This is a genomic window from Guyparkeria sp. WRN-7 (assembly GCF_001641825.1).
GTDB lineage: Bacteria > Pseudomonadota > Gammaproteobacteria > Halothiobacillales > Halothiobacillaceae > Guyparkeria.
In genome coordinates this window covers 112,574-169,203 of record NZ_LRFH01000016.1, presented here as the reverse complement: position 1 = coordinate 169,203, position 56,630 = coordinate 112,574, and the positions used below count along the sequence as shown (strand labels likewise).

The following is a 56,630-nucleotide window of genomic DNA, read 5'->3' as shown; positions in this document are numbered from 1 at the left end:
AGTAGGCCGAACACGAGTTGTTGATGCAGACGATCTGATAGTCGGTTTTGGAAAAGCAGGGGATACTCGTTGTGTAGGGGCGCAACATGTCATAACCCGGCTTGAACATGGGGTTGTATTCGGCCATGAACGCCTTTGGCGAGATGCCAAGATCAAACGCGCATTTGGCGTAGTCAGAGATCTCGAGCTCGGAATCGATTTCCGAAGGCTCGTAGCCGAGCATCAGCAAGGACTCGTCCGGCCCGCCGTCCAGATGCGGCCGTGTTGTCTCTTGCTGATCGAAGCGGGCGGCCGAACGATACGCCAGGGTTTTGCCGGTGGTGGATTCGTGAATCGCCGCCATTTCGCGCTTGAGGTCCACCATCAACTGTCGGAACGCGACGGAATCGATCTCGTGACCGACATTGAGCACACAGAAGCCCGGCTCCTCGAAGCTGACGCGACACGCCCGGCGGTAGATGTCAGCAGCGATCGACCTTACGTCCACCGACACCGGGCGCATGCAAATCGTGGAGCGTGGCCAGACATATGGTTCGCTGTTCATAACCATCGTGTGGATTCGAACCGTCTTGTAACGAGAGGCATCGCGCGCAAGCGTAGCGCAGATCCCTCGCCTCCTCAGGCATCCCGCAGCGCATGTATGAATCGCCAACGAGGTGCAAGAGGAGAGCGACAAATCACGCTTGACAGCCCGCCGCGAGGCGGTAGAATGCGCTCCCACTGAACGACAGGCGCGTAGCTCAGTTGGTTAGAGCACCACCTTGACATGGTGGGGGTCGTTGGTTCGAATCCAATCGCGCCTACCAACACTGGAAGCCCGGCAGCAGCATGCTCGCCGGGCTTTTTCGTGTCCGGCTGCCAGTCGGATTTCTTCGCCATTATTCGCACACTCAGCGTCGGCACGGTCTAGGCTCATGTGGCGCATCGCCGGACGTTTACGAGGAGGCGCCATGGTCCGATCCCTTGAACAGACCGCTGCTTTCCACGCCCGTCTGGCCGGTTATGCCGGGCTGGCTCCCCTCGTCGTCCCGCTACTGGTGATGTGGTGGCAGCCGAGCGCGACCGAGGCGGCCCTCACGGTCCAGCACACCTATGCCGCCCTGATCCTGAGTTTTCTCGGCGGGATCTACTGGGGTATCGCGCTGGCCAAGCAGACCGGTGGCTGGATCTGGCTGAGCGCCCTGCCGTCGCTCTGGGCCTGGCCCGCACTGCTCATGGGACCGTTTTCCGCGACGTGGATGCTGATGATGGGCTATGCGCTGATGCTCCTGCTCGACTGGGAAGCCCGCCAACGCGGCTGGATCCGGCGGTGGTTCTACCAGCTACGCATCACGCTGAGTGTCGTAGCGATCATCTCCCTGCTGCTCGGCCTGGTCGGCTGAGCGCCCTCAATAACCGCCTCCTGAGCCGGGCGACCACCCTCCCCGTCGGCACCTCGCTCTGGTATTATCCCGGCCCTCAAATACCGTTAGCCGGGTGCGTCTCGACGGTCCATGCTGTCCGCACCCTTCTACCCACGCGGATGCATACGCGGGCTTTGGTAGGGCCCGCCACTGGCATCCCAAGTGCTTCTCAGGAGGGCACATGCCGACTATCACGCTACCCGACGGCAGTCAGCGCACGTTCGACCACCCGGTCTCGCTCGCGGAAATCGCATCCGACATCGGCCCGGGCCTGGCCAAGGCGGCCGTGGCCGGCAAGATCGACGGCAAGCTGGTCGATCTGTCGCGCACCGTCGAGGACGATGCCGACATCGCCATCGTCACGGCGAAGGACCAGGAGGGCGTCGAGATCATCCGCCACTCCACCGCGCACCTGATGGCGCAGGCGGTCAAGCAGCTGTTCCCCGAGGCGCAGGTCACCATCGGCCCGGTCATCGACCAGGGCTTCTACTACGACTTCGCCTTCAACCGCCCCTTCAACGACGAGGACCTGGAGAAGATCGAGACCCGCATGCGCGAGCTGGCCGCCGAGGGCGACGAGCTCGAACGCCGCGTGATCGAGCGCGACGACGCGGTGCGCTTCTTCAAGGACCTGGGCGAGGACTACAAGGTCGAGATCATCAAGGACATCCCGGGCGAGGAGCAGCTGACGCTCTACACCCAAGGTGATTTCACCGATCTCTGCCGCGGCCCGCACGTGCCGCACACCAACAAGCTCAAGGCCTTCAAGCTCTTGAAGGTGGCCGGCGCCTACTGGCGCGGCGACTCGGACAACGAGATGCTCACCCGCGTCTACGGCACCGCTTTCGCTTCCGAGAAGGAACTGAAGCGCTACTTGAAGCAGCGCGAGGAGGCCGAGAAGCGCGATCACCGTCGTCTCGGCAAGCAGCTCGACCTGTTCCACTTCCAGGACGAGGCGCCGGGTCTGGTGTTCTGGCACCCGCGCGGCTGGGCGATCTGGCAGGTGGTCGAGAGCTACATGCGCGACATGTACCGCCGCTCGGGCTACGCGGAGATCAAGTGCCCGCAGATTCTGGACGTGTCCCTGTGGAAGAAATCCGGCCACTGGGACAACTACCAGGAAAACATGTTCTTCACCGAGTCGGAGAAGCGCACCTACGCGGTCAAGCCGATGAACTGCCCGGGCCACGTCCAGGTGTTCAACCACGGCCTGCACTCCTACCGTGACCTGCCGATCCGCTACGGCGAGTTCGGTTCCTGCCACCGCAACGAGCCCTCGGGGGCGCTGCACGGCATCCTGCGCGTGCGCGGCTTCACCCAGGACGACGGCCACATCTTCTGCACCGAGAAGCAGATCGAGTCCGAGGTGCGCGCCTTCCACGGCCAGGCACTCGAGGTCTACGACACCTTCGGCTTCTCGGACGTGCAGGTGAAGATCGCCACCCGTCCGGTCAAGCGCATGGGCGCCGACGAGGTCTGGGACGAGGCCGAGGAGGCCCTGCGCGGCGCGCTGCGCGCGGCGAACGTCGAGTGGGAGGAACTGCCGGGCGAAGGCGCCTTCTACGGGCCGAAGATCGAGTACCACCTCTCGGATGCCATCGGCCGGACCTGGCAGCTGGGTACCATCCAGGTTGACTTCATGATGCCCGAGCGCCTCGGCGCGACCTACGTCGACGAGAACAGCGAGCGCAAGCACCCGGTCATGCTGCACCGGGCGATCGTCGGCTCCATGGAACGCTTCATCGGCATCCTGATCGAGCACCACGCCGGCCAGATGCCGCTGTGGCTCGCCCCGGTCCAGGCGGTCACCATGGGCATCACCGACAAGCACGCCGAGTACGTCGGCCAGGTCGCCGAGCGCCTCAAGGCCGCGGGCTTGCGCGCGGAAGCCGACCTGCGCAACGAGAAGGTCGGCTTCAAGATCCGCGAGCACACCCTCGAGCGGGTGCCGTACCTGCTGGTTGCCGGCGATCGCGAGATCGACGCCGACTCGGTGTCCGTGCGCACCCGGTCGGGCGAGGACCTCGGCTCGATCAAGGTCGATGAGCTGATCGAGCGCCTCAAGGGCGAGATCGCCGAGCACCAGTAAGCCCGGCCAGACAGGCCGCGGTTGGAAACCATCGCGGTTCGGGAAGGTCTGCGCGAATCCGATACCGCTCTGCGCGCCCCGAGCCGGTCAGATGCAAGGCGTTCGTCCGCCGCGGAAGAGCATTCTCTTTCCAAGGACGATAACGCAGCAGATGCCCGACTCGGGATGCGCCCGGCGGGGCCTGGCGAGTCGCCCGTGCCCCGCGTTGCGATGTCTTGACGTGGCCGCGGCCACGCCGGCAACATCGCGCCTTGATCACGCACGACTCGCGAGGCCAGAGTGGCATCGGATTCGTGCAGATCTTCCCTTATATGCTAATTTTTTGGCCAAACCTCCCGGAGCGGGTCGCTCTGGGGTACTATTCTCGTTCAAACCTGATTGGAGGGTACGAACATCGCTCAACAACGCGGAAAGGGTCCAGGCAAAAGCGACGACCCACGGATCAACGACCAGATCACTATTCGGGAAGTCCGGCTCGTCGACGAGAACGGCGAGCAGGTAGGCGTCATCGCAACCGATGAGGCGAAGGATCGCGCTGCCGAAGCCGGCATGGACCTCGTCGAGGTCTCGCCGACGGCCAAGCCGCCGGTCTGCAAGATCATGGACTTCGGCAAGTTCAAGTATCAGCAGAGCAAGAAGGCGGCCGAGGCGCGCAAGAAGCAGAAGCAGATCGAGGTCAAGGAAGTGAAGTTCCGTCCCGGGACGGAAGATCACGACTACCAGGTCAAGCTGCGCAACGCCCAGCGCTTCCTGAACGCCGGCGACAAGGTGAAGATCACCCTGCGCTTCCGCGGTCGAGAGATGGCCCACCGGGATCTGGGTGCCGAGCTGCTCGAACGCATCTCGGAGGACCTGGACGAACTGGCCACCGTGGAGCAGCGGCCGCGCATGGAAGGCCGCCAGGCCACCATGGTAATGGCGCCGCGTTCCGGCAAGTAACGCCCGGTTCGATACCGAGAGCCCGACAGACCCGCCCTCGCCGGCGGGTTTTTTCGTTGCGGCGTCGCACCATATCGGGTATCATCATGCGCCGTTTTGCCGCCCCGGCATTCCGCCCTGCGGAACCGGAAGGCTGGCAACGGCAAAGTCGCCCGCGCACGTTAAACACTCCGACGTGGCCGGGTATTCAAAAAACTAGCCAGAACTGGAGTCGATCATGCCCAAGATCAAGACCAATCGCGGGGCTGCCAAGCGGTTCAAGATCACCGCCGGTGGCGTCAAGCGTCGTCAGTCGCACCTGCGTCACATCCTCACCAAGAAGTCGTCCAAGCGGAAGCGTCAGCTGGGCTCGCCGGCCTACGTACACGAGGCCGACGTTCAGCTCGTCGATCGCATGATGCCCTACGGCAAGAAGTGAGGAGATAGACCATGGCACGAGTAAAGCGTGGCGTAACCGCCCATGCCAAGCACAAGAAGGTCCTGAACAAGGCCAAGGGCTACTACGGTGCCCGTTCGCGTACCTACCGCTCCGCGAAGCAGGCGGTCATCAAGGCGGGTCAGTACGCCTACCGTGACCGTCGCGCGAAGAAGCGCGTATTCCGCGGCCTGTGGATCGCCCGTATCAACGCCGAGGCGCGCAACAACGGCCTGTCCTACAGCCGGATGATCGACGGCCTGAACAAGGCCAACGTCGAGGTCGACCGCAAGGTCCTCGCCGACATCGCGGTGCACGACAAGCCGGGCTTTGCCGCCCTGGCCGAGAAGGCGAAGGCCGCCCTGGCCGGCTGATTTCGATCAGTCAGGGAACGGGGTGGTCCTGCACCACCCCACCCCCGTTCTTCTCGAAGGCGCCCCGTGGCGCCTTTTTTCGTTGAAGGCATTGATTTTACTGGCTTTTACGCCACAATAACGCCCTTTGCCGGACAGCCGTCCGACACGGATTTCCGGCAAAGGGTGGCAAAGAAAACCGAACCGATAGGAGCACGTAGGCGGTGAGCAACTCCCTGGACGCCCTGGAGAACGACGCACTCGCTCGCATCGAGGCGGCCGACAGCCTCGACGCGCTGGAAGCCCTGCGGGTGGAATACACCGGCAAGAAAGGCTCGATCACGGCCCAGATGAAGACCCTCGGCCAGCTCGACCCCGAGGAGCGCAAGACGCAGGGTGCGGCCATCAACGCGGTCAAGGATCGCGTCATCGGCGCGCTCAAGGGCCGTCGCGAGACGCTGCAGGCCGAGGCACTCAAGGCCAAGCTCAATGCCGAGACCATCGACGTCACCCTGCCCGGCCGTCGTCGTCCGCCCGGTGCCAAGCATCCGGTCACCCAGATCACCGAGCGGGTCTCCGCCATCTTCCAGGCGATGGGCTTCCGCGTCGCCGAAGGGCCGGAGATCGAGGACGACTGGCACAACTTCACCGCCCTGAACATCCCCGAGAGCCACCCGGCCCGGGCGATGCACGACACCTTCTACTTCGACGCCAACCACCTGCTGCGCACCCACACCTCGCCGGTGCAGATCCGCGCCATGCAGGAAACCAAGCCGCCGCTGAAGGTGATCGCCCCCGGTCGCGTCTACCGCTGCGACTCGGACATGACGCACTCGCCGATGTTCCACCAGATCGAGGTGCTCTACCTCGACGAGAACGTGCGCTTCACCGACCTGCGTGCCACGCTGGAAACCTTCCTCGCCGCCCTGTTCGAGCGCGAGGACCTGCCGATCCGCCTGCGCCCGTCGTTCTTCCCCTTCACCGAGCCGTCCGCGGAAGTCGACATCCAGTGCGTCCACTGCGGTGGCGACGGCTGCCGCGTATGCAAGAAGACCGGCTGGATCGAAGTGCTGGGCGCCGGCATGGTCCACCCCAACGTGCTGCGCTCGGTGGGCCACGACCCGGCCGAGGTGAGCGGTTTCGCCATCGGCATGGGCGTCGAGCGCCTGGCGATGCTGCGCTACGGGGTCGACGACCTGCGCGCGTTCTTCGAGAACGACCTGCGCTTCCTGCAGCAGTTCCAGTAAACCCGATTCCCGCCCGGCCGACCACGGCCGGGCATGAATGATTTGTGTGCCCGGCCGCCAGCAAGGACGGCCGACCGGACCAAGGCCCGAGGACCTGACACGCGATGCTTTTTTCCGAGAACTGGCTGAGAACCTGGATTGACCCCGAGGCCTCTACCGAGGAACTGGCCCACCGCCTGACGATGGCCGGCCTTGAGGTCGACGCGATCGAGCCGGCCGCCCCGGCCTTCGACAACGTCGTCGTCGGCGAGGTGAAGACCGTCCGCCCGCACCCGGACGCCGACAAGCTGCGCGTCACCGAGGTCTTCGACGGCGAGACCACCTGGCAGGTCGTCTGCGGTGCGCCTAACGTCCGCGAGGGCCTCAAGGCGCCACTGGCCCGCGTCGGCGCGACCCTGCCGAACGGGATGAAGATCAAGAAGGCCAAGCTGCGCGGCGAGCCGTCCCACGGCATGCTCTGCGGCGGCGACGAGATCGGGCTCGCCAGTGTCCGTGACGGCCTGCTGGAACTGCCGGACGATGCGCCGGTGGGCCGTGACCTGCGCGAGTGGCTGGATCTCGACGACGCGATCATCGAGCTGGGCATCACTCCCAACCGCGGCGATGTCCTGTCGATCGCGGGTCTCGCCCAGGAGTGCAGCGCCCTGTTCGACGCCACGCTGGCCGCCCCCGAGACCGGCGCCCCGGCGGCGACCATCGACTCGAGCCGCGCGGCGGCCATCGAGGCGAACGATGCCTGCCCGATCTACCTCACCCAGGTGATCGAGGACGTCCCGGCCCGCGGCGACACCGACATGCTGATCGCCGAGCGCCTGCGTCGTGCCGGCGTCTCGACGGTCGAGCCGATCGTCGATCTCCTCAACTACGTCATGCTCGAGACCGGCCAGCCGATGCACGCCTTCGACGCCGACCGGCTCGACGGTGACATCCGCGTGCGCTGGGCCAAGGCCGGCGAGAAAATGGTCGGCCTGAACGAGCAGGAACTGGCCCTCGAAGACGACTGCCTGGTGGTCGCCGATGCCAGCAACCCGATCGCGCTGGCCGGCATCATCGGCAGCCAGCCCTCGGGTGTCTCCGGCGAGACCCGCCGCATCGTGCTCGAATCGGCCCACTTCACCCCCGAGGCGGTCGCCGGCCGCGCGCGGCGCTTCGGCCTGACCACCGATGCCGCCTTCCGCTTCGAACGCGGCGTCGACCCGAGCCTGCCCCGTCAGGCGATCGACCGCGCCGCGCAGCTGATCACCGAGATGCTCGGCGGCAAGGCCGGCCCGGTGGTCGAGGCGGCCGGGGGGCGCGAGCTGCCCGCCCCGGCAGCCATCACTCTGGACATGGACTGGGCCGAACGTCGCCTGGGCCTGCCGGTGGCCACCGACCGCGCCGCCGACCTGCTGACCCGCCTGGGCTGCGAGGTCACGGCGGATGGCAACACGCTCACCGTGGTGCCGCCGACCCGCCGCTTCGATCTGGCCATCCCCGAGGATCTGCTCGAGGAGCTGGCGCGGCTGATCGGTTACGACAACTTCCGCGCACCGATCACCCGCATGACTCCGGAGATCGGTCTGCCGGCGGCCACCGACAACACCATCACGCGCATCGGCGACCTCCTGGCCGACCGCGGCTACTTCGAGGCGATCACCTACAGCTTCGTCGACCGCGATCTCGATGCCGTGATCACCCCGGACAGCCCGGCGATCGAGCTGGCCAACCCGATCGCCTCGCAGATGGCGGTCATGCGCCAGAGCCTCTGGCCGGGCCTTCTCGAGGCGGTCGCCCACAACCAGAAGCGCCAGCAGCCGGCGATTCGCCTGTTCGAGACCGGCCACCGCTTCGCCGGCTCCACCGCCGAGGCGGCACGCGAGACCGGCGAGCTGGCCTTCGTCGCCGCCGGTCTCGCCGCCCCCGAGCAGTGGGGCCAGGCCACCCGCTCGATGGATTTCTACGACATCAAGGGTGACCTCGAGGACCTGCTCGAAGGGCTGGGTCTGGGCGACGCACTGGCCTTCCGGACCTGCGAGCACCCGGCGCTGCACCCCGGCCAGGCCGCCGAGATCCTGATCGACGGCCACGCGGTCGGCGAGATCGGCGCCCTGCACCCCGACACGCTCAAGGCCTTCGACCTCAAGGGCCCGGTCTTTGCCGCGCGCCTGTCGCTGGCCGGCATCGACGAGCGGCCGCTGCCGCAGAGTGCGCCGCAGTCGAAGTTCCCGCGCATCCGCCGGGATCTCGCACTGGTCACCCCGACCACCCTGGCATTCAGCGATCTGGCTGCCGCCATCCGGTCGGCCGGCGGCGAATTCCTGCGGGATATCGAACCGTTCGACCGCTATGTCGGCGAGGGCGTGGCCGAGGGACACCAGTCGCTCGCGGTGAAGCTCGTGTTCCAGAATGACGAGCGCACCCTCACCGACGACGAAATTACCGATACAATCAACCACATACTCGAACACCTCCGCCAGCACGACGTCGAGCTGCGCGGTTGACTTGAACCCGGGAACCGATTTACATGGCTCTTACGAAAGCGGATCTGGTAGAAACGCTGCACAACGAACTTGGCCTCAACAAGCGCGAGGCCAAGGACTTCGTCGACCTGTTCTTCGAGGAGATGCGACAGGTGCTGGAATCGGGCGAGGACATCAAGCTCTCTGGCTTCGGCAACTTCCAGTTGCGGGACAAGAACGAGCGCCCCGGTCGCAATCCGCGTACCGGGGAGATGATCCCGGTCACCGCCCGCCGTGTGGTGACCTTCCGCGCCGGCCAGAAACTCAAGTCGCTGGTGGAAGCCTATGAAGGCCCAGAGCAAGACTGAATTCACGTTCCCGCCCATCCCCAGCAAGCGGTATTTCACCATCGGGGAAGTGGGCCAGTTGTGTGACGTCAAGTCGCACGTGCTGCGTTACTGGGAGCAGGAATTCCAACAGCTCAAGCCGATCAAGCGTCGCGGCAACCGCCGCTACTATCAGCGCCACGACATCGAACTGATCCGTCTGATCCGCACCCTGCTCTACGAACAGGGCTTCACGATCGCCGGCGCCCGTCAGCAACTCGCCGCCCTGCCCAAGGCCTCCTCGCGCGAGTCCTCCAGTGCGCTCGAGGCCGTACGCGACATGCGCGAACGCATCAGCCAGAGCGGCGGCAACCTGCTGCAGCTCGACCCGCACGCCGACCCCCGCTCCGACACCAACACGGTGCAGCAGAGCGAACTCCACCTCGAGGCCGTACCGGCCGCCCCCGCCGAAACCCCCGTCCCCACCGGTCGCCAGCTCGACCTGCGCGAGATACGCCTCGGCCTCGAGGCCCTGGCCGGCGAGCTTGCCCCCTACTGCGGCAAGGCCCAGCCCGAGGACTAGGGAACCTGCCCCTCAGGCCGCGATGTGACGGCGCCGGGGTTCGACATCGCGGCGTCGCTCGACGAAATGGCGCAGGTAGCGCGACTGCAGATCCCCGCTTTCCAGCGAGATGAACAGGTCCGCGCAGCCGAATGCCGGATCCCAGCAAGGCTCGCCCCCGATCTTCGCCCCCAGCCGCATGTAGGCCTTCAGCAGTGGCGGCAGCCGACCTGACGCGTCGGCCGCGCCGTCGACGAGGGCCGGTAGCGGCCGACGTGGACGGACCTGACGCCCGGCCGGGGCGAGGTGTTGCTCACGCAGATCGTCGGTGATCGCCCGGGCGGTCGCCCCGCCGTCGTCCATCGGAATCGAGGCGCAGCCGATCAGGTAACCGAAGCGATTGTCGGCCATGAAACGCGCCAACCCGGCCCAGAGTGCGGCGATGGTGCCGCCACGACGCCAGGCCGGATCGACACAGGTCCGCCCGATCTCCATCACCCGGCCCGGCAGGCCGCGGATGCCGGCGAGATTGAATTCCTGCTCGGAATAGAAACCGCCGGTCAGGCATGCTTGGGTATCGGTCAGCACGCGAGTGCAGGCGACCACCGCGCCGGAGGCCATGTTGCGCACCAACAGGTGGTGACAGTGCGCATCGAAGCGATCGCGCTCCAGCCCCCCGTGACCCGGAGGAATGCTCGCTCCCATTTCCTCGACGAACACCCGGTAACGCAGGCGGTAGCAGGCCTCGCGTTCGGCGGACGTGGTCGCGACGACCACCTCGAGCCCCCCGGTCTCCCTCGGCCGGCCCCGCCGGCTTGCCTCGTCTCGCTGCATGACTCGTCTCCTGGCGATGGCTTTCGATTGCCTGTTCGGGGCGAAAGCCTAGGGAGACGAGTTGGCAGTCTTGTGACCGGCGCGTGGCGTTTTGGTGACAGGATGACAGTCAGTCGAAGCGGGCCAGCAGATCGCTGGGATCGGATTCCGGCGGCAGACAGCTGGTGCCGCGGCAAATGTAGGCCAGACCACCCTCGCCCGCCGGCAGCGGCTTGTCGGCCAGCAGGTCGTCGTGGGTCAGCGCCAGCACGGCAATCCCTCGTCCGCGCAGCTGATCGATGGCCCCTTGCCAGTCGGCCATGTCATGCGCCTTGATCACCACCACCGTGGCCGGCTGGTGGAAGCGCCGCAGGGCGGCGAGCAGACGGGGATGGGCCTGCGGCGCCCGCTCGAGCGAGCCGGCTGCAGCCTTGAAGATGCCCTCGGCCGTGGCAAGCCAGTCGCTACGCCCCAGGGCATACCCGAGCCGGGCGAGCGCATCGGCGAGGATGGCGTTGCCGGAGGGCTGGGCATCGTCGGTGAACACCACCAGGCTGCCGACCGGTGCGCCGTGTCCGCTGTGACTGAGACGAAAGGCGCCGCTCTGGTCAGCGAAGCGCTCGCGGACAACATCGACGATCGACTCGATCAGATCCAGCCGGCCGGCATCGGGCGCGCGGAAGAACGCCTCGGCCTGGGCCTCCAGCAGCGCGGCATAATCGTCGAGGAACGCCGGCACCGACTCGCGCTCCCCCAGCCGCCCGGTGGGCAGGTCCGCCACGGCAACGTCGGCGGGGACCAGGCGGTCGAGCAGGTCGAGACCGGTCGCCAGCCAGTCGTCGCGCCCGAGAAGGCCGCCGGCACGCATCAGGCCGGTGGCCAGCAGGGCATTGAGCCCCAGCAACGACTTGTCATCCCGCTTGGGCTGGGGCCGGCGGTCGCGGTGCTCGAGCAGGGGCGCGCGCACGGCGGCATCGAGCGGCCGCACATCGGCGACGCGTTCGGCGCGGCGCACCGCGGCCAGATGCCAGCGGCCCTCGAAGTTCGCCGGCCGGTCGAGACCATAATCACTCAAGAACTGTTCGATCGTCTCGGCCTCGATACCGGCCTCCTCGAGAACGTGCCTTGCCTCGTCGGGCGTCCAGAGATAGGTCGCGCCCTCCTCGCCCTGGGTATCGGCATCGAGACTGGCGGCATAGGTGCCGTCGGGCAACTGCATCCGCGCCAGGAAATGGGCGATCGAGCGGTCGAGCAGCCGCTCGATCACCTCGCGCCGCCCGTCGTCGCCCATCACCGCAAAACGCGCCAAGGTGGCCGGCAGCTGGGCGTTGTCGACCAGCATCTTCTCGAAGTGCGGGATGGTCCAGTCGGCATCGACGCAATAGCGGAAGATGCCGCCGTCGAGATGATCGAACAGTCCCCCGTCGAGCAGGGCGGCCACGGCATGGTCCAGCCGCCCACTGCCATCGGCGCCGCGCGAGGCCGCCTCGTCGAGCAGGAAGTCGAGCAGCGGCAGCTGCGGGAACTTCGGCGCGCTACCAAGCCCGCCGTGCTCGTTATCGAGCGCCTCCTCGAGCCGCTCGCGGGCGGCATCGACGCTCGAAGTCGGCGGCAGCGAGTCGCTGCCCGGCGGCGACGAGGCGAGCGCCTGATGCACGGCCGCGCCCTGCTGGCGCGTCTGATCACCCTTCTCGCGGTAGACGCTGTGCACTCGTTCGAGCAGGTCGGCGAATCCCGGCATGCCGTAACGCGGCTCGGCCGGGAAATAGGTGCCGATGAAGAACGGGCTGAGGTCGTCCGGGTTGAGAAAGGCGGTCAGCGGCCAGCCACCGCCGCGCTGGTTCAGGAGCGCATGGGCGGTCTGAAACGTCTTGTCGAGATCGGGCCGCTCCTCGCGGTCGACCTTGATATTGACGAAGTGACGGTTCATCACCGCGGCGATGTCGAGATCCGAGAAGCTCTCGCGCGCCATCACGTGGCACCAGTGACAGGCGGCATAGCCGATCGACAGCAGGATCGGCCGATCCTGCTCGCGGGCGAACTCCAGCGTTTCCGGGTTCCACTCGCGCCACTCGACCGGGTTGCCGGCATGTGCCTGAAGGTAGGGACTGGTGGCGTTCTGCATGCGGGGATTGCTCATCGGCTTCGCTCCGCTCGCGGCAATGGATGAGCCGGGGGATTCCCGGCACGGTCGATGGATACTGGTAGACTCGGGTCCGTTTCACAACCGCCCCCACACAATCACGGCTGTGCCCATGGACTACCCCGCCATCGACCCCGTCGCCCTGCAGATCGGCCCGCTGGCCATCCACTGGTACGGCCTGATGTATCTGTTCGGCTTTGCCGGCGCCTGGGCACTGGCCCGACTGCGGGCCCGCCGCCCCGACTGGCCGATCAACCCGGTACAGGTCGACGACCTGCTGTTCTACAGCGCGCTGGGCGTGATCCTGGGCGGACGGATCGGCTACATGCTGTTCTACCAGCCGGGCATGCTGATCGACTCGCCATTGAGCCTGTTCGCCATATGGGACGGCGGCATGAGCTTCCATGGCGGGCTGCTCGGTGTGCTGGTGGCCATGGCCCTGTATGCCCGCGCCCAGGGGCTGGCGTTCTTCACCGTCACCGATTTCATCGCCCCGCTGGTGCCGATCGGGCTGTTCTTCGGCCGGATCGGCAACTTCATCAACGCCGAACTGTGGGGCAGCCCGACCACCCTGCCCTGGGGCATGGTCTTCCCGGGTGCGGGACCGGAACCGCGCCACCCGTCGATGCTCTACGAGGCATTTCTCGAAGGGCTGGTGCTATTCCTCCTGTTGTGGCTGTTCTCCATGAAGCCGAGGCCGCGCATGGCCGTCTCCGGGCTGTTCCTGCTCGGCTACGGCACGTTCCGCTTCGCGGTCGAATTCGTCCGCGAACCGGATGCCCACATCGGCTACCTTGCCGGCGGCTGGGTCACCATGGGTCACATCCTCTCCGCGCCCATGATCGTGGCCGGACTCGCCCTGCTGGCATGGGCGTACCGGCGCGGTATCATGGATCGCCCCGCTCACCACCAACCGACCGCGAGTTCCGAATGAAGGCCTATCTCGACCTGATGCAGCGTGTCCTCGACCATGGCGTGGACCGCGACGACCGCACCGGCACCGGCACGCGCAGCGTCTTCGGCCACCAGATGCGCTTCGACCTCTCGGAAGGTTTCCCGGCGCTGACCACCAAGAAGCTGCACCTGCGCTCGATCATCCACGAGCTGTTGTGGTTCATCAGCGGTGACACCAACGTCCGCTACCTGCAGGACAACGGCGTGCGCATCTGGAACGAGTGGGCCGACGAGAACGGCGATCTCGGCCCGGTCTACGGCGCGCAGTGGCGCTCCTGGCCGACGCGCGACGGCGGCACCATCGACCAGCTCGGCCAGGTGATCGAACAGATCAAGACCAACCCGGACTCGCGCCGGCTGATCGTCACCGCCTGGAACCCGGCGGACGTGCCCGAGATGGCCCTGCCGCCCTGCCACCTGCTGTTCCAGTTCTACGTCGCCAACGGCAAGCTTTCCTGCCAGCTCTACCAGCGCAGCGCGGACATCTTCCTCGGCGTGCCGTTCAACATCGCGAGCTACGCCCTGCTGACCATGATGGTCGCGCAGGTCTGCGATCTCGAGCCGGGCGAGTTCGTCCACACGCTCGGTGACGCGCACCTCTACCACAACCACCTCGAGCAGGCCCGCCTGCAGCTCACCCGCGAGCCGCGCGGTCTTCCGACCATGCGCATCAATCCCGAGCGGCGCGTGATCGACGACTTCGTCTTCGACGACTTCGAACTGGTCGACTACGACCCGCACCCGCACATCAAGGCCAAGGTCGCGGTCTAGCGGCCAAGCCCCCGACAGCGGCGAAAGCAGGTGAACTGGCCGGGGGATTCGGCTAGACTAGCCGGTTGATCCGAAGCCATTTTCAACCGTGCCGTCAGGCAGGAACCCCCATGCGCGTGAGTCTCATCGCCGCGATGGCCCGCAACCAGGTCATCGGTCGCAACAACCAGCTTCCCTGGCGGCTGCCGGCCGATCTCAAGCACTTCAAGCAGCTGACCATGGGCAAGCCCCTGATCATGGGGCGCAAGACCTACGAGTCGATCGGCAAGCCGCTGCCCGGGCGGACCAACATTGTGGTCACCCGCGACGAGGGTTTCACCGCCGAGGGCGCGATCATCGTGCATTCGCTCAACGCGGCACTGGCGGAGGCCGAGTCGCACCTCGACGAAAGCGAGGAGGCGATGGTGATGGGCGGGGCGAACATCTACTACCAGTACCTGCCCCGCGCCGACCGGATGTACCTGACGCTGGTGGAAGTCGAAGTCGCCGGCGACGCCCACTTCCCGGTCTACGTGCCGGACGAGTGGGAGCTCACGGAAGTCACCCGCCACGAGCCGGACAACACGAATCCCTACGCCTACCAGTTTCTGGTGTTCGACCGTATCCCGACCTGACGGGCCGGCCGCACTGCACTACCATCATGGACGAGGGTGGCGCGAACCGATGACGGTTGCGCCTGTCGCATCCGGCCGGGACATGAACCCAGGAGTCCGTGATGACCCAGCAGTCACTCGATCTGCGTGACGAATTCGACTACCAGCCCGAGCTCATTGCCCGGCTGGTGGACGTCTACCACATTACCCTGCGCTTTCGCTGGCTGTATGCCAGTGGCATCGCGCTGGCCGGCGCATTCTTCATGCTGCAGTGGTCGCTGCTGGCCAACACCACCGAATACGGCCATCCCTGGGTGGGCGTGCCGCTGATCGCGATGGCCGTCTGGCTGGCACTGGCCCCGGCGGCGACGATCGCCAAGTGGGTCGGCCTGCCGGCGCACTTCAGCAACGACTATCTGTCCTTCCGCGACCTGCACTGGATACGCCTGATGACCGAGCGCCACCCGGTCCTCGTCCCCGCCGCCGAGCCGTTCCTCAAGGCACGCGAACCGGTACCGGTCGGTGCGTTGCGCAACTTCTGGGCGCCGCTGGTGCGCGAGGAAGAGCGCCAGCAACGCTGAGCCTTCGCGCGCACGCGCGCTCACAAACGAAAGGCCCGCCTGTTACGGCGGGCCTTTTTCGCATCGGAACGATGGCGAGCGATCAGAGTGCGCCTACTCCCCGGCTGGCTGGCGCACCTGCTGCTCGGCCTGTTCGAGCACGTAATCGTGGAAGCTGCGCATGACCGGGGTATCCCGCTTGCCCTGGCGCTGGACCATGTACCAGTGACGGATGATCGGCAGACCCTCGACGTCGAGGACCACCAGCCGCCCGGTCTCCAGTTCCAGCTCGAGCGTGTGCTGGGAAACGATACCCACACCGAGACCCGCCTCGATTGCCTGCTTGATCGCCTCGTTGGAGCGCATCTCCAGGCCCGGCTTGACGGCGAAGCCGTGCTCCTCGAAGAAGCGCTCGATCGCCGCGCGGGTACCCGAGGCCGACTCGCGCTGCACGAAGCGGTGCTGCACCAACTCCTCCAGCGCAATGCCCTTGCGCTTGGCCAGCGGGTGGTCGGGCGCGGCGATGGCGACCAGCGGGTTCTCCAGGAACGCCTCGGAGACCAGGTCGGCATCGGTGGGCGGCTCGCCCATGATGACGATGTCGGCCTCGTTGTCTGCCAGCTGGCGCAGCAGACGTTGGCGGTTGGTCACGTCCAGGCTGATCGACACGCCCGGGTAGCGCTTGGAGAAATCGGCCAGCAGTCGGGCGACGAAGTAGTTCGCGGTACTGGCGACACTGACACGCAGGTGACCACGGTGGACGCCCTTCATGCCCTCAAGCACTTCCTCGGCCTCGGTGACCACCTCGAGGATACGCTGGGCGTAGCCATATAGTTCCCTTCCGGCGTCAGTCAGGTACAGTTGCCGTCCGGTCTGCTCGAACAGGGGCAGGTCGACGTTGTCTTCCAGCTGCCGAATCTGCATTGACACTGCAGGTTGAGTAAGATGCAGTTTCTCCGCTGCCTTGGTGTAGTTGAGAAGCTCGGCTGCGGCGCTGAAGACGCGGAGCTGATGGAATGTGAATCGGATCATCGTTTAATCCATAAGGCTTTCTTTATGGTGAACATCACTTATTTTGAATTGCTTTGATGGACGGTGGACGTATAGTATCGGCCGAGACGAAACGGGGCCTTCCCCAGGTCGATCCCAAACCCAATGCCAACCTTACCCTTCCGGAGGATCGCTATGGCGAATAAAAGTTACAGCGCGGGCGTAAAAGATTACCGCGAAACCTATTGGATGCCGGAGTACACGCCGCTGGACACTGACCTGCTGGCGTGCTTCAAGATCACCCCGCAGCCGGGCATCGATCGCGAAGAGGCAGCCGCTGCTGTTGCAGCCGAGTCCTCCACCGGCACCTGGACCACGGTCTGGACTGACCTCCTGACCGACATGGACTTCTACAAGGGTCGCGCATACCGCATCGAAGACGTCCCGGGTGACGATTCCGCGTTCTACGCGTTCATCGCCTACCCGATCGACCTGTTCGAGGAAGGCTCCGTTGTAAACGTCTTCACCTCGCTGGTCGGCAACGTGTTCGGCTTCAAGGCCATCCGTGGTCTGCGCCTGGAAGACGTTCGCTTCCCGCTGGCATACATCAAGACCTGTGGTGGTCCCCCGCACGGCATCCAGGTCGAGCGTGACAAGCTGTCCAAGTACGGCCGTCCGATGCTGGGCTGCACCATCAAGCCGAAGCTGGGTCTGTCCGCCAAGAACTACGGCCGTGCCGTTTACGAGTGCCTCCGTGGCGGTCTCGACTTCACCAAGGACGACGAGAACATTAACTCTCAGCCGTTCATGCGTTGGCGTGACCGCTTCCTGTTCGTCCAGGAGGCAACCGAGACCGCACAGGCTCAGACCGGCGAGCGCAAAGGTCACTACCTGAACGTTACCGCTCCGACCCCGGAAGAGATGTACAAGCGTGCCGAGTTCGCCAAGGAGATTGGCGCACCGATCATCATGCACGACTACATCACCGGCGGCTTCACCGCGAACACCGGTCTGGCCAAGTGGTGTCAGGAAAACGGCGTTCTGCTGCACATCCACCGCGCGATGCACGCAGTAATCGACCGTAGCCCGACTCACGGCATCCACTTCCGCGTACTGACCAAGATCCTGCGTCTGTCCGGCGGTGACCACCTGCACACCGGTACCGTCGTGGGCAAGCTGGAAGGCGACCGCGCTTCCACCCTCGGCTGGATCGACCTGCTGCGTGAATCCTTCATCCCGGAAGACCGCTCGCGCGGCATCTTCTTCGACCAGGACTGGGGCTCCATGCCGGGCGTCTTCGCCGTCGCTTCCGGTGGTATCCACGTCTGGCACATGCCGGCACTCGTCAACATCTTTGGCGACGACTCCGTCCTGCAGTTCGGCGGTGGCACCCTGGGTCACCCGTGGGGCAACGCCGCTGGCGCCGCTGCCAACCGTGTCGCTCTGGAAGCCTGTGTCGAGGCCCGCAACCAGGGTCGTGACGTAGAGCGGGAAGGCAAGGAGATCCTGACTCAGGCCGCGCAGCACAGCCCTGAGCTGAAGATCGCCATGGAAACCTGGAAAGAGATCAAGTTCGAGTTCGACACCGTCGACAAGCTCGACAACCAGAACCGCTGATCCAGGCCTTCTTAACCAGAACCAGACATAGGTAAGAAACCATGAACCAAATGCAGGACTACAAGACTACGGTCAAGTACGAGACTTTCTCCTACCTGCCGCAGATGACCCCGGACCAAATCCGCGCTCAGATCGAGTACGCGCTGGCGCAGGGCTGGGCCCCGAGCGTCGAGCACGTCGAGCCGGAAAACATGATGAACCACTACTGGTACATGTGGAAGCTGCCGTTCTTCGGTGAAGACAACGTCGAGAACGTTCTCACCGAGATCGAAGAGTGCCACCGCAAGTACCCGGGCCATCACGTCCGTCTGGTTGCCTACGACAACTTTACCCAGAGCCAGGGTACGTCCTTCGTGGTTTACCGCGCAGGCTAATAGTCGAGGCCCCGGCGCGTCTTCGGACGCGCCAGGCAATCCCATACACGAGGTACAACAGGCATGCCTGTACAATCTGGAAACAATGCAGCCAGAAATCGTGCAGCAGCTCGCGCCCGACAGGAAGCGGCTCGGCGTGGTGACACGTCCGCCTCTTCTGCAGGGGGCAGCCTGGCCGGTCTGACCGGCAAGGAACTTGCCCGCGCACGTCGTGCGCAGTTGTCCGCACACGGCAAAAACGCCAGCACCTCGGCCTGGAAATCGTCGGCATCCGCCGCTCGTCAGAACCCCGCTGCATCGCGGTCCTCTGGCAGCAACGGTGCCGCCGGCTCGCAATCCAACGCATCCGCGTCCACCGACGAATCCGTCGACCAGATGTGCTCGCTCGCCGAGTCCGATCCGGGTCAGTTCGGTTCCGAGGCGGACATGGTGCGTTCCGTCTGCCGTTCGCGTCGCCAGGCCATGGCGAAGTACGGCAAGTCGGCACTCCCGCCGAAGCCCGCCTCCCAGGGTGGCCCGGGTCGCAACCAGATGCCGTTCGCTGACGAGGCTCGCGCCCAGCAGCAACCGGCTCCGGTTCGCAACGACGCCCAGGCCGACTCCGAGGTAGAGGCTTCGTTCGAGTCGCTCTGCACGGTCGCCAAGAAGCGGCCGGCCCGTCTCGGCAAGCAGGCCAATTCCGTTCGCCAGATTTGCCAGGCCCGTCGTGAGGCCATGGCAAACAAGGGCAAGCGGGCCCTGCCGGCCAAGCCGGCGTCTCAGGGCGGCCCGGGGCGTGTGGGTTACCAGGTCCCTGGTTATCTGGACACGAGTGCCAGCGGACGCGAAGCGGCCATGCGCCATCGCGAGATGCTGTGCCACTACGGTCGGGGCAGCGCCCCTTCCTGCCGTCCCGTCGGACGTCGCAAGCCGAGCTCGACCGAAGAGGCGTCCGCGCCAAAAAAGGTGGAGACCGGTCACACGATTTCCGGCCATGAGGTGAAGGGCACCCAGGTGGAGCGCTCCAAGCGCGTTTCGGGTAACGAGTCCGGCAGCTGCCGGGTGATCTCGGGCACCGAGTACATCGGCAACGAGCAATACGAGCAGTTCTGCTCCACCCGCCCGCAGCCGAACGAGCCGAAGGTTCGCACGACGACGACCGCACGCGGTCATGGCGTCAGCGGCACCGCCGTAGGCCGAGCCGCCCAGGTTACCGGTGACGAGCGCGGGACTTGCGAGTCCGTGACCGGCACCGAGTACCTGAGCAGCGAAGACCTGCAGTCCTTCTGCGGCACCAAGGCCCGCCCCACCCACGCCGACAAGGTCGTGGCGGGTCGGACCGAGAAGCAGATGCGTGTGACCGGTAGCGACGAGTACCGTCCGGCCCGGGCCACTGGTGGCGAGGCGGGTGCAGCCCGTCCGATCACCGGTTCCGAGTACGCCGACGCTGGCGTGGCGCGGATGACCATCAACGGCGCACCGAAGAAGGTTGCGGAGACGCACACCTACACCGGTCGCACCGTTTCCGGCACCGCCGTCGGTCGTTCCAGCCACGTCACGGGTGACGAGCCGGGCTCCTGCAGCAGCGTCTCGGGTACCCAGTACCTGAGCTTCGAGCAGTACCAATCGTTCTGCAACGCTCAGCCGGAGCCGGGTTACGAGAAGGTCGGCATCGATCAGTCGCGTCACGGCCAGCGGATCACGGGCAATCTCGTGGACCGCAGCGAGCGCGTGACCGGCAACGAGCCGGGCTCCTGCTCCCGTGTCACGGGTTCTCAGTACGGCGAACCGCGTCTTTGCGGTGGCGGCGTCGACAAGGTTCAGTCCATGCACACCCTCGGTGGGCACGGTCTGACCGGTCAGCGCGTCGACCATCACCCAAAGATGTCCGGTGACGAGCAAGGGGGGTGCATGCCCGTCACCGGTACCGAGTATTACGGCGCTGAACACTACGGCTCGTACTGCTCGGCTTCGCCCGCACCCCGTGCTGAGAAGGTCGAGGAGTCGCTGACTTGCGAGGGGCAGACCGTCGGCGGTACGCCGATGGACCGCACCCAGCACGTGACCGGTAACGAATACGGTTACGAGCACTACGTCAGCGGTACCCCGTATGCGAACGCGATGCACACCGGTTGTGCGGCACCGAGCAGCTACCCGATGGCTGCGCCGACGCAACCGAGTGCTCGCTACGTGCCCCAGGCGGCACAGGCACCGGTCCAGGAGCCGATCACGGCCCCGCAGGACTTCAGTGTCGAACCGCCGGCACGCGCCGCTCGCGGCCGCATCACGGGCAGCTCGTTCGACCAAGGTGGTCGTATCACTGGCCCGAGCAACATGGCAATGGGACTGATCACCGGTACGCCGGAGTTCCGTCACCCTGAGCCGAGTGCCGCTCATCCGCGGATGGGTTCGGTCATGCCGACGCCGACGCCGACGCCTGCACCGCAGGCCCAGGCTCCGGCACCCGCGCCCGCCCCGGCTCAACCGGCACCGACGCAGAATGCGCCGGCCCAGCCGGTGGAAGCCGCCGAGCCGCAACCGGAAATCCCGGCTGTCGCTCCGGCTGACGCCGAACTGCAGTGTGCACCCGAGCCGGAAGCGCGCGAGCGCATCACCGGCGAAGGGGAAGATCGTTGCCGGATTACCGGTGACGACTGGTCCCGCAACGGAAAGGTTTCCGGCACCGAGGGTCAATGGGCCCAGGGCCGTAACCCGTCCCTGCGAGGCGAGGCACGCGGCGCTGTGCGCAATGCCTGGGTCAATCGTGAAGTACCGCGTCCGGAAATCCCGGCGTCCAAGATTACGGGCAGCAGCGGTAACGACATGAACAGCTCGGCGATCACCTACTCCGGTGGTGCTCGGGGCTAAGTGGACGACATGAGCGGCGTGATGACACAGCAACCGTTTCGACGCAGCAGTCTGGGTGCGCCCCGTCTGGGTCAGCGTCGGGCCCCGTTCGGGCTCGGCGCACCCAAGGGTCGTCGCAGCCCGCTGGGTTCGCCCCAGGTGGCGCACCCAGCCTGCCCGTCGCTTCCGGAGCGCAGCTGCCATCACCCGCTCACCGACCACGAAGGCAACCGGCAACTGGCGTACTGCGAGGATTCCGTCACGGAGCGGTTCGATCGCATCGTCCCGTTCCTGAAGGATGTCGCCGCCCTGCCCCGTGACGGGCAGCTGGGCGAGCGCATCCAGGAGATGGCCCAGGACCGGCTCGGCCACGGCTTCAACGAAGCCCTGGTCAATGACAGCTGGATCAACGGGCCGGATCTGCGGGGTCTGTTCGCAAGTGCCACCTTTGAAGCGCTCAATGCCGCTACCAAGCAGTTTGGGCGCAAACTGGAAGACCAAAAGAACGACGCGCTGTCCACGAGCAATTTCTTTCTCGACTGCGGTTTCCACGCAATCGACATCAGTCCTTGCTCGGACGGACGGCTCAAGGGCCTCATGCCGTTTATCCTGCGGCTGCCGGCCTGGTCGTTCACCTATCGCAAGGCGTATGCCGGCGCACTGTTCGACGTCGAGGAAGACCTCCAGCTGTGGAGCGAAGTCGAACTCCGCCGGTTTCGCGAGGGCGTGCCGAGCCGCGCTGACGAGGGGACCCGCTATCTGAAGATCGCGGTCTACCACGGCAGCTCCTCGGACCCCAATCATGAAGGCTGCGCCGCGCATGGCAGCGACGAGCGCAAGGCAGCCGAGGCCGCTTTGGATCGGCTGCAGGCCTTCCGCCAGGCAGTGGAGAACACCTACTGCTGCGGCGCGAGTACCGACATCCTGCTGGTGGGTGTTGATACGGACACGGACGCCATTCGCGTCCACGTCCCGGATGCCAACGGCGACCTGAGCGTGCATCGCTACGTCGACAACGCCTACCTGTACCAGGAGACGTTGAATCTCGACCGGGAAGCCGCACGTCGGGCCGTGTACGATGCGATCCGCTCGGTGAACGAGACGGATGACTGGGGACGCAGCACCGGTGGCGAACCGCATGACGGCATGCGACGTTTCATCGCCACCCTGCTGGTCAACAACCTGTCACAGATCGACTACGTGACAGAGCGGCATCAGGGCCGCTACCCGGCCGAGAGCATCGGCCATGCCGAGCGCTATATCAGCGTCGGCGACGGCTTCGAGGAAGTGCAGATGCGCAACATCGCGTATTACGCGCACCTGCACACCGTCGAAGAGAACACGAACGACCTGGACGTCGGGATCAAGATCTTCCGCAAGCTCAACGTGAGCCACGGACTGCCGATCCCGATTGCCATCCACTTCCGTTACGACGGACGGGTGCCGGGTGGACGAGACCGCGCGGTTGCGCGAGCGCAGCGGGTCTGCAACGCGATCCGCGAGCGCCACCACGCGCTGGACGAGCAGAACATGCTGTTCTTCCAGTTGACGGTGCAGGACCGTCCGTCCGGCAGCGAAATTGAAGAGGTTTCACAAGCATGAAGATCATGCGGGTCGAAAAGACCTTGGTCTCCACCAACCGGATCGGCGAGCTGGGCCACCGCCCGCTGCTCGTGGTCACGGACAAGCCGGGCGGCACGCCGCAGGTCGCGGTCGACGCGATCGGCTGCATCCCGGGGGACTGGGTCATCTGCGTCGGCTCCTCGGCGGCACGGGAAGCGGCGGGCAGCAAGTCCTACCCGTCCGACCTGACCATCGTGGGCATCATCGACCAATGGTCCGCTGAGTGACATGGAGATCATGCAGGTACGTTCCGACATGGTGGCCACGCGCCGGGTGCCGGGACTGAAACACACATCCTTGAGGGTGCTCGTCGATCAGTCGGGCAAGCTCAATGTCGCCGCCGACCCTGTCGGGGCGCCAGAAGGGAAATGGGTCGTCACCGTCAGCGGTTCTGCCGCCCGGTTGGCGCTCCCGGATCCCACGATCCAGACCGATCTCACGATCATCGGGATCATTGATAACTGGGATCCAAACTGAAATTAGGGTTTCTGTTTAAACAAGTCGTTCGAGAGGAGAAACGAGATGGCTGATGTATCCGGTATCGCACTGGGAATGATTGAGACGCGCGGCCTGGTGCCGGCAATCGAGGCGGCTGACGCCATGACCAAGGCTGCCGAGGTTCGCCTCGTTGGTCGTCAGTTCGTCGGTGGCGGCTACGTGACCGTACTGGTCCGTGGCGAGACCGGCGCTGTCAACGCTGCTGTTCGCGCTGGCGCCGACGCCTGTGAGCGTGTTGGTGACGGCCTGGTCGCTGCGCACATCATCGCGCGTGTCCATTCCGAAGTAGAAAACATCCTGCCGAAAGCCCCGGAAGCCTAAGGCGGATTCACGTAGCGTCGGCGGCCTGACGTCGCCGGCCGATTCAACTACAGCTTGGGAGTAACTCAAATGGCTGATGTATCCGGTATCGCACTGGGAATGATTGAGACGCGCGGCCTGGTGCCGGCAATCGAGGCGGCTGACGCCATGACCAAGGCTGCCGAGGTTCGCCTCGTTGGTCGTCAGTTCGTCGGTGGCGGCTACGTGACCGTACTGGTCCGTGGCGAGACCGGCGCTGTCAACGCTGCTGTTCGCGCTGGCGCTGACGCCTGTGAGCGCGTAGGCGACGGCCTGGTGGCTGCGCACATCATCGCGCGTGTCCACTCCGAGGTAGAGAACATTCTGCCGAAAGCCCCGGAAGCCTAATTCCGGGCAACTGCAAGCAGGTAGTTCCGACCGTGTCCACGGGCACGGTCTGCCTGCTGCCCTAATTCTTGTATCGGGAGCCGTTTAGACGTAAGTGCTGACGGCTCTTGTTGGATTGACTGACCTGAGGTTGCACGACATGGCTTCCACCACTGGTATCGCACTGGGTATGATCGAGACGCGCGGCCTCGTGCCGGCCATCGAGGCCGCCGACGCCATGACCAAGGCCTCCGAAGTGAGCCTGATCGGCCGCTCGTTCGTCGGCGGTGGCTACGTGACCGTGCTGGTCCGTGGCGAGACCGGTGCCGTGAACGCGGCCGTCCGTGCCGGCGCCGATGCCTGCGAGCGTGTCGGCGATGGCCTGGTCGCGGCGCACATCATTGCCCGCGTACACGGTGAGGTCGAGTCGATCCTGCCGGAGGATCCCGCCCACTGCGAATCCTCCTGGTGCGTCCCGTCCATCGCGTGACGCACGACTGACAATGGCTAATGCCTGAGACGAGGGATTGGCAATGAGCATGCGATCGAATTCGCGTGTGATCGGGCTGCTCGGACGCGCCCTGCAACTGGAAATGGAATCCGCCCAGCAGCACATGACCCGGGCGAGCCTGGTCTCGCTCTGGGGTGACCAGGCACTGGCCGACCACCTCACCCGCCTGTCGGACGAGGAAATGGGCCATGCCGACCTGATTACCCGACAGATGCTGCTGTTGGGCTACGCACCGCCGGGGTTGTCACTGAACCCGGTTCGCCCCGGGCGCAACCCGGACGAGATCCTGGCCTTGAGCCGGGCCCACGAATGGGAGACGGTGCGCTTCTACGAGGAGTCCGCCAACTGGTTCCGGCGCTTCCAGCCGGACGAGACCGGCGCCCTCTTCGCCCACCTCCTCGAGCAGGAGCTGGGCCACGTCCGTCAGCTCGGCGGCTAGACAACACGCGTTCTCAGGGAGAACCCACATGTCCGACACGACCGACATCAAGTTGGACGGCTGGCAGACACAGAAACGCCCGCCGATGCTCATTCGACGCTTCGAGTTCGAGGACTACGATCAGACGCGTGACTTCCTCGATCGCCTCGCCGAGGCCTCCGAGGAAATGGGCTACCACCCCAGCCTGCAATTCGACCGCACCACGGTGAGCGTCAACGTCTCGCCGCTGGAGGAAACGCTGGGGGATCTCGAGGTCAGCTTCGCACGCAAGGCAGACGAGCTGGCCGGGCAAACCCAGGAGGGGTAACGATTCCATGTCCGCACACGTCATCGCACTGGCCAATCTCAAGGGCGGCTGTGGCAAGACCACGCTTTCCATCAATCTCGCCTCGGGGCTGGCCAGGCGTGCGGAAGTCGGACTGATCGACGCCGATCCGCAGGGCGCCCTGCGCCACTGGTCCGGCTGGGGCGAGGCCAAGTCGGGTCTGCCGCGTCTGTTCGACGACCACGACGATGCCCACCGCAATCTCGAGCACGCCCGCGAGCACTGCGACTACGTGATCGTGGACTGCCCGCCGTCGCTCGACATGAACGTGACGATCGCTCTCCTCGAGCACAGTCACCAGGTGCTGATCCCGGTTCTCCCCTCCCCGCTCGACCTGTGGGCGAGTTCAGACACCGTCGAGGCGGTGACCAAGGCAAGGGAGAACGGCAACGCAGAGCTTTCGGCTTATCTGTTGCTCAATCAGACCGAACCGCGCAGCGCCATGACCCGAGCCATGCAGAATGCCGTCTCGGGCCTTGGCTTGCCCGTACTTCCCTCGGCCGTCCGCCGCCGCGCGGCCTTCCGCACGGCGGTGGTGGAGGGAGTCAGCGTCTACCAGCTCGGCGGCCGCGGCCGTGCGGCGGTAGACGAAATCGAGAACATCATTGACGAGGTTACGCCATCATGAGCAAGTTGGAAGACAAGCTGAGCGCCAGCGTGAAGTCCGAGTCCCAGCAGAAGCCGGCCGAAGCAAGCACGGAAAACAAGACCGCCGCCAAGCCGGCCGAGAGCAAGGCGTCCACCCCGGCGGCCAAGCCCGCCGCAAAGCCGGCCGCCAAGTCGACGGCCAAGCGCAGCACCACCACGCGCCGCGCCCCGGCCAAGAAGCCGGCTGCCAGCAAGCCCGCCGCCAAGAAGCCGGCCACCCGGTCGACCTCGACCGCCGCCAAGCCGGCCGAGAAGACCAAGGCCCCGGGTCAGGGTCAGCAGCCGCTGCACCCGCGCCGCGTCTGGCCGGACTGATTCGTCTCCCCGGGCCGGTCCCCCGCCGGCCCTTCCCGTTTCCCTTGTCACCCGCAGAACAGCGACCAACGCCATGAGCAGTGCACGGCTAGAAGACCAGGAACGCCTGGACGAGCTGGGTGAGAACGCGCGCGAGATCCTCGAGATCCACTGGGTGGATGCCTCGCGGGTATTCTCGCCGCGCGCACTCGAAGCCTATCTCGACGGGGCGATCAGCCTGCAGTCGCTGGGTCGTGGTGAAGAGCTGGTGCTCGCCTATATCGAGGCGACCCCGCAAGTGGCAAGGGAACTGGGCACCGATACCGCCTTCGAGCTGCTCTCGATGGCGATCAAGATGTTCTCCAAGACCAGTGCCGCGGTCCTCTCCCTGCTGTTCTCCACCGCCCCGGTGGCGGCGAACCGGCTGGGCGAGGCCTCGCTGTTCCATCAGTACCTGTCGCTGGTCAACTTCATCCTGGCACAGGCGCCGCGCGCCCTGCGCCCGATGCTCACGCAGCTCGACCACCTGCTCGAGGTGCTGACGCTCGGTGGCCTGCGTCGCTGGGCCACCTGGGGCATCAATGCCCACCGCAACGACTTCGACGCGCTGGAGGCCTACTTCAGCCTTGCCAGCCCCGATGCCGAGGCCGTGCTGCAGAAGGAGCGTCGCGGCACGCTGTTCGTCGACGTCCAGCGCCGCCTGGTGATGTACCTGCGGGCGCTGTGGGCACGCAACTTCCTGCTGCGTCCCACCTCCGGCGACTTCGAGAGCCGCGAGGGCTACCGACCGTTCATCGAGGGGCCGTTCATCAACCTGCCCGACGCCTTCGACGACTACGTCGATCGTGACGAGTCGATGGTCGACGGCGTGAACCTCTACCGCGCCTCGGCCGCCCACGCCGCCGCGCACATGATCTACTCGGCCTTCGACACGGAATCCGAGGATGCTTCCAAGCTCCAGCAGACCTTCATCGGCCTGATGGAGGATGCGCGCGTCGAGGCCCTGGCCGGTGCGGATTTCCCCGGCCTGGCGCCGCTGTGGACTCGCATCGCGCGGATTGCCGTCAATCGCCACGAGGAGACCGACCCCGAGCGCGTCGGCCCGCTGCTCGATCGCATCGCACTCGCCCTGCTCGACCCCGGGTACGCCGACGACCACCCGCTGGTCGTCGAGGCCCGCGAGGCCGTGATGACCATCCAGGAAGACCTCGAGGACTACGAGCGCGTCCGTAGCGCCGGGCTGGCGCTGGCCGAGCGGGTCGAGGCACTGGGCCTCTCCTTCAGTCCCAGCCAGGACGTGCCGAGCGTCCCCTACCGCGACGACAACCGCTTCCTGTTCGAGAAGCCCGAGTCGGCGATGGAGATCCAGCGCGAGGGCGACACCGACGACAAGCGCCGCTACGTCTCGCTGATGGAGATGCTCAACGAGCTCGACGTCGAGTACATCTCTGCCGAGGACGCCGACGAGGTCTGGGTGCTGGGCACCGAGCTCTACGACAATCACGGCCGCAAGTACTCGGACATCTTCGCCGAGGACCGCACGCTCTCGCCGGTGCACTACGCCGAGTGGGACTACATGACCCAGCTCGAGCGGCCGTACTGGACCACGATCAACGAGAAGCGCCCCGTCGACGGCGACCCCGAGTCGATCGACGCGATCCTCGACCGCCACAAGCCGCTGGTCCGTCGCCTGAAGTACCTGATCGAGGGCATCCAGCCGCAGGGCGTGGTCCGCGAAAAGAAGGTCGAGGACGGCGACCAGATCGACATCAACGCCGCGGTCAACGCGATGATCGACATGCGCATGGGCGAGACGCCCGACCCGCGCATCAACATCCGCACCCGCCTGCAGGTGCGCGACCTGTCGGTGATGCTCCTGATCGACCTGTCCGAGTCGACCAACGACATCATCGGCCGCGGTGACGAGGAGACCACGGTGCTCGACCTCTCCCGCGAGGCCGCCACCCTGCTGGCCGACGCCATCCACCGCGTGGGCGATCCGTTCGCCATCCACGGCTTCGACTCCAACGGCCGTCACGACGTCGAGTACTACCGCTTCAAGGACTTCGGCGAGCCCTACGGCGACAAGGCCAAGGCGCGCCTGGCCGGCATGACCGGCCAGCTGTCGACCCGCATGGGTGCGGCCCTGCGCCATGCCGGCTCGGTGATGAGCCGTCGGCCCAGCCAGCGCAAGCTGGTGCTGCTGCTCTCCGACGGCGAGCCCTCGGACAACGACGTTCGCGATCCGCAGTACCTGCGCCACGACACCAAGAAGGCGGTCGAGGAACTGCATCGCCAGGGCGTGGAAACCTTCTGCGTGACGCTCGATCCGCACGCCGACGACTACGTCTCGCGCGTGTTCGGCCCGAAGAACTACATGGTGCTGGATCACGTCTCGCGGCTGCCGGAGAAGCTCCCGGCGCTGTACCTGTCGATGACGCGCTGACGCGGTCGGGAACACCGCCCCGTTACTGCCGGGGCGCGCCGTTAATACCTAGCACGACGGTCGAGTAACCGGCCGACAAGCGACAACGAGATTTTTTTGCAGCGAGCTGGCACCGGCCAGCGAAAGATGGAGTAAGGACATGGTCAAACTGCAATGGCTGATCCCGTTATTGCCGGTGCTATCCGCCCTGCTGGTGCATCTGCTCGCCGGCAGGCTCGGCAAGCGGGTCGCCCAGTTGAGCGTGGGCATGGGGGTGGTGACCTTCCTCGTCGCCCTCTGGCAGATCGTGGTCTACATCGCGAGCGACCAGGGCCCGAGCTGGATGGGCATCGGCGCGAGCTGGGGCAGCGTCTACCTCGACCCGTTGAGCGCGATCATGGCGCTGGTGGTCGCGGGCTTCAGCCTGATCGTCCACATCTACTCCGTGCGCTACATGGCCGAGGAACCCGGCTACGCGCGCTTCTTCATGCTGCTGGACCTGATGACGGCGGCGATCCTGCTGTTCGTCACCGCAGGTGACCTGATCACCCTGCTTATTGCCTGGCACCTGGTCAGCGTGATGATGTACTTCCTGCTCGGCCAGAACACCGAGTCGCGGCCGGGCGAGCGCTACGCCTTCTGGACCTTCCTCACCTACCGCATCGGCGACCTGCCGATGGTCCTGGCGGCCGTGGTGCTGTTCCAGGCCTACGGCGCACTCGACTTCCCGACGCTGTTCGACCGCCTGATGGCCGACCCGGAGGCCGAGGTCTTCGGCATGCCGGCGGCCATCACAGCCGCCGGACTGATCGCGATCTCGGCCTTCGCCAAGTCCGCCCAGTTCCCGCTGCACACCTGGCTGCCCTACACCATGGACGGCCCGACGCCGGTGTCGGCGCTGATGCACGCGGGCATCGTCAATGCCGGCGGCATCATCATCAACCGCTTCGCCCCGGCGTTCGTCAATGCCGACGGCGTGCTGCACCTGCTGTTCGTGGTCGGCCTGCTGACGGCCGTGATCGGTTCGGTGCTGATGCTCACCCAGAACGACATCAAGAAGTCGCTGGGCTACTCCACCATGGGCCAGATGGGCTTCATGATCATGGAGTGCGGCGTGGGCGCCTTCTCGCTGGCCGTGTTCCACCTGATCGCCCACGGCATGTTCAAGGCGACCATGTTCCTCAGCTCGGGTGACCTGATCGGTGACGCGCGCCGTCACGACGACGTGCCGCAGAACCCGCTGTACACCTTCCTGGTCGACCGCAAGACCGGCAAGGCCACGCGCCTGCCCTGGATGGCCATCGGGCTGGTCACCCTGATCGTGCCGCTCGCCATCCTGCTGCTGGCGCACTGGGCGGTCTCCCCCGACTTCTTCCAGAAACAGGGCGCGATCGTGCTGCTGTTCTTCGGCTGGATCACCGGCGTGCAGGTGCTGTTCGCCACGCATCGCCTCGATGCCACCAACCCGGTGCGCATGATGCTGATGATCCTCCTGTCGTTCGCCCTGATCGTGATCGGCTACAGCATCATCGGCCACACCTTCGAGACCTTCCTCTACCCGGATGCGGCCTTCCGCGAGGCGCTGTATCACGCCGCCGGTCTCGACGCCGTGACCTTTGACGGCCTGGTGATCCTGCTGGGGCTGATCGTGCTGGTCGGCTGGATCGGCAGCTACCTCGCCAGCCGCGAGGAGTCGCTGTTCGGCAACCGCTTCACCGAGCTGCGACTGACGCTCTACTCGCTGATCTCGCGCGAGCTGTACATCGCCGATCTGTACACGCGTCTGAGCCAGTCCCTGCTCGAAGGCTCCAAGCGCATCAATGTCTGGATGAGGTGGCGCTGATATGAACACGCTGTTGCTGTTGCTGGCAGGGTTCTTCCTGCCGCTGTTCCCGCTGAGCATGGTCTTCAACTGGGTGCTGGCGCGGTTCACTCATCCGGTCATCCGCATCCTGGTGATCCTGGTCTGGCCGCAGATCGGCGTGCTGCTGTTGCTGGCCGCCGGCGCGCCGCTGACGGGCAGCGCCTTCCTCTGGTGGGGGCTGCTCACCGCCGCCTTCTACGCCTGGCGCCTGCTGACGGTCCGCGAGCTCGGCCAGTGGTCCGCCATGCTGGCCACCTCCGCCTTCGCCCTGACCTGGGTGATGGCCGCCGACAGCGGCCGGGCCATCGACCTGCATGCCTTCGTGCTCGGCTTTGCCGTCGCCCCGGCCCTGCTGGTGGCGGTGACCGCCCTGCTGGAAAGCCGCCTGGGCGCCGCCTACGCCGGCCTGGTGACCGGCATGGCGCGCGACATGCCCCGCCTGGCCGGGCTGATCGCGGTGTCTCTGCTCGCCGCCATGGCGCTGCCGATTTCCCCCGGCTTTTTCGCCATGGTGGGCCTGCTGCTCCACAGCGAGCTCGCGCCGGTCGTCATGGCCCTGCTCACCTGGCTGTTATGGAGCTGGGCCGGCACCCGGCTGCTGCGCAACACGGTCTTCGGCCCGCGCAGCGGCAAGAACGTCGCCGACCTCCAGCCCCTCCACGCCTGGGGCTTCGCGGTCGTGATCGTCGCCGCGGTCTTGATGAACCTGATCTGGACAGGAGCCTGAAGCCATGAGTCGACTCACGCTGGGCCGCCGCCTGAAAATCCGTTCCATGGTCCACATGGCCGCCGAACCGATCCCGTTCTTCTGGCCGATGCGGACCTTCATCCACCACAACCCGCTGCACGGTCTCGAGCACCTGCCGTTCGAGCAGGGTGTGCGCCAGGGCGAGCAGCTCTTCCACGGCCGCGCGTTCCTGCCGCGCACCGACTACCAGCGCTACCACGCCGAGGGCAAGGTCGACGACGCCACCCTCGGTGACGACATCCAGCGCTTCCTGGCCGAGCGCGATGCCATCGGTGAGCTCGATCTCCACGGCCTGCTGCAGACGCTGCTGTGCCGCACGCCGGAGACCGTCGGCGAGCGGCTCGACCTGGCGGATGCCGACGACATCAAGTGCGCGATCGACGGCGAGACGACCCCCTGCGGCGAGACGACCGCCGACATCGACGCACTCCAGGAGCGCCTCGCGCGGCAGTTCCCGCCCGAGCGACCGCTGTACGAGTCGATCGACCTGCTGTTCGGTACCGAGATCGGCACGACGCTCGACGAGCTGGTGATCAAGAGCTGCCTGGACTTCTTTGACGAAGGCCAGTCGACCCTGCAGATGCCTGGGCGCGAACACGGCTTCTTCACCGCCTGGAGCGCGCTGGCCAAGCGCAACCTGCGCCTGTTCCTGCGCGGCCTGCACATCAAGAAGATCCTCGCGCAGGACGCCTCCGCCGAGGGCGTTATCGCGTACGTGCTCGGTGAGCTGGGCATCGAGGAGTCGCACTGGGACGGCCTGATCACCCGCGAACTGACCCGCCTGCATGGCTGGGCCGGCTTCATCCGCTGGCGCTCGACAGCCAGTCGCTACCACTGGTCGCAGACCTACCCGGCCGACCTGATCGACTTCCTGGCCATCCGGCTGGTGCTGGGCCTGGCGCTGATCCGCGAGCACGCCCGTCGCAAGCGGCTGCCCGCCACCTACCCGGAACTGGCGACCTACCTCGAGCAGCACACCGCCGAGTGCTACCTGCGCCAGGCCTACCACGGCGGCACGGTCCAGCCGGAGTGGGCCCACCGCGTCGACGACGCTCTGGCGCACCGCCACCCCGGCCACATCAACCGTCTGCTGCCCGAGTACCTGCACGACGAGCGCAGCGCCGAGGCGCGCCGACAGAGCGAACGCCTGCTGGCGCTGGCCGAGACGGCCGGGCAGACCGAGGCGCTCAAGGCCCTCGACGTGGACCAGATCGACGCCTTGCTTACCCTGCTGGACGAGTTCGAGGATGGCGAGGGCATGATGTGGCTGCGCGCCATGGAAGCGGTCTACCGCAAGTCGCTCCTCAACGAGATCAAGCTGCTGCCGCCGCGCAAGCGCGAGAAGCGTCCCTTCGCGCAGGCACTGTTCTGCATCGACGTGCGCTCCGAGCGCATCCGTCGCCAGCTCGAGCACGTCGGCGACTACCAGACCTTCGGCATCGCCGGCTTCTTCGGTGTCCCGGTCAGCTTCATCGGACTGGGCAAGGGCACCGAGCTGGATCTCTGCCCGGTGCAGATCACGCCCAAGAACGTGGTGCTCGAGGTGCCGACCGGCGCGACGGAAATCGAGACCGACTTCTACTCCTCGGCCAGCCACGTCCTGCACGACGTGAAGAGCTCGGTGCTCTCGCCGTACTTCACCGTCGAGGCGATCGGCCTGCTGTTCGGCTTCGACATGATCGGCAAGACCGTCGCGCCGCGCGTCTACGACCGCTGGCGCAACCGGATCGAGCCCAAGGACGCCTCGACCCGTCTCTTGATCGACAAGCTCTCGCGCGAGCAGGCCGACTCGATCGTCCGCTCGCTCCAGCGGGTGACGATCGTGCAGGCCATCGGTCAGCAGCTCGGCATCGACCGCGACGCGATCACCGACTCGATGATCCGCGAGTTGCGCGAGATCGCGATGGGCAACCGCGAGGGCACCTCCGAGTTCGCCCGCCAGTTCGCCCTGAGCCCCGCCGCCGAGGCCGAGTTCATCGAGACCCTGCGCGACGAGTACCGCATCAACCCGTCGTTCGTCTCCATGCAGATGGAGCGGCTGGGCAAGATCGGCTTTTCCACCGACGAGCAGGTGTACTTCGTCGGCCAGGCGCTGCGGATGATGGGGATGAACGAGAACTTCTCCCGCTTCGTCATCCTCGCCGGTCACGCCAGCAAGTCGGACAACAACCCCTACGAGTCGGCGCTCGACTGCGGCGCCTGCGGCGGCGGCCACGGGCTGGTCTCCGCACGGGTACTCGCGCAGATGGCCAACAAGTCCGAGGTACGCCGTCGCCTGGCCGAACAGGGCATCCACATCCCGGATGACACCTGGTTCGTCCCGGCGCAGCACAACACCACCTCCGACGAGATCGCCCTGCACGACCTCGACCTGCTGCCGACCAGCCACCTGGTCTACATGGAGCGCCTGCGCAACGGCCTGCGCGCGGCCAGCCGCCTGTGCGCCGCCGAGCGCCTGCCGACGCTCGAGGAGAACGTCGACCCCAACCTCGACACCACCACGGCCTTCCGCCACATCCAGCGCAACACCAGCGACTGGACCCAGGTACGCCCCGAGTGGGGCCTGGCGCGCAACGCAGCGGTGGTCGTCGGTGGCCGGCACCTGACCGAGGACATGGACCTCGACGGGCGCAGCTTCCTGCTGTCGTACGACTACAAGCTCGACCCGAAAGGCCGCCTGCTCGACACCATCCTCTCCGGTCCGTTGATCATCGGCGAGTGGATCAACCTCGAGCACTACTTCTCCGCCGTCGACAACGAGGGCTTCGGCAGTGGCTCCAAGGCGTACCACAACGTCGCCGGCCGCTTCGGCGTGATGACCGGCAACCTGTCGGACATCCGTACCGGCCTGCCCTCGCAGACGGTGCTCAAGGACGGCCGCCCGTACCACGAGCCGCTGCGCCTGCTGGTGATCGTCGAGGCGCCGGTCCCGCACGTGCTGGCCGCCGCCGGCCGCGTGCCCAAGGCGCTGAGCCTGATCGTCAACGGCTGGGTCAACGTGGTGGTCGCCGACCCCGAGACCGGCCACATGCACTTCTTCGACCGCGGCGACTGGCACGACCTGGGGCCGGCGCCCCAGCGGGCCAAGCAACTGGAATCCATTGACGCAGAGGAGAGCCCTGCATGAGCAATCTCAAACTCAACCCGCTGAAGAAGCTCGAGATCATCATCGAGGGCGAGCACCAGGAATTCGCCACCGACCTCCTCGACCGTGCCGACGTGAAGGGCTACACCATCGTGGGCAACCTTTCCGGCAAGGGCAGCCAGGGCTTCCACGAAGGCCACCTGATGTTCAACGAGGACGAGGTGCTGATCATGATCATCGCCGCCGTCCCGGAAGAACTGGTCGAGCCGTTGCTCGAGGGCTTCGCCCCGTTCTTCGACAAGCACAGCGGCGTGGTCTTCGTCTCCGACATTCAGGTCAGCCGCCTGGTTAAGTTCAAGGGCTGATCGCGGTAGCATTGCGACCCAGACGTCGCCACCGACACCAAACACCGATTCGAGAGCGCAAACATGTTGTTTGATCAAAGCCCCCAGCAAGGGACCAGCAGCACGGACGCGGACCAGTACCGCATCCAGACCGAGCCCTACTACCGCCCGGTCCACGACGAGGTCGACCTCTACGAGGCCGCCTACAAGGCCCGCATGCCGATGATGCTCAAGGGCCCCACCGGCTCGGGCAAGACCCGCTTCATCGAGTACATGGCCTGGAAGCTGCAGCGCCCGCTGATCAGCGTGGCCTGTAACGAGGACATGACCGCCTCCGATCTGGTCGGCCGCTACCTGCTCGACAAGGACGGCACCCGCTGGCAGGACGGCCCGCTGACCACCGCCGCCCGCATGGGCGCGATCTGCTACCTCGACGAGGTGGTCGAGGCCCGCCAGGACACCACGGTCGTCATCCACCCGCTGACCGACCACCGTCGGGTCCTGCCGCTGGAGAAGAAGGGCGAGCTCGTCGAGGCGCACCCGGATTTCCAGATCGTCATCTCCTACAACCCGGGCTACCAGAACCTGATGAAGGATCTGAAGCAGTCAACCAAGCAGCGTTTCGGCGCGCTCGACTTCGACTACCCGGACCCGGACACCGAGACCGAGATCCTCGCCCACGAGACGGGCGTCGACCGCGACATCGCCGGCAAGCTGGTCGAGATCGCCCAGCGGGCGCGCAACCTCAAGGGCCACGGCCTCGACGAGGGTGTCTCCACCCGTCTGCTGGTCTACGCAGGCAGCCTGATCGCCAAGGGCATCGACCCGCGCGCCGCCTGCTCCATGACCCTGGTCCGTCCGATCACCGACGACCCGGACATGCGCGATACCCTCGACTCGGCAGTCAGCGCGTTCTTCCAGTAACAGGAAACGCCCGCCGAAACGACAAACGCCCAGCCATTCGGCTGGGCGTTTTGCTTTCTGCCTGTATCAACACAGGACATCGTCAGATGTCACGGTCGTAGCGCACCTCGATGTCGTCCTCGGTGATCGTTGCGATCACGGTCGTGCCGCGGGTGAAGTAGACGGGTTCGCAGGCCGCCTCCCTGCCATCAGGGTAACGGACGCGGAACGCCATCCCCGCCTCGTCTTCGACACTGAACTGGATCGTCGAGTCCGGGCCGATATTTGGAAACGCCCTCTCCTGCTCGCGCCACGCCGCCACCGCGGAAACGGGTTCCTCCGTTCGGTTCCGGATCTCGAACTGCGGGTCGAGGAACGACGGGGCGACGACCAGCACCATTACCGCGGCGATAAACAGCAGCGCGACGATCGTCAGGGCGTTGTAGATGCGGCGGAACACGCAACCAGCATACTACTCGAGCCAACACATCTCTTGGGCAACCTCAGCCAATCACCGCGCGGTCGGTCCTCGAGGCGTCAGTTTGGTTTCAAAAAGGGCCGTCTACAGCCGTGCCGTTACAGACCAACTCACACACCCTCCCCTAACAAACTCACCGGTCGCCTAAATCCGATACCGGTATGGGCTTTTCGGACCCCTTAATCGCAGAAGGCAAACGTAACAACGTCTCTCAGCGTTGACTCACACACGTCAATCAACATCCGGGTCAAATGTGTATTCAGGATAATATTTCAAAACTTTGTAAACCTTCGGCTTGCCACGAACCGTCTGAACCTCAACGTCAACTATGTACGCCAGCTCCTGCCAAGGCTTACCAAACCTTGGCTGCGATTGCAGCATTTCTTCTTTAACGGATTTATTCTCAAAAACAACCTTCAACGCCGACCTAGAAATATCATCAATAATCGCGCGATTGCCAGTATCAGAATTCGGGTCGAATTTGGTCTGATACCAATACATAACTTTTTTTCGATGAATATTCTCTTCCGGCTCATCCATATCGTCTACCAAGCGCTCAATCTGATTCTGCATAGCCTTGGCTTCTGTTGAGCTAACGACAATCTGGTTTATAACCTTACCACCCTCGGCCACATTGATATTCATCTGAGAGCCGCCATCCTTTGCAACCGGCTCGACAAACCTATTCCACTGTTGCAAATCTTGTTTCGAGTACTCTTTCGGAGCGTTATCAATCTTCCCAAGAAGCCATGCACAAAGATTTTGAACTACTTTAGACCACTCTAATAACGACCCGCCTTGCCAGAGGAGAGGAGCAATCGGCACAGATTGCGAGACCAATTCAACAACAATTGATCCACTACGCACCTCCTTAATTAACAATTCCGCGGAAACTTCGCTTCCATTTTCAACCTCAGCCTCGACAAACTTATGAAACTGCTGCCCAAAAGCCAGAAGGGAAAGCGACAAATCTTCAAGCGCGACGGGTTGTGTGTTCCTTATTTTTATTTCAAGACTGTTATCAAGATCTATCTCCATGACACTATCCATATGATCCAATCTCCCAAGGGCCGATTACAATCTCTCAAACACGACAACGATTACATTTCAATCACGATTGATCCTGTGAGAGGACCATCTGAACCACATCGCGCTCCACGCGCCGTCTCTCCAATACGCCGACAGTTTTTCCGTTTTCGTCGAGAACCGCTACAACCTCTAATCGATGAGTATGCATATGCCGGAGCGCCTCAATTAGCGGCATTTCAGCCTTGACATATTCGGTGATAGCAGAGCTAGCATATCTCGCCAATACAGCTCTATCCTGCAAAACAGAAAGAAACTCCTCTATTCGCGACGAATCACTATCATGCACCTTGTATTTTGTTATTGTCCTGCCAAGAAGTCTTCTTAACGGTATTAATGCAACAAAATCATCGCTGGAGTCGCGAACCTCCAAATACCGCAAATTCGGCAAATGGTACAAATACTCTTGAAAAGCATCGACCGAATAAAAGTTTGACCGCCCTTCGACAACCAAAAGGCGATCTATTATATTCCGACGGCGACCACTTATTCTATGCAGGTAAGAAATATCTCCCTTGATATCGCTTACGCTTGGCTCTATTGCATGTGTCGCTAGCAAAGCCGAAGCACCAACAGGCTTATGTAAATTTGCCTCAAGCTCTACGCCGAATCCTTTTAGCTTCTTCACGTACCCCCCAACCACGAGGGCAAGAATTAAAGGAACCGCTGCAACGATAAGCCATTTTCCATCAAGATCGAGAGTGCGAGGAAATAGTGACTGAAAAAACAGGAACACAATGAGGAGGACAGCAGAAACACCACTCGCAATCGATAAACCCTCATGAGCCAGGCAGAGAGTTTTTATCTTTTCCCAAATACGTGGAATGCCTTCCATACTTCCTTACCCGCATCTTAATTTTTCAACCAAAGAGCATATCAGGACTACATGCAAAAAAAGCCCGACTGGTGAGCCGGGCGTCTTGGTTCTGGGTGTGGTCGGCCGAAGCCGACGGGCTAGAGCTTAGCGGTTACCGCTACGGCCCCCACCACCACGGCGACCGCCGTTGCCACGACCGCCACCCGAGCGGCCACCGCCACCGGGGCCACGGCCCTGACCGCCACCGCGTCCGCCGCGGGGACCGCCTCGACCGCCGCCACCGGGTCGGCCACCGCCGCCGCGACGACCGCCGCCACCGTTCCGACCGTTCGGGATCGGCTCGGGCTTGGCGTTGGGGTCCGGCTCGAAGCCGGGCATGACGTGGCGGGTGAGCTTCTGCTTGGTCAGGCGCTCGATGTCGGCCAGCAGCTTGTGCTCGTCGACGCAGACCAGCGAGACCGCCTCGCCGGACTCCCCGGCCCGGCCGGTGCGGCCGATGCGGTGGACGTAGTCCTCGGCGACGTTCGGCAGCTCGAAGTTGACCACGTAGGGCAGCTGGGCGATGTCGATGCCGCGCGCGGCGATGTCGGTGGCCGCCAGCACGCGGATGGTGCCGTTCTTGAACGACTCCAGCGCCTTGGTGCGGGCCGACTGGCTCTTGTTGCCGTGGATGGCCATCGCGGGGATGTCGCGCTTGGAGAGGTACTCGGCCAGACGGTTCGCACCATGCTTGGTACGGGTGAACACCAGCACCTGCTGCCAGTCCTGGTCGATCAGCAGCTCGGCCAGCAGTTCGCGCTTCTTGTCGCGGTCGACCTCGTAGACCGACTGGCTGACCGCCTCGACGGTGGTGTTGCGCGGCGTGACCGAGATCTCGGCCGGGTTGTCGAGCAGGCCCTGGGCCAGCTTGCGGATATCGTCGGAGAAGGTCGCGGAGAACAGCAGGTTCTGGCGCTTGGCCGGGACGATCTTCAACACCTTCTTGATGTCGTGGATGAAGCCCATGTCGAGCATGCGGTCGGCTTCGTCCAGCACCAGGATCTCGACCTGCGACAGGTCGACGGTGCCCTGACCGTGGTGGTCGAGCAGGCGGCCCGGCGTGGCGACGAGGATGTCGACGCCGCGCTTGAGCTTGTCGATCTGCGGGTTGATGCCCACGCCGCCGAACATGACCATCGATTTCAGCGGCAGGTGGTGACCGTAATCGAGCACGCTCTGCTCGACCTGGGCGGCCAGCTCACGGGTCGGGGTGAGGATCAGCGCGCGGACCGGGCGCTTGCCGCCCTTGTGGCCGCCTTCCGGGTGCGTCGCCATCAGGCGCTCGAGCAGCGGCAGGGTGAAGCCGGCGGTCTTGCCGGTGCCGGTCTGCGCGGCGGCGAGCAGGTCGTTGCCGGAGAGAACCGCCGGGATGGCCTTGGCCTGGATCGGGGTCGGCTGGGTGTAGCCGCGCTCTTCGATGGCGCGCTGGATTTCCGGGCGAAGGCCCAGTTCAGAGAACAACATAGAGATGATTTTCCTCGGGAGACGCGCGGCGCATGGAGACCATGGCGGGCATGGCGTCTCGGATGGCGTGGCGTTTCCCGTCACACGGTCCCGGGGAGGGAGCGCACGCCAGTCGGCAAGGAAAACGCGGGGTGAGCGGACCGTCAGCTGACAGGCCGTCAATACTTGGCTCGGCAGGACTGGTCTGTCCGAGGCGGCGAATCCTAGCACGTTTGCGTGATGGCCATCGGTTTTTATCGCTGCAAAGGGGGTCTGCCATGTCGCCGTCACAAAGCGCTGGTATCGATGGGTTCCCAAGGCAGGAGGGACCGCCCCATGAAGACCGGCACTCACGACCACGGCACCGCCACCTCGATCGACTCTCTGCTCGGCGAGGTCACCGCCCTGCGAGACCGGGTGGTTGACCGGGCGACGCGTCGACTCGAAGACGCACTCGGCAAGGCCGACCGCGCCGGGCCGAGCAGCTGGAACCTGGCCTGCTATCTCGCCCTGCGGGCCGAGGACCTACGCGAACTGCAACCGCTGCTGGCCGCCCACGGCCTGTCGTCGCTCGGGCGAAGCGAATCCCACGTGCTGGCCACACTGGATGCCATCATCGACCTGTTGCGCCGGACCAGCGGGATGCCGCCGGGCACGACCGGCTGCTCGATCGAGGACTTCCTTGCCGGCGAGCGCATCCTGGCGGACAACACCGAACGCCTGTTCGGCAGCGAGGCGCCGCACGGAGTGCGCATCATGGTCACCCTGCCCACCGAGGCCGCCGACGACGCGGAGCTGGTCGAGGGGCTGATGCGCTCAGGCATGACTTGCGCACGCATCAACTGCGCCCACGACAGTGCGCGAGAGTGGAGCCGCATGGTCGGTAACCTGCAGGCCGCCCGACAGCGGATCGGGCGCCCCTGCCGGCTGTTCATGGACCTGGCCGGCCACAAGGTGCGCACCGGCGAAGTCCGTCGGCGGCACAAGGCCCTGGAGATCGACTGGGAAGGCAGTCGGGCGCCGGTGATCGAGATCAGCGACGGCTTCCTGCGCTCCGAGCCGGTCGGCAAGGGCCGCAAGCGCAACTGGCACCTGGCGCTGGACACGGCGGTGGTCGACCGGCTGCACGACCACCAGGAGCTGTACTTCGTCGACGCCCTCGGGCGTGAGCGCCGCATGCGCATCGCGGCCACCGGCACCGCCCGCTTCTTCCACGCCGCGCTCGACGGCCCAGCACACATCGACCAGACCACTGCCTTCCACGACCCAGGCACCGGTGAGAAATTCCTCGCCCGCGGTTTCGACACCCGCCCGGCAAAGATCCGCGTGTTCGAGGGTGACCGGCTCCGCCTCACCGCGGCCGACCGCCCGGGCGAACCCGCCCGCCTCGACCCGGCGGGCAACGTGATCGAGCCGGCCCGCGTGCCCTGCGCCGAGCCGCGGGTGTTCGAGCGGCTGGCCGCCGGCGATTCGGTGTGGATCGACGACGGCAAGATCGGCGCCCGGGTGCTTGAGCTTGACGCCGACGGTGCGCTGCTCGCCATCGAGCACGCCGGCCCGCAGGGCAAGACCATCAAGCCCGACAAGGGGCTCAACTTCCCCGATACCCCGCTGGATCTTCCTGCCCTGAGCGATAAGGATCTCAAGGACCTCGACTTTGTGGTCGCTCATGCGGACATGGTGGGCTTCTCGTTCGTCGAGTCCGGCGACGATATGCGCGCCTTGATGGCGGAGCTGGACACGCGCGGCGCCCAGCGCATGCCGATCGTCGCCAAGATCGAAACGCGCCGGGCGGTGGCCAATTTGCCCGAGATCATGCTCGCCGCACTCGACCGTCGACCGCTGGGCATCATGATCGCTCGCGGTGATCTCGCGGTGGAGCTGGGCCCGGAGGCAATGATCGAGGCGCAGGAGACCCTGCTGTGGCTTACCGAAGCGGCGCACGTACCGGTCATCTGGGCCACTCAGGTGCTGGAGACGCTGGCGAAGAAGGGCACCATCTCGCGCCCGGAGCTCACGGATGCGGCCATGGCCGAGCGCGCCGAGTGCGTGATGCTCAACAAGGGTCCCTACATCGAGCGGGCCGTGCACATCCTGGTCGAGATCGTCCAGCGCATGCACCGCCACCAGCACAAGAAGACGGCACAGCTCGCGCCGCTGGCATGCGCCGCCACCCCGGCGGGAATGACTGCGCGCGCCGACTCCTGATCCTCGTCGGCCACGTCTTGCTGGTAGACTGCCGGACCCGCAAACCAATCGGCGTCACGACACACCATGAGCAAGGGATCTCTCCAGGATCAGCTTCTTCAGGCCGGCCTCGCCAAGAAGGGTGACAAGAAAGGCGGCAAGAAACCCAAGAAGAAATCCGCCTGGGGCCGGGTGAGCCGGCACGACCAGGAGGCGAACACCAAGCCGCCCAGGGAGATCGAGGCGGCCAAGAAGGCGGCCGCCGAGAAGCTCGAGCGCGAGCGCCAACAGGCCCGCGAGGCCGGAGCCCGCCAGCGCGAGGACGAGCAGCGCCGCGCCCAGCGCGCCGAGATCCGCCAGCTGATTCTCGACCACGCCGAAAAGCTGCCCAGCCACGGCGAGCCGTTCCACTTCGCCGACGACGGCCGCGTGCGGAGCCTGCCGGTCAACCCGCGCCTGCGCCGGGGGCTTGCCACCCGCAAGCTGCGCCTGGCGGTATGGAACAAGCGCTACCACATCATCTCCGCGCAGACGGCCGAGAAGATCGCGAAGCGCGACCCGGCCTTCCTGGTCGCCCTGCCCAGCGGCGGCGAGATCCGCGACGAGGCCTACGCCGACTTCGCGGTACCGGACGACCTGGTCTGGTAAACCCGCCCCCGTTCCGGGGGCCTTCCTGTCAGCCGCCGCCCGGCGGACTATTCTTCCGATAACGACATGAACCGTCGTGCCACCCCGCCTGTCGAATCAGGTGGGGCAACGCGCGCCGGCACGCGCCAGGCGTCCCGCCGTCCCGACCGGCACTCCGGGGAGGTTCGTCATGAAGGGCATCAAGACCGGAAGCGTGGCCCTGGGCCTGATCGCGATCATCGCCACCCTGCTGCTCGCAGGGCGCCTGTACCTGCCCTACTGGGTCACCGACTACCTCAACGCCCGCATCGCCGAGCTCGACGGCTACGACGGCTCGCTTGAGGACGTCGACATCCACCTCTGGCGCGGCGCCTATGCCGTCCACGGGCTGGAGATCCACAAGGTCGAGGGCGGACTGAAGGAACCGTTCGTCGCCGCGGAAACCATCGACCTGTCGGTGGAGTGGAGCGCGCTGCTCGACGGTGCGGTGGTCGCCGAGATCGACATCCACGACGCGGATTTCAACTTCTCCCGTCGCCAGCGCGGTGAAGGCGCGGGCTGGGAACGCCTGGTGGATGCCTGGTCGCCGTTCGACATCAACCGGCTCGCCCTACATGGCGGCCGGGTGGCGTACATCGACTACAGCACCGAGCCGAACGTTCACCTGTATGTCGACGGCATCGACGCCGAGGTGACCAACCTGCGCAACGTCGAGGACCGCGATCAGACCCTGCCCTCCGACCTGCGGGTCACCGGCCGTTCGCTGGGCGGCGGCGCGCTCACGGTGGAAGGCAAACTGAACGTGATCCAGGCGATTCCGGACTTCGATCTCGCCGCGGAATTGCGGCAGGCCTCCCTGCCCGCCTTCAACGACTACGCCAACGCGTTCGCCGCCGTCGACTTCGAGCGCGGAAACCTCGGCCTGTTCACCGAGCTGGCCGCCGCGGACGGCCGCATGAGCGGCTACGTCAAGGCCGTGGCCACGGACATCTCACTAGTCGACTTGCGCGAGCAGGACCAGAACCCGTTCAATGTCCTGTGGGAATCGGTCGTCTCGGGGTTCATGGAAATCTTCGAGAACCAGCCCGAGGACCAGTTCGCCTTCCGCATCCCGATCGAGGGGAATCTGGACGACCCGGACCGGGACGGCTGGGCCGCGTTCCTCAGCATTTTCGACAATGCCTTCGGCAAGGCCTTCACGCGTGACACGGACGGCAATATCCGCTTCGAGGAACTGCTGGAGGAGTGAGGCGTCGAGGCGAGGCAGAAGCCCTCAGCCCTTGTCCGCGGCATCCTCGGGAATCAGGTCGGAGCCCTGCAACGCCCGGTGCGCCGCCTCGTAGCCGGCCTTGATGGCCTCCTCGGCACGCTCGAACTCCAGCAGGCCGACGCGGGCGAGCTTGGGCGAGATCAGCAACTCCGGCGGGTCGCCGGCCATCCGGCTTCTCGTGATCCGGTCCTGCATGATGTTGATCGAGCCGGCCATCACGTCGAGCATGCCCGGCGGCTCGTCGGCATGCTCGCGCTCCTCGAGCCACTTGCCGACCCGGCCGTCGAGGAAGCGCTCGTCGACATCGTCGAACCATTTGCGCAGGCCGCTCTCGTTGTGGGTGTCGCGGCGCGCCGCCCCGCGCACATCGCGGATGTGCCGACCGACCAGGTCGCTGTTGAGATTGACCGCGATCACGATGTCGGCGCCCAGCGCGCGGCACAACGACACCGGCACGGGATCGGTCAGACCGCCGTCGACCAGCCAGCGATCCTCGTGGCGCACCGGCGACATCAGCCCCGGCACGGCGATCGAGGCGCGCACCGCCTGCATCAGGCTGCCGTCGCGCAACCATACCTCGCGACCGGCCTCGAGATCGGTGGCCACAGCGGCAAAGGGGACGTCGAGCGACTCGATGTCGACGGGCTCGACCTGCTTCTCCAGCGATTTCATCAGGCTGTCGCCTTCGATCAGCCCGCCACCGAAGCGCACGTCCAGCAGCCGCATCACGTCAAGCGAGCGGATGCCGCGCACCCATTTCTCCAGTCGGTCGAGCGAGCCGCTGGCATAGCCCGAGCCGACCAGCGCACCGATCGAGCAGCCGGCGACCATGGATGGCCGGATGCCGACCTCCTCCAGTGCGTGAATCACGCCGATATGCGCCCAGCCGCGGGCCGCGCCGCTGCCCAGCGCCAGGCCGATCATTGGTTGCTTGCCGCTCATCGTCGCTCCCTGTCGCGGTTAATCGAGAAACCCGCCGGCCCGGCCGGTTGGCGCGCCACGGCGGCTGGTTCCAATCCTACACCGGCAGCCACCATCCGGGTCAGTCGGCCATCGCCTCAGCGCGGCGGGCAATCGTCCGGCTCACGCTCCAGCTCGGCCCGGCGCATCGGCATGCGATCGATCAGCGCCAGGATCGGCTCGAGCGATGACGGCTGGCCGACGTATTTGCGCTCGCCGTCCAGCCCGAACAGCAGCAGCCGCGCCGACCCGTCGGGCTTGCGCCGGACACGCTGGCGCACGACCGCCTCGGCGGCATCGGTGAGCCGGGTGCGCTCGAACTGTGCCTCCTCGTCCCCGGCGAAACGCCGCCAGACACCGCCGGGGCGCACCTCCAGCCAGTGGATGCGTCGCTCGGCCAGCGCGCAGCGACTGGCCAGCAGGCGATCCTCCCACTGGCGGCCTCGCGCCGCGGCCCGGTTACCGGTGCCGATCACCATCAGCAACGGGCGATGCTGCCACTCGAGGGCCTGCCAGTAGCCCGGATTCCCGGCCGGCTCGGCGTTGGCCGGAGCGTTGCCCGAGAACAGGGCCACGGCGAGAAACAGGGGAGCGGGAACAGGCATGGTCGCCTCCGGAACAGCGGAACCTCCTCTGGAGACTAGACCGGATCACCGATCCCGACCGGCAACGATGAACGCCACGGCTTTGTGGCAATCACGGTGTAACGGCGATTCATCTACTACGGTTGAACCAGCGCGTTGTGCAATGCGTCACGTGAACGCTTGCGCCATTCCCATCGATTCCAACCAAAGGTTTCCCATGCAAAAGAATCCGGATAAAGGATATGTCGCCCTGCTCGGCTGGTCCCTGAACGCGGTCGAGGCCGCCGAGACCTTCGATCGCCGTTACGTCGTGGTGGCGCCCGACTGGGCCGAGGAATACTGCGAGCAGCACAACATCCCCTATATCCCCTGGAACTTCGAGCGGCTCAACGACCGCTCGATGGAAATCGCCCACACCCTCCAGGAAAAGGGGGTCGACGTGGCCATCCCGCTCTACGAGGAGACGGTCGAATGGGCCGGGGCGATCAACTCCGTGCTGCTGGACAAGCCCAAGCTGTTCGGCCAGGCCATGCTGCTGCGCGACAAGGCGCTGATGAAGCGCCGGGCCCAGCTGGGCGGCATCCGCGTGGGTATTTTCGAGGAGGCGCACGACAAGGAGGACGTGGTCCGCTTTCTCAAGCGGGTCAACCAGACGCTGCTCAAGCTCGACGGTGACCCCAACGACCCGATCCACCTCAAGGCGTTCGACAAGGCCGGCTGTCTGGGCCACCGCGTGATCCGCACGCCGGACGAGGTCGACACCATTCCCGAGGAGGAATTCCCGGTACTGATGGAGTCGCACCTCGACGGCTGGGAGTTCGCGGTCGAGGCCTGGGTGCACAACGGCAAGATCCGCTTTCTCAACATCTCCGAGTACGTGACGCTCGGCTACTCGGTATTCGTGCCGGCCACGCCGGAACTGGAGAAGTACCGCGAACAGATCCGGGCCCAGATCGAGAAGCTGATCAAGACCTTCGACATCGAGTTCGGCTTCGTCCACCCCGAGTACTTCGTCACCAATGACGGCGAGATGTACTTCGGCGAGGTGGCCTATCGCCCGCCGGGCTTCAAGGTGTTCGAACTGCTCGAGCGCGCCTACGGCTTCAACGCCTATCAGGGCCTGATCCTCTCCTTCGACCCCAAGACCACCGAGGAGGAGATCACCGAGTTCTTCCCCAAGGAAGTGGTCGATGCCAAGGGCGTGGCCGGCTGCTTCGGCGTCTACCCGCGCCGCCGCGTGGTCAGCCGCCTGGAGATTCCCGAGGAGACCGAGAACCACCCCTACTTCGAGTCGCACGAACTCACTGCGCCGCTGGAAGAGACGGTCACCAAGCGCACCGCTTTCGGCACGCACTGGGGGCTGGTGTACTTCTTCGGCGACGATCCGCACACCATGCGCGATCTGCTCAAGCACCAGGAGGATCTGGACTTCTATGTATAATCCGGCGCATTCCCCCGGGCACAAGGAGCCCACGTGACCAGCGAAGCCGGCGACCAATCGGGCGGGGACCTCCTGCCCGGCCTCCTGCAACGGTTCGATGATGCGCTTTCGGCGCTCGATGCCGCCCCCGAGTTCTCCAAGCCGACGCGACTGCGCCGGGTACTGGACGGTGCCAAGCGGGTGCTGCTTCAGGACGGCGGACCGGCGGCGCTCGAGGCCCGTGCCGAAGCGATCGAGACGGCAGGCACCTTCCTCGGTTCGGACTGGAACTACCCCGAGATCCTGGTGCCCTCGCTGTCGGCGCATTCGCTGGCCAGCAGCGATGCCGATGCCGTCGTCATCGAGGCCCTGAGCGATCTGCGAATGCTCGCCGTCGCGCGCGGCGACTATCCGCACCCGAGGCTCTCGGCAGAAAATGCCCACCACCATCTGACCCAGGTGCTGGCCGTCAACCTGCAACGCCTGTTCATGCCGCCCACGGAGGCAGAACGGGAAAGCCAGGGACGGCTGGCCGATCTGGCGCGCGGGCTGCTTTCCCACCTGGCCGAGCGGATCGGTTACGAGCACATCGTCGACGAGCTGATCGACGAGATCTGGCGCATCCTGCAGCAGCGCCCGATCCAGACCGGTCCGGTCAAGCAGATGGTGACGCAGATCGCCATCTGCCAGGGGGATCCGAACATCGACCTCGGCGCCAGTGGCCAGGGAGCCGACCGCCTGGTCAGCAGCCTGTTCGGCCCGACCCAGGCCTGTCGCGAAGACCCGGGCGTGGCCGTCTACCAGGAACGGCTGGACAGCATGGATGCCGGCGCCCTGCAGAACGAGGCGACCGGGTTTGCCCGCGCCATGCACGACACCGGGCTCGTCTCGCCCTACCACGCGACGCTGGTACGGCATCTCGTGGACCAGGGCGATCACCTGCTAGCCGAAGCGATGGGGCTCTCCGCCACGGGCCGGGACTGCCTGCTGTGCTATCGCGACCTGGCCCATGCCCTGATCGACCAGGCGGTGCTGCCCGAAACCGCTCAGGCGATCTACGGTCTCGCGCTGATGCTCGAGCGCGGCATCCTGTACCAGTCGCCGGTCGCCCCGGCGCTGTGGCGCCAGCTGAGCCTGCCGCTATCGGCCTGGTCACGGGAACGCCTGGCGCTGGCCTTCGGCGAGGCGATCCCGCCGCGCACCCGGCTGCTGGAGGGCGTGCTCTGCATGCTGGGCCAGCCGCTGGGCGTCGGCCAGGGCAACAACCCGACTTGCCAGTCGGCGCGTGCCCTGTCGATGTGGGCCTACAACGATCCGGACTACCTGCTGCAGATGGTTGCCTGGGCGGCGCGCGACGACGAGATCATCATGCACTTCGAGGGCCAGCCGATCTCGTCGATGGCCTCGCTCAGTGGTGTGGCGCAGAGCCTGCCGATCGACCTGGATGCCGTCTCGTTGCTGGTCGTCCCGCACCTGGACCGCATCTACGCCGAGATGGGCCGCCGCTGCATCGGCCGCGAAGGCGACCCGCACCGCTGGGTCAATCCGGAATTCCACGGCTGGTGGGCCGGCCGCGGCTTTCGCATCAACGTCGACGTCGCCACCGGCCAGCTCGACGCGGTGGAGGACTTCCTGCGCCACTTCTATGCGAGCTATCACCCCTACTACAACGGCAACCAGCCGCTGATCCATCCGCAGCCGATCGGCATCGCGGCCACCGACACCGCCGCGCGTTTCATCGGCTGGCACGCGATCACGCTGCTGCGCGTCTCGCTCGATCCGCAGGAGGTGATGCGGGCGTACTTCTACAACCCGAACAACGACAGCGGGCAGAACTGGGGGGATGGTGTCGAGGTCAGCACGGCGGGCAACGGAGAACGCTTCGGCGAGTCCTCACTGCCCTTCGAGCAGTTCGCCTCGCGCCTGTACATCTTCCACTACGACCCGCTCGAGTACGGCGAGCTGGCCGACGTGCCGCAGGAGGCACTCGACCGCGTGATCGACATGGTGCACCGCACCTGGGGCGCCGATCGCATCCCGTCCGAGCACCTGACCCTCAACGTCGACAGCCCGACCGGCACCGAGGCCTGAGGCCTCGAGCACCGTCAGGCCGGCAGGTAGCAGTCGAAGCGCAGCCGGCCCGAGCGGTACTCGATGTCCGGGGTCGTCGCGTCGATGGTCGGCGCACCCGGCGGACGCTTGACCACCCAGCGCGCACCCTCCTGCCGGCGTGCCCAGACAAACAGCGCGGAGGCATCCGCGTCCTCGCCCACCAGCTGGTGGAATATCCGCATCGGCTTTTTCACCAGCGCGGACTTCTTGCGTTCGGGGAACATCGGATCGAGATACCAGACGGTCTCGGCCGAAACCGGCAGGCCCGGCGGTGAACCGGAGAGCACGTCGCCACCGACCAGGGTAATGCGCGAAGCCGCGTCCGCCAGGGCCGGGTCGGCGGCGGCGCGTGCCAGCGCATCCGCCAGCAGGCAATGGACCACCGGGTGGCGCTCGACCGCGGTCACCCGGCAGCCGCCGGCGGCCAACGCCCAGGCATCGCGCCCCAGTCCGGCGGTGAGATCGACCACCGGCGGGCGGTAACCGCCCTTCCAGCCGGTCGCCCGTGCCAGGGCATCCTTGCGCGCCAGCGGGCGGGCATAGGCGCGGTCGGCAAAGTCGATCACCAGCGGCAGGTGCCCGAGATCGGGCCGGTCGGCGGGAGGGAACAGCGCCACGCCGCCGGCCTCGATGGCCAGGGCGAAATGCTCGGCCGGCACCGCCTCGCGATCCTCAACACAGGCCAGGCCGTGCTCGCCGGCAAAGGCCGCCAAGCCGCCGGCGTCGTCCGATGCGGCGACCACCGTCACCGGCAAGCTCAAAGCCACTTGCGGAAGATGCGCGAGTTGCGCTTGAGGTTGTAGAGCGCCCGGCGCTGGGAGGGCAGGTTCTCGAGGCTCTCGTCGGCGAAACCCTTCTCACGGAAGAAGGCCATGGTCTGGGTCGAGAGCAGAAAAACGGATTTGAGCCCCAGCGAACGGGCACGGCTTTCCATGAACGCAAGCAGCCGCGCGGCACGTCCACCGCCCTGGTAGGCCGGGTGGACCACCAGGGCGGCGAGCTCCGCGGTGCCGGCCTCGGGGAACGGATAGAGCGCGGCACAGGCGATGATGTCGCCGTCGCGGTCGATCACGACGAAGCGGTCGGTCTCCAGTTCCAGCTGCTCGCGCGAGCGGCGCACCAGCACGCCGGCCTGCTCCATCGGCTCGATCAGGGCCAGTATCCCGCCGATGTCGTCGAGGGTGGCCGGACGGATGCGCTCGTAGGGTTCGCTGGTGATCAGCGTGCCGCAGCCGTCACGGGTGTAGAGCTCGACCAGCAGCGCCCCGTCCACCTCGCGGTCGACCAGGTGGATACGGTCGACACCCTTTGAGCAGGCGCGCACGGCGCTGTGCAGGTGCAGCTGGAATTCGGTCGACAGCCGCCCGCCTTCGCGGTCGAGCAGCCCCTCGACCTCGGCCAGACTCATCGCGGTCGGCAGGTCGTCGAGCGGGTCGGTGAGGAAGATCAGCTTGTCGGCACCGAGTGCGACGGCCATGCTCTCGGCCACGTCCTCGGCGCGCAGGTTGAACAGCTCGCCGGTGGGCGAGTAGCCGATGTTCGACTGGACCACGATCGAGCCGTCGCCAAGCGCGTCACGCACGCCGTCGACGTCCACCCGCCGCACCGCGCCGGTGTGGCCGAGATCCACGCCGTCGATCACGCCCATGGGACGCGCGGTGACGAAGTTGCCGGTCAGTACGCGCTGGGCCAGCCCCGACCCCGAGGCCAGGCTCAGACGCGCCGACAACCAGGAGATCACGTCGAACTGCACCGCGCCGACCGCCTCGGTCAGCGGGTCGATCATGGCAGGCTCGGTAACGCGCAGCCCGCCGTGGAAGTGCTCGTCGAAGCCGGCTGCCTGGAAGCGACGGTTGATCTGCGGGCGGGCGCCCGGCACCAGCACCAGCCGCACGCCCAGATCGGCGATCAGGACGATGTCGCGGATCAGCCGCTCGAAGCTCGCCGGTTCGTCGAGGGCCTCGCCACCGAAAGCGACCACGAAGACGTGGTCCTCGTGCTCGCGGATGTAGGGCACCGCATCCCGCAGGCCACGCACCAGCACCTGCGCCTCGCCTGTCGGCTGACAGGTAACGTTCGGCGCTTGATCCTTGCTGTCACTCACGAATGCTCTCCAAAGCCGCTTCCGGGCGGGGTTGACGATGCGATCAGGATACCGGTCGCGGCGGCGAACATGAAATGGCCCCGCCCCACGACCGCAGTCCGCCGGGCGGGGCCTGACGAGGCCGGCCGGTCAGGCGCCGACCTGCCTGGCGACGTGCTCGATCACGCGGCCATGTTCGTGCTGCGGGCTGAACATCACGATGTCGGTGTCTTCCTCGGCCCGGACGCTGTGGCCCGGCGGCCAGTAGAACAGGTCACCGGTATGCGAGGTCTCCTCCTCGCCGTCGTCGTACAGCGCGGTGATCGCCCCGTCGACGACATAGCCCCAGTGCGGGCACTGGCAAAGGTCCCCCTCCAGTCCGTGCAGCAACTCGGTGATGTCGGTGCCCGCCCCGAAGGAAAAATACTCCGCGCCCATGGTCCCGTAGCCGCTCACGTCACCGAAGTTCGTCTGCTGGCGCACCGTGGCGCCGGGCACGTCGAACCGGACCGGAACGTCCGCTTTGGCAATATGCATGGCTCTGCCCTCCCCTAGTGATCGCCGGCCGCACGACCGGCCGATGCCCGCTACACGGGCCCCGTCCCCGCTACCCGATCTCGCGGGCCAGGGGATACAAGAGAAGAATAGTCCGAAAAAAAGACCGGTCCCCGACAAGGGAACCGGTCTTCGGAACGTCGCGGGCAGCTGCCCGCGGTTCAGGAGGCGTTCGGGAATTCGCCGAGGATCAGGAATTCGACCAGCGCCTGCTGGGTGAACATGCGCGCCTCGGCCTCGTCCCAGACCACGCTCTGCGCCCCGTCGATGACGTCGGCCGTGACTTCCTCGCCGCGATGGGCCGGCAGGCAGTGCATGAACAGCGCGTCGTCGTTGGCGCGGGCCATCAGCTCGCCGTTGATCTGGTAGTCGTGGAAGTCGCGCAGGCGACGCAGGCGCTCCTCTTCCTGGCCCATCGAGGCCCAGACATCGGTGACCACCAGGTCGGCGCCCTCGACGGCCGCCGCGGCACTGTCGACCAGCTCGACGCGGTCGCCGGCGGGAGCGACCACGTCCGGGTCCGGCTCGTAGCCCTTGGGTGCGGCGACGACCAGGTCGAAGTCAAAGGTGCGCGCGGCGTTGATGTAGGAGTGGCACATGTTGAAGCCGTCACCCACCCAGGCAACGCGCTTGCCGGCAATCGACCCGCGATGGCGCTGGTAGGTGTAGATGTCGGCCAGCAGCTGGCAGGGATGGCTGCGGTCAGTGAGCGCGTTGATCACCGGCACCCGGCTGTTGGCGGCAAACGTCTCGACCATGGCGTGGTCGTTGGCGCGGATCATGATCGCGTCGACCATGCGCGACATCACGCGGGCCGAGTCCTCGACCGGCTCGCCGCGGCCCAGCTGGGTGTCGCGCGGCGAGAGAAAGATGGCCGAGCCGCCCAGCTGGGCCATGCCCGATTCGAACGACAGCCGGGTGCGGGTCGAGGCCTTCTCGAAGATCATGCCCAGCACGCGACGGGCCAGGGTCTCGGGACGCTCGCCGCGCTCTCGGGCAGCCTGCAGCTGTCCCGCGCGCTCGAACAGGCCGCGGTATTCCTCGGGCGTGAGGTCGAACAGGCTCAGAAAGTGACGTGTGGACATAGCGATATCAATTCAGTCGGTTGGGGAGCCGCCCGACGGGCCGCCCCGGAAACTCAGTTGGCCGCGTACCAGTCGCGGATGACGCCGACGACGCGGTCGGCGATCAGGTCGGCCTGAGACGCGCTCAGGATCAGCGGCGGCAGCAGCCGCACCACCGAACCGGCGGTGACGTTGATCAGCAGGCCTTCCTTGAGGGCACGCGCCACCAGTTCGCCGGCCGGGCGGTCGAGCTCGATGCCGATCATCAGCCCGCGCCCACGCACCTCGCGGCAGCCGGACTCGTCGGCCAGCCCCTCGCGGATGCGCCTGGCGATCTTCTCTCCCAGCTGTTCGGCACGCGCGACCAGCCCGTCACGCTCGATCACGTCGAGCACGGTGGCCGCAGCGCGACAGACCAGCGGGTTGCCGCCGAAGGTCGACCCGTGGCTGCCCGGACCGAAGAGGTCGGTGGCCCGCCCGGCCGTCAGGCAGGCGCCGATCGGCACGCCGTTGCCCAGCCCCTTGGCCAGGCTCATCACGTCGGGCAGCACACCCGCCTCGTGCTGGAAGCCGAACCAGCGGCCGGTACGGGCAATGCCGGTCTGCACCTCGTCGACCATCATCAGCCAGTCCTGCGCATCGCACAGCTCGCGCACGGCAGCGAGATAGCCCTCGGGCGCCGGGCGCACGCCACCCTCGCCCTGTACCGGCTCGAGCAGTACCGCGGCAATCGCCGGGTCGTCGGCCAGCGCCTTGAGGGCGTCGATATCGCCGTAGGGCACGCGCTCGAAACCGTCGAGCAGCGGCTCGAAGCCCTGCTGGATGGCCGTGTTGCCGGTGGCCGACAGTGCCGCCAGCGTGCGGCCGTGGAAGCTGTGTTCCATCACCGCGATCTTCGGGCGGTCGATCTCGCGGCGACGGGCGTGCAGGCGGGCGAGCTTGATCGCCGCCTCGTTCGCCTCCGAACCGGAATTGCCGAAGAACACCTTCTCCATGCCGGACAGGGCGGCCAGCCGCTCGCCGAGCTTTTCCTGCCACGGGATGCCGTAGAGGTTGGAGGTGTGGATCAGCGTCTTGGCCTGATCGCAGATCGCCTCGGCCAGGTCCGGGTGGGCATGCCCCAGACCGGTCACGGCAATGCCGCTGACCGCGTCGAGGTGCTGGACCCCGCGCTCGTCCCAGAGATACGGCCCCTCGCCGCGGACGAAACGAACGGTTTGACGGTTGTAGGTGGGCAGCAGAGAGTCGCTCACGTTTGTCCTCGATCCGCCGCCCGCTCTTTCCGGACGGCACAAAACCAAAAAAGCGCTCCCCGGGACGACGAGCGCATTGAATCCATAGTGTTTTTTTGCCCGGCTCGACGAACGCCGTTTCACAATCGGGTTCGGAGGGGCAAGTCCGCGAGGATAGCATGAAAGCCGTCAAATCCGACAATGGCCGGATGGGCGCGACATGGAGGGAATCTCTACACGAATGCCATACCTCTCTGCGCGCCTTGATCACGAACGGCTCGACAGGCCAGAGTGGCATGGCATTCGTGTAGAGTTTCCCTTCCTTTGCGGCACTCCGTGCCACCCGTTACACACCCCGGCAGGCGCCGCTCCGACATGGCAAACGACCACCCCACTATCCAGATTTTCGCCCCTCGCTGGCTGATCCCCGTCGCCCCGCGCGACGAGGTGCTCGAAGACCACGCCGTCTGGGTGGCCGACGGGCAGATCGAGGCAATCCTGCCCCGCGAGGAGGCACGGCGGCGCCAGCAGGCGAGCGAGCATCCGGTCGACTGGATCGACCTGCCCGAGCACGCCCTGATCCCGGGGCTGGTCAACGGTCACACCCATGCGGCGATGAGCCTGATGCGCGGCCTGGCCGACGACCTGCCGCTGATGACCTGGCTCGAGGAACACATCTGGCCGGTCGAAGGGCAGATGCTCGGTCACGACTTCGTCCACGACGGCACCATGCTCGCCGCCCTGGAGATGATCCGCGGCGGCACCACGACGCTCTCGGACATGTACTTCTTCCCCGAGGCGGCGATCGAGGCGGTCCAGACCGCCGGCCTGCGCGGCGTGTTCGGCATCGTGGTGATCGACAATCCCAACCCCTGGTCGGCCGATCCCGAGGAGGCACTGGCCAAGGGCATCGACCTGGTCAACGACTGGCGCCGTCATCCGCGGATCGAGTTCACCCTCGCCCCGCACGCCCCCTACACGGTCGGCGATGCGGCGCTCGAGCGGGTGCGCACCATGAGCGACCAGCTCGAACTGCCGGTACACATGCACGTCCACGAGACCGCTCACGAGGTAGAAACCGCCGTCGCCACCTACGGCGAACGACCGCTGGCACGGCTCGACCGCCTGGGACTGCTGAACGAACGCGTGGTCGCCGTGCACATGACCCAGCTGACCGACGCGGAGATCGCGCGGCTCGCGGTTACCGGCAGCCACGTGATGCACTCGCCGCAGTCCAACCTCAAGCTCGCCTCGGGCTTCTGCCCGGTGGCCAGACTGCTCGAGGCCGGCATCAACGTCGGGCTGGGCACCGACGGTGCGGCGAGCAACAACGATCTCGACATGTTCGACGAGATGCGTACCGCCGCCCTGATCGCCAAGCCGGTCGCCAATGACGCCGCGGCGGTCAGCGCCCACCAGGCCCTGCACATGGCGACTCTTGGCGGGGCACGCGCCTTCGGCCTCGACGACCGCATCGGCTCGATCGAGCCGGGCAAGCGCGCCGACCTCGTCGCGGTCAGCCTCGACGAGCCGGAAACCCAGCCGGTATACGATCCGGTCTCGACGCTGGTCTACAGCGCCTCGCGCCGGCAGGTCAGCGACGTCTGGGTCGACGGACGGGCGTTGCTGCGCGGTGGCCGGTTGCGCCATCTCGACTCCCGCGCGATCATCGATCGGGCCAATTCCTGGCGCGAGCCGATCCGGCAGGCCAAGCCCGCCGGCTGACGCGACGTTTCCCCATCGGCGGACCCCGCAATGACCTCGACCACCGACACCACCGAGACACCCTCGAGCGCCTCGCCCGACGAACTGGCCCACTTCAACCGCCTGGCACGGCAGTGGTGGGACAGCGACGGGCCGTTCGCCTCGCTGCACGCGATCAACCCGCTGCGCATGGCCTTCGTCGAGACGCACAGCGACGCCGGCGACAGCCGCGTGCTCGATGTCGGTTGCGGCGGCGGCATTCTCGCCGAGGCACTCGCCCGCAGCGGCGCAAAGGTGACCGCCCTCGACCTGGCCGAAGACGTGATCGCCGTGGCCCGCGACCATGCCCCGGACTATCTCGACATCGACTACCGCGTTGCCGACATCACCCGCTTCGCCCCCGAACATGCCGGCACGTACGACGTCGTCACCTGCATGGAAATGCTCGAGCACGTCGAGGACCCGGCAGGCATCATCGCGGCTCTGGCCGAGGCGGTGCGCCCCGGCGGCCACGTCTTCCTCTCGACGCTCAACCGCAACGCCAAGTCATGGCTGCTGGGCATCGTCGCTGCGGAATACCTGCTCAACATGGTGCCGCGCGGCACGCACGACCATCGCCAGTTCATCCGCCCGGGCGAGCTGGCCCGGATGGGCCGGGCGGCCGGACTGCGACCGATCGCCTCGACCGGCATCGTCTACAACCCGCTCACGCGCGAGTTCTCGCTCAACGACCGCGACCTGGACGTCAACTACCTGATGGCGTTCGTAAAGGAAACTCTGCATGATTCGATGACGTCTCTGCGGGACTCCAAGGGTCCAGATGCAAGGCGCAGTCCGCCATGAAGGGCCGTCGCCCTTTACAAGGGCTGCAACGCCGCAGATGGGCCCTTGGAGGCCCGCCCGGACGGGGATCGCGGGTTTGCCCGCACTCGGCGTTGCCGCCCCTCGGCGGGCACCAAGCCCGCCTTCGAGCCGGCGCCTTGATTGCGAACAAACCCGCGAGCCAGAGATGCCATCGAATCATGCAGAGTTTCCTAAAGGAGTCATGATGCTGCCCGCCCCGCAAGCGATCCTGTTCGACCTCGACGGCACCCTGCTCGACACCGCCCCCGACATGGCCGCCGCTCTCAACCGCCTGCGCGCCGAGCAGGGCCGCGGACCGATGCCCTTCGACGACATCCGC

The 56,630-nt window shown here is 65.9% G+C and carries 53 protein-coding genes, 1 tRNA gene and 2 pseudogenes (2 of these 56 running past the window's edge); 41 read left to right on the top strand and 15 right to left on the bottom strand.

The window, feature by feature from the left end; all coding sequences use genetic code 11:
* Nucleotides 1–502 carry the 5' portion of a hypothetical protein gene (locus tag AWR35_RS09105; protein WP_058575637.1) on the bottom strand. 179 nt of this gene lie to the left of the window's left edge, so the window shows 502 of its 681 coding nt (coding positions 1–502); it begins with the start codon at nt 500–502; its stop codon lies off the left edge, out of view.
* A gap of 227 nt (nt 503–729) precedes the next feature.
* Between AWR35_RS09105 and AWR35_RS09100 the strand changes: the two genes are divergently transcribed.
* The 10 genes and pseudogenes from AWR35_RS09100 to AWR35_RS10850 form a co-directional block, all read left to right on the top strand.
* Nucleotides 730–806: transfer RNA gene (locus tag AWR35_RS09100), tRNA-Val, on the top strand.
* Nucleotides 807–950: 144 nt separating this feature from the next.
* On the top strand, nt 951–1,382 hold the full coding sequence (locus tag AWR35_RS09095) for a DUF3429 domain-containing protein (RefSeq protein ID WP_058575636.1): 432 nt from the start codon (nt 951–953) through the stop codon (nt 1,380–1,382).
* 202 nt (nt 1,383–1,584) lie between these two features.
* Nucleotides 1,585–3,492 (top strand): threonine--tRNA ligase, encoded by a 1,908-nt coding sequence (gene thrS, locus AWR35_RS09090; protein WP_058575635.1) that lies wholly within the window; start codon nt 1,585–1,587, stop codon nt 3,490–3,492.
* A gap of 393 nt (nt 3,493–3,885) precedes the next feature.
* A complete protein-coding gene (infC, locus tag AWR35_RS09085) occupies nt 3,886–4,431 on the top strand; it encodes a translation initiation factor IF-3 (protein WP_058575776.1) in 546 nt (181 codons plus the stop codon).
* Nucleotides 4,432–4,648: 217 nt separating this feature from the next.
* Nucleotides 4,649–4,849 carry a 50S ribosomal protein L35 gene (gene rpmI, locus AWR35_RS09080; protein WP_058575634.1) on the top strand — a complete coding sequence of 67 codons (201 nt, stop codon included), beginning with the start codon at nt 4,649–4,651 and terminating at the stop codon, nt 4,847–4,849.
* 11 nt (nt 4,850–4,860) lie between these two features.
* The gene (rplT, locus tag AWR35_RS09075; RefSeq protein ID WP_058575633.1) at nt 4,861–5,220 is read left to right on the top strand and encodes a 50S ribosomal protein L20; all 360 of its coding nucleotides are present in this window, start codon (nt 4,861–4,863) and stop codon (nt 5,218–5,220) included.
* Between the two features lie 215 nt (nt 5,221–5,435).
* Nucleotides 5,436–6,446 carry a phenylalanine--tRNA ligase subunit alpha gene (pheS, locus tag AWR35_RS09070; RefSeq protein WP_058575775.1) on the top strand — a complete coding sequence of 337 codons (1,011 nt, stop codon included), beginning with the start codon at nt 5,436–5,438 and terminating at the stop codon, nt 6,444–6,446.
* A gap of 104 nt (nt 6,447–6,550) precedes the next feature.
* A complete protein-coding gene (gene pheT / locus AWR35_RS09065; protein ID WP_058575632.1) occupies nt 6,551–8,926 on the top strand; it encodes a phenylalanine--tRNA ligase subunit beta in 2,376 nt (791 codons plus the stop codon).
* Nucleotides 8,927–8,949: 23 nt separating this feature from the next.
* Nucleotides 8,950–9,252: an integration host factor subunit alpha gene (locus AWR35_RS09060; protein ID WP_058575631.1), complete on the top strand. Its 303-nt coding sequence runs from the start codon at nt 8,950–8,952 to the stop codon at nt 9,250–9,252.
* Nucleotides 9,230–9,493 (top strand): annotated as a pseudogene (locus AWR35_RS10850) (MerR family transcriptional regulator); the annotation flags it as partial. The gene AWR35_RS09060 and the pseudogene AWR35_RS10850, both read left to right, overlap by 23 nt.
* Nucleotides 9,494–9,805: 312 nt before the next feature.
* On the opposite strand, the gene AWR35_RS09050 reads toward AWR35_RS10850, so the two are convergent.
* Entirely contained in the window at nt 9,806–10,606 is an 801-nt protein-coding gene (locus AWR35_RS09050) for a GNAT family N-acyltransferase (RefSeq protein ID WP_058575630.1), read from the bottom strand.
* 109 nt (nt 10,607–10,715) lie between these two features.
* Nucleotides 10,716–12,725, bottom strand: coding sequence for a thioredoxin domain-containing protein (locus AWR35_RS09045; protein ID WP_058575629.1), 2,010 nt, complete (start codon nt 12,723–12,725; stop codon nt 10,716–10,718).
* Nucleotides 12,726–12,840: 115 nt separating this feature from the next.
* Between AWR35_RS09045 and lgt the strand changes: the two genes are divergently transcribed.
* The 4 genes from lgt (at nt 12,841) to AWR35_RS09025 (ending at nt 15,627) form a co-directional block, all read left to right on the top strand.
* Complete coding sequence (lgt, locus tag AWR35_RS09040) at nt 12,841–13,662, top strand: prolipoprotein diacylglyceryl transferase (protein WP_058575628.1); 822 nt, start codon at nt 12,841–12,843, stop codon at nt 13,660–13,662.
* The gene (locus AWR35_RS09035) at nt 13,659–14,453 is read left to right on the top strand and encodes a thymidylate synthase (RefSeq protein WP_058575627.1); all 795 of its coding nucleotides are present in this window, start codon (nt 13,659–13,661) and stop codon (nt 14,451–14,453) included. Before lgt ends, AWR35_RS09035 begins: the two co-directional genes overlap by 4 nt.
* Before the next feature lie 110 nt (nt 14,454–14,563).
* Nucleotides 14,564–15,067, top strand: a complete 504-nt coding sequence (gene folA / locus AWR35_RS09030; RefSeq protein WP_058575626.1) for a type 3 dihydrofolate reductase — start codon at nt 14,564–14,566, stop codon at nt 15,065–15,067.
* A 101-nt stretch (nt 15,068–15,168) separates the two neighbouring features.
* Nucleotides 15,169–15,627: a hypothetical protein gene (locus AWR35_RS09025; protein ID WP_058575625.1), complete on the top strand. Its 459-nt coding sequence runs from the start codon at nt 15,169–15,171 to the stop codon at nt 15,625–15,627.
* A 93-nt stretch (nt 15,628–15,720) separates the two neighbouring features.
* Here AWR35_RS09025 and AWR35_RS09020 read toward each other — a convergent pair whose 3' ends face one another.
* A complete protein-coding gene (locus tag AWR35_RS09020) occupies nt 15,721–16,638 on the bottom strand; it encodes a LysR family transcriptional regulator (protein WP_058575624.1) in 918 nt (305 codons plus the stop codon).
* 153 nt (nt 16,639–16,791) lie between these two features.
* Here AWR35_RS09020 and AWR35_RS09015 point away from each other — a divergent pair, with 153 nt between their 5' ends.
* The 19 genes and pseudogenes from AWR35_RS09015 (at nt 16,792) to AWR35_RS08925 (ending at nt 35,807) form a co-directional block, all read left to right on the top strand.
* Nucleotides 16,792–18,213 carry a form I ribulose bisphosphate carboxylase large subunit gene (locus AWR35_RS09015; protein WP_058575623.1) on the top strand — a complete coding sequence of 474 codons (1,422 nt, stop codon included), beginning with the start codon at nt 16,792–16,794 and terminating at the stop codon, nt 18,211–18,213.
* A 41-nt stretch (nt 18,214–18,254) separates the two neighbouring features.
* Complete coding sequence (locus AWR35_RS09010) at nt 18,255–18,587, top strand: ribulose bisphosphate carboxylase small subunit (RefSeq protein WP_058575622.1); 333 nt, start codon at nt 18,255–18,257, stop codon at nt 18,585–18,587.
* 375 nt (nt 18,588–18,962) lie between these two features.
* Complete coding sequence (locus tag AWR35_RS09005) at nt 18,963–21,434, top strand: CsoS2 family carboxysome shell protein (protein ID WP_058575621.1); 2,472 nt, start codon at nt 18,963–18,965, stop codon at nt 21,432–21,434.
* Nucleotides 21,435–21,455: 21 nt separating this feature from the next.
* On the top strand, nt 21,456–23,015 hold the full coding sequence (locus AWR35_RS09000; protein WP_156413974.1) for a carboxysome shell carbonic anhydrase: 1,560 nt from the start codon (nt 21,456–21,458) through the stop codon (nt 23,013–23,015).
* On the top strand, nt 23,012–23,263 hold the full coding sequence (locus AWR35_RS08995; RefSeq protein ID WP_058575620.1) for a carboxysome peptide A: 252 nt from the start codon (nt 23,012–23,014) through the stop codon (nt 23,261–23,263). Before AWR35_RS09000 ends, AWR35_RS08995 begins: the two co-directional genes overlap by 4 nt.
* A 1-nt stretch (nt 23,264) precedes the next feature.
* Nucleotides 23,265–23,504: pseudogene (locus AWR35_RS08990) on the top strand (carboxysome peptide B); the annotation flags it as partial.
* Between the two features lie 54 nt (nt 23,505–23,558).
* The gene (locus AWR35_RS08985) at nt 23,559–23,855 is read left to right on the top strand and encodes a BMC domain-containing protein (RefSeq protein ID WP_058575618.1); all 297 of its coding nucleotides are present in this window, start codon (nt 23,559–23,561) and stop codon (nt 23,853–23,855) included.
* 69 nt (nt 23,856–23,924) lie between these two features.
* On the top strand, nt 23,925–24,221 hold the full coding sequence (locus tag AWR35_RS08980; protein WP_058575618.1) for a BMC domain-containing protein: 297 nt from the start codon (nt 23,925–23,927) through the stop codon (nt 24,219–24,221).
* A gap of 139 nt (nt 24,222–24,360) precedes the next feature.
* The gene (locus AWR35_RS08975; protein ID WP_058575617.1) at nt 24,361–24,690 is read left to right on the top strand and encodes a BMC domain-containing protein; all 330 of its coding nucleotides are present in this window, start codon (nt 24,361–24,363) and stop codon (nt 24,688–24,690) included.
* A gap of 43 nt (nt 24,691–24,733) precedes the next feature.
* Entirely contained in the window at nt 24,734–25,150 is a 417-nt protein-coding gene (locus AWR35_RS08970) for a ferritin-like domain-containing protein (protein ID WP_058575616.1), read from the top strand.
* 28 nt (nt 25,151–25,178) lie between these two features.
* Nucleotides 25,179–25,457 (top strand): 4a-hydroxytetrahydrobiopterin dehydratase, encoded by a 279-nt coding sequence (locus AWR35_RS08965; RefSeq protein ID WP_058575615.1) that lies wholly within the window; start codon nt 25,179–25,181, stop codon nt 25,455–25,457.
* A gap of 7 nt (nt 25,458–25,464) precedes the next feature.
* Complete coding sequence (parA, locus tag AWR35_RS08960; RefSeq protein ID WP_058575614.1) at nt 25,465–26,103, top strand: ParA family partition ATPase; 639 nt, start codon at nt 25,465–25,467, stop codon at nt 26,101–26,103.
* Nucleotides 26,100–26,438 carry a hypothetical protein gene (locus AWR35_RS08955; RefSeq protein ID WP_058575613.1) on the top strand — a complete coding sequence of 113 codons (339 nt, stop codon included), beginning with the start codon at nt 26,100–26,102 and terminating at the stop codon, nt 26,436–26,438. The genes parA and AWR35_RS08955 overlap by 4 nt, the downstream gene beginning before the upstream one ends.
* A gap of 73 nt (nt 26,439–26,511) precedes the next feature.
* Nucleotides 26,512–28,863: a VWA domain-containing protein gene (locus tag AWR35_RS08950; protein ID WP_058575612.1), complete on the top strand. Its 2,352-nt coding sequence runs from the start codon at nt 26,512–26,514 to the stop codon at nt 28,861–28,863.
* Between the two features lie 139 nt (nt 28,864–29,002).
* Complete coding sequence (locus tag AWR35_RS08945) at nt 29,003–30,685, top strand: proton-conducting transporter membrane subunit (protein ID WP_058575611.1); 1,683 nt, start codon at nt 29,003–29,005, stop codon at nt 30,683–30,685.
* A 1-nt stretch (nt 30,686) separates the two neighbouring features.
* Nucleotides 30,687–31,433 carry a hypothetical protein gene (locus AWR35_RS08940; RefSeq protein WP_058575610.1) on the top strand — a complete coding sequence of 249 codons (747 nt, stop codon included), beginning with the start codon at nt 30,687–30,689 and terminating at the stop codon, nt 31,431–31,433.
* A 4-nt stretch (nt 31,434–31,437) separates the two neighbouring features.
* Nucleotides 31,438–34,581 (top strand): DUF2309 domain-containing protein, encoded by a 3,144-nt coding sequence (locus AWR35_RS08935; RefSeq protein WP_058575609.1) that lies wholly within the window; start codon nt 31,438–31,440, stop codon nt 34,579–34,581.
* Nucleotides 34,578–34,904, top strand: coding sequence for a P-II family nitrogen regulator (locus AWR35_RS08930; protein WP_058575608.1), 327 nt, complete (start codon nt 34,578–34,580; stop codon nt 34,902–34,904). The genes AWR35_RS08935 and AWR35_RS08930 overlap by 4 nt, the downstream gene beginning before the upstream one ends.
* A 63-nt stretch (nt 34,905–34,967) precedes the next feature.
* Nucleotides 34,968–35,807 (top strand): CbbQ/NirQ/NorQ/GpvN family protein, encoded by an 840-nt coding sequence (locus AWR35_RS08925; protein ID WP_058575607.1) that lies wholly within the window; start codon nt 34,968–34,970, stop codon nt 35,805–35,807.
* A gap of 82 nt (nt 35,808–35,889) precedes the next feature.
* On the opposite strand, the gene AWR35_RS08920 is transcribed toward AWR35_RS08925, so the two are convergent.
* From AWR35_RS08920 to AWR35_RS08910, 4 genes are all read right to left on the bottom strand, one after another.
* Nucleotides 35,890–36,246, bottom strand: a complete 357-nt coding sequence (locus AWR35_RS08920) for a hypothetical protein (RefSeq protein WP_058575606.1) — start codon at nt 36,244–36,246, stop codon at nt 35,890–35,892.
* A gap of 249 nt (nt 36,247–36,495) precedes the next feature.
* The gene (locus AWR35_RS08915; protein ID WP_197408184.1) at nt 36,496–37,302 is read right to left on the bottom strand and encodes a hypothetical protein; all 807 of its coding nucleotides are present in this window, start codon (nt 37,300–37,302) and stop codon (nt 36,496–36,498) included.
* Nucleotides 37,303–37,375: 73 nt separating this feature from the next.
* Nucleotides 37,376–38,185 carry a CBS domain-containing protein gene (locus tag AWR35_RS10795; RefSeq protein WP_156413973.1) on the bottom strand — a complete coding sequence of 270 codons (810 nt, stop codon included), beginning with the start codon at nt 38,183–38,185 and terminating at the stop codon, nt 37,376–37,378.
* Between the two features lie 126 nt (nt 38,186–38,311).
* Complete coding sequence (locus AWR35_RS08910) at nt 38,312–39,670, bottom strand: DEAD/DEAH box helicase (RefSeq protein WP_082664035.1); 1,359 nt, start codon at nt 39,668–39,670, stop codon at nt 38,312–38,314.
* A 315-nt stretch (nt 39,671–39,985) separates the two neighbouring features.
* Between AWR35_RS08910 and AWR35_RS08905 the strand changes: the two genes are divergently transcribed.
* The 3 genes from AWR35_RS08905 to AWR35_RS08895 all read left to right on the top strand — a co-directional run bounded on the left by AWR35_RS08905 (nt 39,986) and on the right by AWR35_RS08895 (nt 43,712).
* Nucleotides 39,986–41,857: a pyruvate kinase gene (locus tag AWR35_RS08905; RefSeq protein ID WP_058575604.1), complete on the top strand. Its 1,872-nt coding sequence runs from the start codon at nt 39,986–39,988 to the stop codon at nt 41,855–41,857.
* A gap of 66 nt (nt 41,858–41,923) precedes the next feature.
* Nucleotides 41,924–42,484: a DUF2058 family protein gene (locus tag AWR35_RS08900; protein ID WP_058575603.1), complete on the top strand. Its 561-nt coding sequence runs from the start codon at nt 41,924–41,926 to the stop codon at nt 42,482–42,484.
* A 169-nt stretch (nt 42,485–42,653) separates the two neighbouring features.
* Nucleotides 42,654–43,712: a DUF748 domain-containing protein gene (locus tag AWR35_RS08895; protein WP_058575602.1), complete on the top strand. Its 1,059-nt coding sequence runs from the start codon at nt 42,654–42,656 to the stop codon at nt 43,710–43,712.
* 24 nt (nt 43,713–43,736) lie between these two features.
* On the opposite strand, the gene rssA is transcribed toward AWR35_RS08895, so the two are convergent.
* A complete protein-coding gene (rssA, locus tag AWR35_RS08890; protein ID WP_058575601.1) occupies nt 43,737–44,675 on the bottom strand; it encodes a patatin-like phospholipase RssA in 939 nt (312 codons plus the stop codon).
* 116 nt (nt 44,676–44,791) lie between these two features.
* A complete protein-coding gene (locus tag AWR35_RS08885; RefSeq protein WP_058575600.1) occupies nt 44,792–45,298 on the bottom strand; it encodes a DUF4174 domain-containing protein in 507 nt (168 codons plus the stop codon).
* Between the two features lie 196 nt (nt 45,299–45,494).
* On the opposite strand from AWR35_RS08885, the gene AWR35_RS08880 reads away from it, so the two are divergent.
* Together AWR35_RS08880 and AWR35_RS08875 are read left to right on the top strand one after the other, a co-directional pair.
* Nucleotides 45,495–46,718, top strand: coding sequence for a carboxylate--amine ligase (locus AWR35_RS08880; protein WP_058575599.1), 1,224 nt, complete (start codon nt 45,495–45,497; stop codon nt 46,716–46,718).
* A 33-nt stretch (nt 46,719–46,751) separates the two neighbouring features.
* A complete protein-coding gene (locus AWR35_RS08875) occupies nt 46,752–48,788 on the top strand; it encodes a hypothetical protein (protein ID WP_058575598.1) in 2,037 nt (678 codons plus the stop codon).
* Between the two features lie 14 nt (nt 48,789–48,802).
* On the opposite strand, the gene AWR35_RS08870 is transcribed toward AWR35_RS08875, so the two are convergent.
* From AWR35_RS08870 to AWR35_RS08850, 5 genes are all read right to left on the bottom strand, one after another.
* Entirely contained in the window at nt 48,803–49,576 is a 774-nt protein-coding gene (locus AWR35_RS08870; RefSeq protein WP_082664034.1) for a class I SAM-dependent methyltransferase, read from the bottom strand.
* Nucleotides 49,567–50,913, bottom strand: a complete 1,347-nt coding sequence (gene argA, locus AWR35_RS08865; protein WP_231723586.1) for an amino-acid N-acetyltransferase — start codon at nt 50,911–50,913, stop codon at nt 49,567–49,569. The genes AWR35_RS08870 and argA overlap by 10 nt, the downstream gene beginning before the upstream one ends.
* A gap of 129 nt (nt 50,914–51,042) precedes the next feature.
* On the bottom strand, nt 51,043–51,429 hold the full coding sequence (locus tag AWR35_RS08860; protein ID WP_058575595.1) for a hypothetical protein: 387 nt from the start codon (nt 51,427–51,429) through the stop codon (nt 51,043–51,045).
* A gap of 179 nt (nt 51,430–51,608) precedes the next feature.
* Nucleotides 51,609–52,532: an ornithine carbamoyltransferase gene (gene argF / locus AWR35_RS08855; protein ID WP_058575594.1), complete on the bottom strand. Its 924-nt coding sequence runs from the start codon at nt 52,530–52,532 to the stop codon at nt 51,609–51,611.
* 53 nt (nt 52,533–52,585) lie between these two features.
* Nucleotides 52,586–53,764 carry an acetylornithine transaminase gene (locus AWR35_RS08850; RefSeq protein ID WP_058575593.1) on the bottom strand — a complete coding sequence of 393 codons (1,179 nt, stop codon included), beginning with the start codon at nt 53,762–53,764 and terminating at the stop codon, nt 52,586–52,588.
* Nucleotides 53,765–54,118: 354 nt separating this feature from the next.
* Here AWR35_RS08850 and AWR35_RS08845 point away from each other — a divergent pair, with 354 nt between their 5' ends.
* The 3 genes from AWR35_RS08845 to AWR35_RS08835 form a co-directional block, all read left to right on the top strand.
* Nucleotides 54,119–55,468, top strand: a complete 1,350-nt coding sequence (locus AWR35_RS08845; RefSeq protein WP_058575592.1) for a TRZ/ATZ family hydrolase — start codon at nt 54,119–54,121, stop codon at nt 55,466–55,468.
* A 30-nt stretch (nt 55,469–55,498) separates the two neighbouring features.
* Nucleotides 55,499–56,290 carry a bifunctional 2-polyprenyl-6-hydroxyphenol methylase/3-demethylubiquinol 3-O-methyltransferase UbiG gene (ubiG, locus tag AWR35_RS08840; RefSeq protein ID WP_066185127.1) on the top strand — a complete coding sequence of 264 codons (792 nt, stop codon included), beginning with the start codon at nt 55,499–55,501 and terminating at the stop codon, nt 56,288–56,290.
* Between the two features lie 205 nt (nt 56,291–56,495).
* A protein-coding gene (locus AWR35_RS08835; RefSeq protein ID WP_058575591.1) for an HAD-IA family hydrolase crosses the window boundary here: on the top strand, nt 56,496–56,630 show its beginning. It continues 546 nt past the right edge of the window; the window shows 135 of its 681 coding nt (coding positions 1–135); it begins with the start codon at nt 56,496–56,498; its stop codon lies off the right edge, out of view.

What these genes read in the sequence shown, in the direction of transcription:
- AWR35_RS08930 (WP_058575608.1), top strand. Translation starts at nt 34,578, where the DNA reads ATGAGCAATCTCAAACTCAACCCGCTGAAGAAGCTCGAGATCATCATC.
- AWR35_RS08955 (WP_058575613.1), top strand. Translation starts at nt 26,100, where the DNA reads ATGAGCAAGTTGGAAGACAAGCTGAGCGCCAGCGTGAAGTCCGAGTCC.
- AWR35_RS08880 (WP_058575599.1), top strand. Translation starts at nt 45,495, where the DNA reads ATGCAAAAGAATCCGGATAAAGGATATGTCGCCCTGCTCGGCTGGTCC.
- AWR35_RS09015 (WP_058575623.1), top strand. Translation starts at nt 16,792, where the DNA reads ATGGCGAATAAAAGTTACAGCGCGGGCGTAAAAGATTACCGCGAAACC.
- ubiG (WP_066185127.1), top strand. Translation starts at nt 55,499, where the DNA reads ATGACCTCGACCACCGACACCACCGAGACACCCTCGAGCGCCTCGCCC.
- AWR35_RS08885 (WP_058575600.1), bottom strand. Translation starts at nt 45,298, where the DNA reads ATGCCTGTTCCCGCTCCCCTGTTTCTCGCCGTGGCCCTGTTCTCGGGC.
- AWR35_RS08945 (WP_058575611.1), top strand. Translation starts at nt 29,003, where the DNA reads ATGGTCAAACTGCAATGGCTGATCCCGTTATTGCCGGTGCTATCCGCC.
- AWR35_RS08980 (WP_058575618.1), top strand. Translation starts at nt 23,925, where the DNA reads ATGGCTGATGTATCCGGTATCGCACTGGGAATGATTGAGACGCGCGGC.
- AWR35_RS09010 (WP_058575622.1), top strand. Translation starts at nt 18,255, where the DNA reads ATGAACCAAATGCAGGACTACAAGACTACGGTCAAGTACGAGACTTTC.
- AWR35_RS08950 (WP_058575612.1), top strand. Translation starts at nt 26,512, where the DNA reads ATGAGCAGTGCACGGCTAGAAGACCAGGAACGCCTGGACGAGCTGGGT.
- AWR35_RS09060 (WP_058575631.1), top strand. Translation starts at nt 8,950, where the DNA reads ATGGCTCTTACGAAAGCGGATCTGGTAGAAACGCTGCACAACGAACTT.
- AWR35_RS08915 (WP_197408184.1), bottom strand. Translation starts at nt 37,302, where the DNA reads ATGGAGATAGATCTTGATAACAGTCTTGAAATAAAAATAAGGAACACA.
- AWR35_RS09025 (WP_058575625.1), top strand. Translation starts at nt 15,169, where the DNA reads ATGACCCAGCAGTCACTCGATCTGCGTGACGAATTCGACTACCAGCCC.
- AWR35_RS08965 (WP_058575615.1), top strand. Translation starts at nt 25,179, where the DNA reads ATGTCCGACACGACCGACATCAAGTTGGACGGCTGGCAGACACAGAAA.
- parA (WP_058575614.1), top strand. Translation starts at nt 25,465, where the DNA reads ATGTCCGCACACGTCATCGCACTGGCCAATCTCAAGGGCGGCTGTGGC.
- AWR35_RS08925 (WP_058575607.1), top strand. Translation starts at nt 34,968, where the DNA reads ATGTTGTTTGATCAAAGCCCCCAGCAAGGGACCAGCAGCACGGACGCG.
- thrS (WP_058575635.1), top strand. Translation starts at nt 1,585, where the DNA reads ATGCCGACTATCACGCTACCCGACGGCAGTCAGCGCACGTTCGACCAC.
- lgt (WP_058575628.1), top strand. Translation starts at nt 12,841, where the DNA reads ATGGACTACCCCGCCATCGACCCCGTCGCCCTGCAGATCGGCCCGCTG.
- AWR35_RS08940 (WP_058575610.1), top strand. Translation starts at nt 30,687, where the DNA reads ATGAACACGCTGTTGCTGTTGCTGGCAGGGTTCTTCCTGCCGCTGTTC.
- argF (WP_058575594.1), bottom strand. Translation starts at nt 52,532, where the DNA reads ATGTCCACACGTCACTTTCTGAGCCTGTTCGACCTCACGCCCGAGGAA.
- AWR35_RS09050 (WP_058575630.1), bottom strand. Translation starts at nt 10,606, where the DNA reads ATGCAGCGAGACGAGGCAAGCCGGCGGGGCCGGCCGAGGGAGACCGGG.
- AWR35_RS08845 (WP_058575592.1), top strand. Translation starts at nt 54,119, where the DNA reads ATGGCAAACGACCACCCCACTATCCAGATTTTCGCCCCTCGCTGGCTG.
- AWR35_RS09095 (WP_058575636.1), top strand. Translation starts at nt 951, where the DNA reads ATGGTCCGATCCCTTGAACAGACCGCTGCTTTCCACGCCCGTCTGGCC.
- AWR35_RS09045 (WP_058575629.1), bottom strand. Translation starts at nt 12,725, where the DNA reads ATGAGCAATCCCCGCATGCAGAACGCCACCAGTCCCTACCTTCAGGCA.
- folA (WP_058575626.1), top strand. Translation starts at nt 14,564, where the DNA reads ATGCGCGTGAGTCTCATCGCCGCGATGGCCCGCAACCAGGTCATCGGT.
- AWR35_RS09000 (WP_156413974.1), top strand. Translation starts at nt 21,456, where the DNA reads ATGACACAGCAACCGTTTCGACGCAGCAGTCTGGGTGCGCCCCGTCTG.
- AWR35_RS08860 (WP_058575595.1), bottom strand. Translation starts at nt 51,429, where the DNA reads ATGCATATTGCCAAAGCGGACGTTCCGGTCCGGTTCGACGTGCCCGGC.
- AWR35_RS08995 (WP_058575620.1), top strand. Translation starts at nt 23,012, where the DNA reads ATGAAGATCATGCGGGTCGAAAAGACCTTGGTCTCCACCAACCGGATC.
- rplT (WP_058575633.1), top strand. Translation starts at nt 4,861, where the DNA reads ATGGCACGAGTAAAGCGTGGCGTAACCGCCCATGCCAAGCACAAGAAG.
- AWR35_RS08905 (WP_058575604.1), top strand. Translation starts at nt 39,986, where the DNA reads ATGAAGACCGGCACTCACGACCACGGCACCGCCACCTCGATCGACTCT.
- AWR35_RS08970 (WP_058575616.1), top strand. Translation starts at nt 24,734, where the DNA reads ATGAGCATGCGATCGAATTCGCGTGTGATCGGGCTGCTCGGACGCGCC.
- AWR35_RS08935 (WP_058575609.1), top strand. Translation starts at nt 31,438, where the DNA reads ATGAGTCGACTCACGCTGGGCCGCCGCCTGAAAATCCGTTCCATGGTC.
- AWR35_RS08910 (WP_082664035.1), bottom strand. Translation starts at nt 39,670, where the DNA reads ATGTTGTTCTCTGAACTGGGCCTTCGCCCGGAAATCCAGCGCGCCATC.
- AWR35_RS08900 (WP_058575603.1), top strand. Translation starts at nt 41,924, where the DNA reads ATGAGCAAGGGATCTCTCCAGGATCAGCTTCTTCAGGCCGGCCTCGCC.
- pheT (WP_058575632.1), top strand. Translation starts at nt 6,551, where the DNA reads ATGCTTTTTTCCGAGAACTGGCTGAGAACCTGGATTGACCCCGAGGCC.
- AWR35_RS08975 (WP_058575617.1), top strand. Translation starts at nt 24,361, where the DNA reads ATGGCTTCCACCACTGGTATCGCACTGGGTATGATCGAGACGCGCGGC.
- rssA (WP_058575601.1), bottom strand. Translation starts at nt 44,675, where the DNA reads ATGAGCGGCAAGCAACCAATGATCGGCCTGGCGCTGGGCAGCGGCGCG.
- AWR35_RS08895 (WP_058575602.1), top strand. Translation starts at nt 42,654, where the DNA reads ATGAAGGGCATCAAGACCGGAAGCGTGGCCCTGGGCCTGATCGCGATC.
- AWR35_RS09035 (WP_058575627.1), top strand. Translation starts at nt 13,659, where the DNA reads ATGAAGGCCTATCTCGACCTGATGCAGCGTGTCCTCGACCATGGCGTG.
- rpmI (WP_058575634.1), top strand. Translation starts at nt 4,649, where the DNA reads ATGCCCAAGATCAAGACCAATCGCGGGGCTGCCAAGCGGTTCAAGATC.
- AWR35_RS10795 (WP_156413973.1), bottom strand. Translation starts at nt 38,185, where the DNA reads ATGGAAGGCATTCCACGTATTTGGGAAAAGATAAAAACTCTCTGCCTG.
- AWR35_RS08985 (WP_058575618.1), top strand. Translation starts at nt 23,559, where the DNA reads ATGGCTGATGTATCCGGTATCGCACTGGGAATGATTGAGACGCGCGGC.
- AWR35_RS09020 (WP_058575624.1), bottom strand. Translation starts at nt 16,638, where the DNA reads ATGATCCGATTCACATTCCATCAGCTCCGCGTCTTCAGCGCCGCAGCC.
- AWR35_RS09005 (WP_058575621.1), top strand. Translation starts at nt 18,963, where the DNA reads ATGTGCTCGCTCGCCGAGTCCGATCCGGGTCAGTTCGGTTCCGAGGCG.